At 41.9% G+C, this 57,671-nt stretch carries 56 protein-coding genes and 3 pseudogenes (1 of these 59 running past the window's edge); 27 read left to right on the forward strand and 32 right to left on the reverse strand.

The window, feature by feature from the left end:
• Together NSTC745_RS10080 and NSTC745_RS10085 are read right to left on the reverse strand one after the other, a co-directional pair.
• Positions 1–1,303 carry the 5' portion of a tellurite resistance TerB C-terminal domain-containing protein gene (locus tag NSTC745_RS10080; RefSeq protein WP_445637033.1) on the reverse strand. 32 nt of this gene lie to the left of the window's left edge, so the window shows 1,303 of its 1,335 coding nt (coding positions 1–1,303); its start codon is at positions 1,301–1,303; the stop codon falls past the left edge of the window.
• Between the two features lie 163 nt (positions 1,304–1,466).
• A complete protein-coding gene (locus tag NSTC745_RS10085) occupies positions 1,467–2,831 on the reverse strand; it encodes an ATP-binding protein (protein WP_445637034.1) in 1,365 nt (454 codons plus the stop codon).
• An 87-nt stretch (positions 2,832–2,918) separates the two neighbouring features.
• Here NSTC745_RS10085 and NSTC745_RS10090 point away from each other — a divergent pair, with 87 nt between their 5' ends.
• Positions 2,919–3,239 carry a TMEM14 family protein gene (locus NSTC745_RS10090; protein ID WP_445637035.1) on the forward strand — a complete coding sequence of 107 codons (321 nt, stop codon included), beginning with the start codon at positions 2,919–2,921 and terminating at the stop codon, positions 3,237–3,239.
• A gap of 332 nt (positions 3,240–3,571) precedes the next feature.
• Here the strand turns inward: NSTC745_RS10090 and NSTC745_RS10095 are convergent, their stop codons facing one another.
• Positions 3,572–4,822: a bifunctional sterol desaturase/short chain dehydrogenase gene (locus tag NSTC745_RS10095; protein ID WP_445637036.1), complete on the reverse strand. Its 1,251-nt coding sequence runs from the start codon at positions 4,820–4,822 to the stop codon at positions 3,572–3,574.
• A 328-nt stretch (positions 4,823–5,150) separates the two neighbouring features.
• On the opposite strand from NSTC745_RS10095, the gene NSTC745_RS10100 reads away from it, so the two are divergent.
• The 7 genes and pseudogenes from NSTC745_RS10100 (at position 5,151) to NSTC745_RS10130 (ending at position 12,892) form a co-directional block, all read left to right on the forward strand.
• Positions 5,151–5,861, forward strand: a complete 711-nt coding sequence (locus tag NSTC745_RS10100; RefSeq protein ID WP_445637037.1) for a helix-turn-helix domain-containing protein — start codon at positions 5,151–5,153, stop codon at positions 5,859–5,861.
• A complete protein-coding gene (locus tag NSTC745_RS10105) occupies positions 5,861–6,766 on the forward strand; it encodes a DUF1822 family protein (protein ID WP_445637038.1) in 906 nt (301 codons plus the stop codon). The genes NSTC745_RS10100 and NSTC745_RS10105 overlap by 1 nt, the downstream gene beginning before the upstream one ends.
• A 21-nt stretch (positions 6,767–6,787) precedes the next feature.
• Positions 6,788–7,807 (forward strand): annotated as a pseudogene (locus tag NSTC745_RS10110) (CHAT domain-containing protein); the annotation flags it as partial.
• A 171-nt stretch (positions 7,808–7,978) separates the two neighbouring features.
• Positions 7,979–8,923: a PstS family phosphate ABC transporter substrate-binding protein gene (locus tag NSTC745_RS10115; RefSeq protein WP_445638569.1), complete on the forward strand. Its 945-nt coding sequence runs from the start codon at positions 7,979–7,981 to the stop codon at positions 8,921–8,923.
• Positions 8,924–9,462: 539 nt separating this feature from the next.
• The gene (locus NSTC745_RS10120; protein ID WP_445637039.1) at positions 9,463–10,068 is read left to right on the forward strand and encodes a DUF3038 domain-containing protein; all 606 of its coding nucleotides are present in this window, start codon (positions 9,463–9,465) and stop codon (positions 10,066–10,068) included.
• Positions 10,069–10,340: 272 nt separating this feature from the next.
• Positions 10,341–11,978, forward strand: coding sequence for a DUF4335 domain-containing protein (locus tag NSTC745_RS10125; RefSeq protein WP_445637040.1), 1,638 nt, complete (start codon positions 10,341–10,343; stop codon positions 11,976–11,978).
• Positions 11,979–12,607: 629 nt separating this feature from the next.
• Positions 12,608–12,892: a YiaA/YiaB family inner membrane protein gene (locus tag NSTC745_RS10130; RefSeq protein ID WP_096535431.1), complete on the forward strand. Its 285-nt coding sequence runs from the start codon at positions 12,608–12,610 to the stop codon at positions 12,890–12,892.
• A gap of 193 nt (positions 12,893–13,085) precedes the next feature.
• Here NSTC745_RS10130 and NSTC745_RS10135 read toward each other — a convergent pair whose 3' ends face one another.
• The 10 genes from NSTC745_RS10135 to NSTC745_RS10180 form a co-directional block, all read right to left on the reverse strand.
• The gene (locus tag NSTC745_RS10135) at positions 13,086–13,547 is read right to left on the reverse strand and encodes a ferredoxin (RefSeq protein ID WP_445637041.1); all 462 of its coding nucleotides are present in this window, start codon (positions 13,545–13,547) and stop codon (positions 13,086–13,088) included.
• On the reverse strand, positions 13,547–13,933 hold the full coding sequence (locus NSTC745_RS10140; protein WP_445637042.1) for a DUF1257 domain-containing protein: 387 nt from the start codon (positions 13,931–13,933) through the stop codon (positions 13,547–13,549). Before NSTC745_RS10140 ends, NSTC745_RS10135 begins: the two co-directional genes overlap by 1 nt.
• A 39-nt stretch (positions 13,934–13,972) precedes the next feature.
• Positions 13,973–14,182: a DUF2997 domain-containing protein gene (locus NSTC745_RS10145; protein ID WP_096535434.1), complete on the reverse strand. Its 210-nt coding sequence runs from the start codon at positions 14,180–14,182 to the stop codon at positions 13,973–13,975.
• A gap of 511 nt (positions 14,183–14,693) precedes the next feature.
• Positions 14,694–15,023 (reverse strand): type II toxin-antitoxin system PemK/MazF family toxin, encoded by a 330-nt coding sequence (locus NSTC745_RS10150; protein ID WP_445637043.1) that lies wholly within the window; start codon positions 15,021–15,023, stop codon positions 14,694–14,696.
• The gene (locus NSTC745_RS10155) at positions 15,011–15,271 is read right to left on the reverse strand and encodes an AbrB/MazE/SpoVT family DNA-binding domain-containing protein (protein WP_445637044.1); all 261 of its coding nucleotides are present in this window, start codon (positions 15,269–15,271) and stop codon (positions 15,011–15,013) included. The genes NSTC745_RS10150 and NSTC745_RS10155 overlap by 13 nt, the downstream gene beginning before the upstream one ends.
• A 258-nt stretch (positions 15,272–15,529) precedes the next feature.
• Positions 15,530–15,772: a DUF6887 family protein gene (locus NSTC745_RS10160; protein ID WP_445637045.1), complete on the reverse strand. Its 243-nt coding sequence runs from the start codon at positions 15,770–15,772 to the stop codon at positions 15,530–15,532.
• 10 nt (positions 15,773–15,782) lie between these two features.
• A complete protein-coding gene (locus tag NSTC745_RS10165) occupies positions 15,783–16,040 on the reverse strand; it encodes a hypothetical protein (protein WP_445637046.1) in 258 nt (85 codons plus the stop codon).
• Complete coding sequence (locus NSTC745_RS10170) at positions 16,003–16,362, reverse strand: DUF6972 family protein (RefSeq protein ID WP_445637047.1); 360 nt, start codon at positions 16,360–16,362, stop codon at positions 16,003–16,005. The genes NSTC745_RS10165 and NSTC745_RS10170 overlap by 38 nt, the downstream gene beginning before the upstream one ends.
• 156 nt (positions 16,363–16,518) lie before the next feature.
• A complete protein-coding gene (locus tag NSTC745_RS10175; protein WP_445637048.1) occupies positions 16,519–16,767 on the reverse strand; it encodes a DUF4926 domain-containing protein in 249 nt (82 codons plus the stop codon).
• Positions 16,768–16,804: 37 nt separating this feature from the next.
• Complete coding sequence (locus NSTC745_RS10180) at positions 16,805–17,536, reverse strand: phospholipase A2 (RefSeq protein ID WP_445637049.1); 732 nt, start codon at positions 17,534–17,536, stop codon at positions 16,805–16,807.
• Positions 17,537–17,894: 358 nt separating this feature from the next.
• Between NSTC745_RS10180 and bioU the strand changes: the two genes are divergently transcribed.
• From bioU to NSTC745_RS10200, 4 genes are all read left to right on the forward strand, one after another.
• Positions 17,895–18,917, forward strand: a complete 1,023-nt coding sequence (bioU, locus tag NSTC745_RS10185; protein WP_445637050.1) for a (S)-8-amino-7-oxononanoate synthase BioU — start codon at positions 17,895–17,897, stop codon at positions 18,915–18,917.
• Positions 18,918–19,525: 608 nt separating this feature from the next.
• Positions 19,526–19,810, forward strand: coding sequence for an HU family DNA-binding protein (locus tag NSTC745_RS10190; RefSeq protein ID WP_015111786.1), 285 nt, complete (start codon positions 19,526–19,528; stop codon positions 19,808–19,810).
• Between the two features lie 26 nt (positions 19,811–19,836).
• Positions 19,837–20,934 carry a threonine-phosphate decarboxylase CobD gene (cobD, locus tag NSTC745_RS10195; RefSeq protein WP_445637051.1) on the forward strand — a complete coding sequence of 366 codons (1,098 nt, stop codon included), beginning with the start codon at positions 19,837–19,839 and terminating at the stop codon, positions 20,932–20,934.
• 137 nt (positions 20,935–21,071) lie between these two features.
• Positions 21,072–22,526, forward strand: a complete 1,455-nt coding sequence (locus NSTC745_RS10200; protein ID WP_445637052.1) for a dihydrolipoyl dehydrogenase family protein — start codon at positions 21,072–21,074, stop codon at positions 22,524–22,526.
• 32 nt (positions 22,527–22,558) lie between these two features.
• Here the strand turns inward: NSTC745_RS10200 and NSTC745_RS10205 are convergent, their stop codons facing one another.
• Positions 22,559–23,281, reverse strand: a complete 723-nt coding sequence (locus tag NSTC745_RS10205; RefSeq protein ID WP_445637053.1) for a diacylglycerol/polyprenol kinase family protein — start codon at positions 23,279–23,281, stop codon at positions 22,559–22,561.
• Positions 23,282–23,322: 41 nt separating this feature from the next.
• Entirely contained in the window at positions 23,323–25,050 is a 1,728-nt protein-coding gene (locus NSTC745_RS10210; protein ID WP_445637054.1) for a DUF3685 domain-containing protein, read from the reverse strand.
• Positions 25,051–25,193: 143 nt separating this feature from the next.
• Between NSTC745_RS10210 and NSTC745_RS10215 the strand changes: the two genes are divergently transcribed.
• Positions 25,194–28,166: a pentapeptide repeat-containing protein gene (locus tag NSTC745_RS10215; RefSeq protein WP_445637055.1), complete on the forward strand. Its 2,973-nt coding sequence runs from the start codon at positions 25,194–25,196 to the stop codon at positions 28,164–28,166.
• 158 nt (positions 28,167–28,324) lie between these two features.
• Here NSTC745_RS10215 and NSTC745_RS10220 read toward each other — a convergent pair whose 3' ends face one another.
• Positions 28,325–28,771, reverse strand: a complete 447-nt coding sequence (locus tag NSTC745_RS10220) for a Fur family transcriptional regulator (RefSeq protein WP_445637056.1) — start codon at positions 28,769–28,771, stop codon at positions 28,325–28,327.
• 485 nt (positions 28,772–29,256) lie between these two features.
• On the opposite strand from NSTC745_RS10220, the gene NSTC745_RS10225 reads away from it, so the two are divergent.
• Positions 29,257–29,742: a CRR6 family NdhI maturation factor gene (locus tag NSTC745_RS10225; RefSeq protein ID WP_445637057.1), complete on the forward strand. Its 486-nt coding sequence runs from the start codon at positions 29,257–29,259 to the stop codon at positions 29,740–29,742.
• A gap of 260 nt (positions 29,743–30,002) precedes the next feature.
• Here the strand turns inward: NSTC745_RS10225 and NSTC745_RS10230 are convergent, their stop codons facing one another.
• Positions 30,003–30,962, reverse strand: coding sequence for a glycosyltransferase family 9 protein (locus NSTC745_RS10230; protein WP_445637058.1), 960 nt, complete (start codon positions 30,960–30,962; stop codon positions 30,003–30,005).
• 69 nt (positions 30,963–31,031) lie between these two features.
• On the opposite strand from NSTC745_RS10230, the gene ispD reads away from it, so the two are divergent.
• From ispD to NSTC745_RS10250, 4 genes are all read left to right on the forward strand, one after another.
• On the forward strand, positions 31,032–31,715 hold the full coding sequence (ispD, locus tag NSTC745_RS10235; protein WP_445637059.1) for a 2-C-methyl-D-erythritol 4-phosphate cytidylyltransferase: 684 nt from the start codon (positions 31,032–31,034) through the stop codon (positions 31,713–31,715).
• A 269-nt stretch (positions 31,716–31,984) separates the two neighbouring features.
• On the forward strand, positions 31,985–32,521 hold the full coding sequence (scpB, locus tag NSTC745_RS10240) for an SMC-Scp complex subunit ScpB (protein ID WP_445637060.1): 537 nt from the start codon (positions 31,985–31,987) through the stop codon (positions 32,519–32,521).
• A gap of 3 nt (positions 32,522–32,524) precedes the next feature.
• Positions 32,525–32,737, forward strand: a complete 213-nt coding sequence (locus NSTC745_RS10245; protein ID WP_445637061.1) for a hypothetical protein — start codon at positions 32,525–32,527, stop codon at positions 32,735–32,737.
• An 81-nt stretch (positions 32,738–32,818) separates the two neighbouring features.
• Complete coding sequence (locus NSTC745_RS10250) at positions 32,819–33,157, forward strand: DUF760 domain-containing protein (RefSeq protein ID WP_096535455.1); 339 nt, start codon at positions 32,819–32,821, stop codon at positions 33,155–33,157.
• Positions 33,158–33,252: 95 nt separating this feature from the next.
• Here NSTC745_RS10250 and NSTC745_RS10255 read toward each other — a convergent pair whose 3' ends face one another.
• Positions 33,253–34,458: an HhoA/HhoB/HtrA family serine endopeptidase gene (locus NSTC745_RS10255; protein ID WP_445637062.1), complete on the reverse strand. Its 1,206-nt coding sequence runs from the start codon at positions 34,456–34,458 to the stop codon at positions 33,253–33,255.
• Between the two features lie 242 nt (positions 34,459–34,700).
• Between NSTC745_RS10255 and NSTC745_RS10260 the strand changes: the two genes are divergently transcribed.
• On the forward strand, positions 34,701–35,594 hold the full coding sequence (locus NSTC745_RS10260) for a LysM peptidoglycan-binding domain-containing M23 family metallopeptidase (RefSeq protein WP_445637063.1): 894 nt from the start codon (positions 34,701–34,703) through the stop codon (positions 35,592–35,594).
• Between the two features lie 86 nt (positions 35,595–35,680).
• Here NSTC745_RS10260 and NSTC745_RS10265 read toward each other — a convergent pair whose 3' ends face one another.
• Both NSTC745_RS10265 and NSTC745_RS10270 read right to left on the reverse strand, forming a co-directional pair.
• Positions 35,681–36,730, reverse strand: a complete 1,050-nt coding sequence (locus NSTC745_RS10265) for an isochorismatase (RefSeq protein WP_445637064.1) — start codon at positions 36,728–36,730, stop codon at positions 35,681–35,683.
• A 354-nt stretch (positions 36,731–37,084) separates the two neighbouring features.
• The gene (locus NSTC745_RS10270; protein ID WP_445637065.1) at positions 37,085–37,303 is read right to left on the reverse strand and encodes a hypothetical protein; all 219 of its coding nucleotides are present in this window, start codon (positions 37,301–37,303) and stop codon (positions 37,085–37,087) included.
• A 137-nt stretch (positions 37,304–37,440) separates the two neighbouring features.
• Here NSTC745_RS10270 and NSTC745_RS10275 point away from each other — a divergent pair, with 137 nt between their 5' ends.
• From NSTC745_RS10275 to NSTC745_RS10290, 4 genes are all read left to right on the forward strand, one after another.
• Positions 37,441–38,775 (forward strand): pentapeptide repeat-containing protein, encoded by a 1,335-nt coding sequence (locus NSTC745_RS10275; protein ID WP_445637066.1) that lies wholly within the window; start codon positions 37,441–37,443, stop codon positions 38,773–38,775.
• Between the two features lie 262 nt (positions 38,776–39,037).
• Complete coding sequence (gene ispG, locus NSTC745_RS10280) at positions 39,038–40,264, forward strand: (E)-4-hydroxy-3-methylbut-2-enyl-diphosphate synthase (RefSeq protein WP_445637067.1); 1,227 nt, start codon at positions 39,038–39,040, stop codon at positions 40,262–40,264.
• 267 nt (positions 40,265–40,531) lie between these two features.
• Positions 40,532–41,818, forward strand: a complete 1,287-nt coding sequence (gene ctpC / locus NSTC745_RS10285) for a carboxyl-terminal processing protease CtpC (protein WP_445637068.1) — start codon at positions 40,532–40,534, stop codon at positions 41,816–41,818.
• 39 nt (positions 41,819–41,857) lie between these two features.
• On the forward strand, positions 41,858–42,142 hold the full coding sequence (locus tag NSTC745_RS10290; protein WP_445637069.1) for a hypothetical protein: 285 nt from the start codon (positions 41,858–41,860) through the stop codon (positions 42,140–42,142).
• Here the strand turns inward: NSTC745_RS10290 and NSTC745_RS10295 are convergent.
• Entirely contained in the window at positions 42,114–42,299 is a 186-nt protein-coding gene (locus NSTC745_RS10295; RefSeq protein WP_445637070.1) for a DDE transposase family protein, read from the reverse strand. The two genes, NSTC745_RS10290 and NSTC745_RS10295, sit on opposite strands and share 29 nt — an antisense overlap.
• A gap of 88 nt (positions 42,300–42,387) precedes the next feature.
• Between NSTC745_RS10295 and NSTC745_RS10300 the strand changes: the two genes are divergently transcribed.
• Positions 42,388–43,173 (forward strand): DUF4058 family protein, encoded by a 786-nt coding sequence (locus NSTC745_RS10300; protein WP_445637071.1) that lies wholly within the window; start codon positions 42,388–42,390, stop codon positions 43,171–43,173.
• 39 nt (positions 43,174–43,212) lie between these two features.
• Here NSTC745_RS10300 and NSTC745_RS10305 read toward each other — a convergent pair whose 3' ends face one another.
• The 6 genes and pseudogenes from NSTC745_RS10305 to NSTC745_RS10330 form a co-directional block, all read right to left on the reverse strand.
• Entirely contained in the window at positions 43,213–44,109 is an 897-nt protein-coding gene (locus tag NSTC745_RS10305; RefSeq protein WP_445638570.1) for a prohibitin family protein, read from the reverse strand.
• 599 nt (positions 44,110–44,708) lie between these two features.
• Positions 44,709–45,053: a cytochrome c6 PetJ gene (gene petJ / locus NSTC745_RS10310; RefSeq protein WP_445637072.1), complete on the reverse strand. Its 345-nt coding sequence runs from the start codon at positions 45,051–45,053 to the stop codon at positions 44,709–44,711.
• Positions 45,054–45,308: 255 nt separating this feature from the next.
• Positions 45,309–45,728, reverse strand: coding sequence for a plastocyanin (petE, locus tag NSTC745_RS10315; RefSeq protein ID WP_445637073.1), 420 nt, complete (start codon positions 45,726–45,728; stop codon positions 45,309–45,311).
• Positions 45,729–46,065: 337 nt separating this feature from the next.
• Positions 46,066–46,557 carry a photosystem II cytochrome c-550 gene (gene psbV, locus NSTC745_RS10320; RefSeq protein WP_445637074.1) on the reverse strand — a complete coding sequence of 164 codons (492 nt, stop codon included), beginning with the start codon at positions 46,555–46,557 and terminating at the stop codon, positions 46,066–46,068.
• Positions 46,550–46,903, reverse strand: coding sequence for a hypothetical protein (locus NSTC745_RS10325; protein ID WP_445637075.1), 354 nt, complete (start codon positions 46,901–46,903; stop codon positions 46,550–46,552). Before NSTC745_RS10325 ends, psbV begins: the two co-directional genes overlap by 8 nt.
• 151 nt (positions 46,904–47,054) lie before the next feature.
• Positions 47,055–47,470: pseudogene (locus NSTC745_RS10330) on the reverse strand (carbohydrate ABC transporter permease); the annotation flags it as partial.
• 133 nt (positions 47,471–47,603) lie between these two features.
• Here NSTC745_RS10330 and NSTC745_RS10335 point away from each other — a divergent pair.
• Both NSTC745_RS10335 and NSTC745_RS10340 read left to right on the forward strand, forming a co-directional pair.
• Positions 47,604–50,051: an AAA family ATPase gene (locus NSTC745_RS10335; RefSeq protein WP_445637076.1), complete on the forward strand. Its 2,448-nt coding sequence runs from the start codon at positions 47,604–47,606 to the stop codon at positions 50,049–50,051.
• Between the two features lie 61 nt (positions 50,052–50,112).
• Entirely contained in the window at positions 50,113–50,895 is a 783-nt protein-coding gene (locus tag NSTC745_RS10340; protein WP_445637077.1) for an alpha/beta hydrolase, read from the forward strand.
• Between the two features lie 248 nt (positions 50,896–51,143).
• Here NSTC745_RS10340 and NSTC745_RS10345 read toward each other — a convergent pair.
• A pseudogene (locus NSTC745_RS10345) lies at positions 51,144–51,302 on the reverse strand (ABC transporter substrate-binding protein); the annotation flags it as partial.
• A gap of 358 nt (positions 51,303–51,660) precedes the next feature.
• Between NSTC745_RS10345 and NSTC745_RS10350 the strand changes: the two are divergent.
• On the forward strand, positions 51,661–53,217 hold the full coding sequence (locus NSTC745_RS10350) for an MFS transporter (protein ID WP_445637078.1): 1,557 nt from the start codon (positions 51,661–51,663) through the stop codon (positions 53,215–53,217).
• A gap of 167 nt (positions 53,218–53,384) precedes the next feature.
• Here NSTC745_RS10350 and accD read toward each other — a convergent pair whose 3' ends face one another.
• The 4 genes from accD to leuB form a co-directional block, all read right to left on the reverse strand.
• Positions 53,385–54,335 (reverse strand): acetyl-CoA carboxylase, carboxyltransferase subunit beta, encoded by a 951-nt coding sequence (gene accD / locus NSTC745_RS10355; RefSeq protein WP_445637079.1) that lies wholly within the window; start codon positions 54,333–54,335, stop codon positions 53,385–53,387.
• A 558-nt stretch (positions 54,336–54,893) separates the two neighbouring features.
• On the reverse strand, positions 54,894–55,715 hold the full coding sequence (locus tag NSTC745_RS10360) for a prepilin peptidase (RefSeq protein WP_445637080.1): 822 nt from the start codon (positions 55,713–55,715) through the stop codon (positions 54,894–54,896).
• Positions 55,716–55,928: 213 nt separating this feature from the next.
• The gene (locus tag NSTC745_RS10365) at positions 55,929–56,189 is read right to left on the reverse strand and encodes a hypothetical protein (RefSeq protein ID WP_073640880.1); all 261 of its coding nucleotides are present in this window, start codon (positions 56,187–56,189) and stop codon (positions 55,929–55,931) included.
• Positions 56,190–56,279: 90 nt separating this feature from the next.
• Positions 56,280–57,368 (reverse strand): 3-isopropylmalate dehydrogenase, encoded by a 1,089-nt coding sequence (gene leuB, locus NSTC745_RS10370; protein ID WP_445637081.1) that lies wholly within the window; start codon positions 57,366–57,368, stop codon positions 56,280–56,282.
• Between the last annotated feature and the right edge of the window lie 303 nt (positions 57,369–57,671).

Here is a 57,671-nt window from a genome sequence, read left to right on the forward strand (position 1 = left end):
CGTACATTGCAATCATTTTTCTGACATAGACCTTATGTTCCTGATAAACTTCTGGAATTTCTAACTCTGAATTGATTATTAATTCACCAATGGTATCATTTGCTCGTTCGTTGATTGAATCTATTAGTAGATTCGGCATGGTGATATTTGCTTCAGCAATTTTTTTAATAGTAGCTTTTGTATTATCTTCTTCGACTATAGCTTTTAATACTTGTAATTCATATCCTGGCAAATTTTCCAAAAAATTAGTCCATTCTTCTGGTATATTTTCTAGTGTATTAATTTCTGAATAATCTATTGTTGTTGCAGGTTGAATTATTTCAGTAAAAGGAAATAATTCAATATCATCTTCTTTGGAATTATCAGCCAAAGGTTCTGAGTTAAAGTTTTCTGCTTGTTGGAGTAATTCCCAAACTTGATTTTGCAACAAGTCTCGTTCTTCTTGCAATAATGAAACTTGCCCTTGCAATTGCTGTAGTTCTTCTTTTTGCGTTGCTATTTGAGTTTGTGAAGAATTCAAAATAGCTTGGATATTTTCTCTTTCGGTTGTTTTCGCTATCAGTACTTCATTTTCTTTATTTACTTTAATTTCTAGTTCTTGAATTTCAATTCGCAATTCGTATAATTTTTCTTCTAATTGGGGTTTGAGTCTGCCTAAAAGTGTTAAGTTACTTTCAATTTCTTCTTTTTGTTGCTGGAATTCAGAAATTTGGCTTTGCAATTGAGTGATTTCCGCACGAGATATATGGCAATTAGACTCTAAACGACGCTTTTCTCCTGTGAGATTAGCAAAAGCATTGCTCAATTCTGCATGATTTTTTTCTAAGTTACTGAATTCAATTTGCAGATTGCTGATTTGAGTTTCTAATTGCTTTTTTTGACCGGCTAATGTTCTGACTTCTCGATTCAGACTATCCCTTTGGTTACGGTTTTCAATTACTTGATTTTGGAGTTGGTTTGATTCTGCGTATAATAAATTATGATGTTCTTCAATTTGATTAATTTCTTTAACAATACGAGCTTTTAATCCCTCCATTTCTTTAATTCGCTTCCGGAGAGAACCTAAAATAAACATTTCATAGTTTCTGCGCCTTTTATCTACGAATAATGCTGCTCCATAGATAATAAATGCAGTAATTATACCTGTGAGAAAGGCTTTATTAAAATCCCAGTTGGGAACAAGGCTAAGTCCAAAACTCACACTAAAGGCAACTATGCCTAAAATAAATCGATTACTGATCGTTACTGATTGCATATTGCTGGTTGTTAGCGTAGTTGAGCGATCGGAATAACCAGTTTTCATACTAATTTGTAATTCGTAATTTAAATATATTTATCGACATAATGAGTAAAATTGCTTTTTAATCTATGATTTTTGGTATTAGAGTAATTTTAAGTTTTATAATCATAATTATCCGTGTATAAGTTTGTTACGTAAGAAGCAAAAAAGCGTCATCATTGAGGAATTAATTTGAATTTTCAGTGCTAGAGGTATTGTTATTTGCTCCATGAAATAGTTTTAAATCTGCTTTTAAGAAGTCAATAAACTGCCGTGCTGTGCGTCCAGAACGACCATTGTGGCGGGTTGCCCACTGTAATGCTTGATATTCCAAATCTTCTTGGGTAATATTAATTTCAGCTTGTGCTGCTAGATGGTGGACAATGTTTAAATAAGTTTTCTGGTTGGCTGGTTCAAAGGTTAAGGTTAAACCAAAGCGATCGCTAAACGAAAGCTTCTCCTGCATCGTATCCCAGGCATGAATTTCATCGTTATCTTTGGGCGCCGGTCTATCCACAAAAAACTCCCGAATCAAGTGACGGCGATTAGAAGTCGCATATACAACTACGTTTTGCGGTCTGGCGGTTAAATTACCCTCTAAAACTACCTTTAGTGCTTTAAAAGCATCATCATCTTCTTCAAATGAAAGGTCATCGACAAAAATAATAAATTTTTGTGGCACTCCTCGTAAATTTTCCACAATTTCTGGTAAAGCTTTTAAATCGGATTTTGCGACTTCCAGCAAACAAAGAGATCGTTCGCTATATTCATGCAACAAAGATTTCACCAAAGAAGATTTTCCCGAACCGCGACTACCATAAAGTAATACATGCAGTGCTACCTCTCCTGATAATAAAAACTCAGTATTTTTGAGCAAAGCATCTCTTTGAGATTCATAACCTACAAGCGTACTAAGCTTAACCGGATCTGGATATGGGATACCGATAAACTCTCCAGCTTGCCAGCGAAAAGCGCTGTATTGAGCAAATAAACCAGAACCATATTGCCGATAATAAGCTGCTAACTCTTCTACAGCATCACCCCAATTATCTAACTCTTGTAGATATGCAGCAAATTTTGTCTCTTTTCCCAGCTTTTTTGGTTCCTCATACCAAACTATCGGCGAAATCGGCAAATGAGCAACATTTTGCACCCACTCGCTCAAATAAGCGCTGCTACATTCATAAAGGCTTTGCAATACTTGTAAATCATGCCCAACTGCTGCTACTAAAGCTGGAGATAAATCTTCAAATTTATGTTGTTGAGCAAGTTTTGTAAAAGGGTTATCACAAAAGAGAATTTGAGTGATTATATAATCTTCCCAATTTTGATTTCTCGCAGCCAAAGCATGAAAATAACTGCCGTAGGCTTGTAAACAACCGCGTGCATCGGCATCAGTGTAACGTATAGCTTGCAACAGGTCAATAAATGCCATCCCCACTTCGCCTTGGAGAACAGATTGGTAAAGTAAAAGTGATGCCGCTTGACGCTGGAGATATTGAATTTTTGTATTGGAGGAAGTACTGGCCATTGGCATTGCTTGATTATTCATCAATCAACTCGGTGATGTAGCTAAACAGCTATGGTAAATTGTCTGCTGACCCTGGCAGCAAAAACAAAATCTACATAGGTTTTAACAATGAATTTAAGTATAATCGCTGCTTTTGCTTACGGCATATTAGCGATCGCTGGTGGCATTATTGGCTATATTCAAGCTAGAAGCAAGGTTTCACTTGTGAGTGGTAGTATTAGCGGTTTATTACTAATTATTGCCGCTTACCTCCAACTCCAAGGACAAGCTCAGGGTTTAATTTTAGCCGTCATTGTGACTGCTGTTTTAGTAGTGTTCTTTGCATTTAGACTCGCTAAAACGCGCAAGTTTATGCCTGCGGGATTGATGACTATTTTAGGTATGCTAGCACTGGCACTGATGCTCAATGAAATAGTCACCATTAGGTAACGTTACGGGGATGGGGAGATGGGGAGATGGGGAGATGGGGGGATAGGGAGACGTGGGGACACGGGGAGTTTGGAATAATCAAGTGATTATTATCCGAACTTGACGTAACAACTGTTCTACAGTCCCTAAGCATCCTTCTGTTTTTCAACACAGTATTACTCTCCCTGTTGTGAGTACTTTAATTAGTACATTTATATTACAGTAGAGTTGTTATCTTTCCTTACGGAACTCCAAAAAATAAATTATCTAAATTTGTCTACTCAAGTAGACTTCTATTCTTCCTTGTCCCCCTTGTCTTCCTTGTCCCCATCCACCCATCCCCAACTCAGATACTACTCACCCTTGGCTGTGCCGCTAAAAACTCTGTAATATAGCCAAGTACTAGTTTCCTTCAAAGGAAACAGCAAATAAGTTAGAGGATTGATTGTCACAATAATATTTCGGAAGTCTCGCTTTGCCAAAAACAAGATTGCACGAGCAACTTGCTGTGCAGACATTACTCCATAAGGGTTAAGCTGACTTTTAAAAGGGCCGAGAATTAACTTGCGAATGACACAATTGCCATCTAAGCGCTTGAGGGTGACAATATCTCCTAGCGCTCGTTTGCTGAGTTCATACAAGGGACTCAGTGCTGGTGACACCTCAGCCTCAGAAGTGTTAACCCAAATTTCCTTAGTTGCTTTGGCTTGTGGGCCCGTGACAGTGGTCAAAAATATATCCATCAAGCGCAATGCAGAAAAAGTATTCACTTCGTATGAAGAGTTGATAGCATTGGGTGTACGGCTCGTGTAGACATTGACTCCGTGGTTGATAATTAAAATATCGATTTTCTGTAAACTTTCCTTTAGCTCTGCTTCATTACCCAATTGCCAAGGAATCACCTTTACCCCAGTTTGCTCTGCTAATTTTTCTGGATTTGTAGTTAATGCCACGACTTTAGCATTACACTTGACAAGTTCGGCCGTTAATGCTTGTCCCAAAGCTCCTGATGCTCCAGTTAAAGCCACGGTTTTACCCTTGAGAGATAGGGCTGTTCCCAGTATTTTATCGACTAAGGGAAAGACACCGCTGTAATAAGCGTTGACATCATCAAAATGATGACGCCAATGATAAGACCGATTTACCCACCAAATCGAGGGAATGGTTTCTAAAGGGCCGGGTAAGTGATTGTAGTCTGTATCAATTTTTCCTTGAAAATATCGTAAAGACGCCCCATACAAGAACGTGCAAGCATAAGCTACTCCCAGCCATAAGCCTGTTTGTCCGACAATTAAGGCAATTAAGGTTGATGCTAGTACTAGTAAGCTTGATTCTAAAATGTCGTGATAAAGCTGAGATTCTTGGTAAATTTTTAAAGAAACAACCGATAAATCCCGGCGATAAGCCATGTGGTGCTTATTGTGCCATTTCGCAAGCCAATTCACTTGGTGACACAAAGCATGATAAATATCTCTTAAAATCTCAGCGAGTAAGAGCGAAAACAGCCCCCAAGTAGCAAACTCTAAGCAGGCGTTGACTAAAACCCAATTTATCTGTAAATTTGCCGCAATTTCAATCCAGCTTTGTGCAAATGTTTTTATCATGTTTGTTTACACTCGTTTTTCTTAATCATTCTTCATGATGGATTAAGGTCGAGTCTAGAGCAAGAGTACCAGGGGAGCAGGGGGAGCAGGGGGAGCAGGGGGAGCAGCTTATTGGACGGCGATCTCACTTTTTCGCGTTGCTTCCAGAGGAATATCTTCATCCTCACTGCACATATTTTTCTCTAACAACGTAATAAAAACTTATTGATATTTATAAGAGCCACAAGTAATAAGTGAATTAAAAATCAGGTAAACTCAAGCTGCAAAAGCTTTTTTGTCTTTCGGATAAGTAATTGATAGCCCCACCGCAGCTTGGGAGAAAACCTTTGTGGACGAACAACTTAAAAAACTAATTGATGAGGTATGCTGCTACCCAGACCCCAGTCCAGAGAGGCAGAAAGCATTAAATAGACTGCTTATAGTTATTCAACAACTCCCTGGTATTTATAAGTCAGGGCATCAAGACTATTTAGAAGCTTTAAATTTAACTTGGGAGTGGGTGAGCCGGAAGATTTGTGGATTTGAAGCGCGTTCACGAAGTGACTCCAAAGGAGTATCGCCTTCACTGCAACAAAGCCTAGTAATCTGGATTAATGGCTATCTCAAGTGGCGGATTAAAGATTTATACATCCCAGACAGTAATTATACTATCAGTTTAGACAGACCCACCCGTAACGATGAGGGCGACGAAACAAGCCTGCTAAATATCCTGCCAGACTCTCAATCGCCAATCACTTTAGATTTGCTGGATATCAAAATTGCCCAAATCCAAGAAAATCGGCGCCAGGGTGTGGGAGAACGCATCAGACAATACATTGAGCAAGATGAAGAAGGTAAATTAACAGCTAGTTGTCTGCGAAAAAACCCAGAATGCCATTGTCAGCTATTGGCAATGCGCTTACTTATCGAAAATCCACCTCATAAAATCTCTGATATTGCTAGAGAGTTAAATATAAGCAATCAAACTCTTTACTCTCACTGGAAAAAAAACTGCCTTCCTTTGTTGAGAGAAATTGGTATAAATTTCGGATATGAGTAATGACTAACACACAACCACATGTTCTAAGCGTCCCCCTCCCCCAAAATGCCCACCGTTGGGCTGAGGAATTTGCCGCCGAACAAGATAACCCCCAAAAGGGAAAACAAGTTTATCTTAATACTCTGGCTGTTTATGCCGTTCGCAGTTATCTCAAATGGCTAAACATTGAAACGGCGCTAAATCAAGGTGATAGCTGGCATCGCGGTTTAAGGGCGATTTTTGATGTTGCTGATTTAGTTTTGCCTGGTGTTGGGAAGCTTGAATGTCGTCCGGTGTTACCAGGTGAGGTTGCCATAGTCTTGCCTGCAAGCATCACACAAGACCGCATTGGTTATGTAGCAGTTCAGTTTAGTCAACAATTAGATTATGTAGAATTACTGGGATTTTTTCCCGCAGCAGCGATGGCTGAATCGCCACAAATATTGGAATTAGACCAGTTGCAATCTTTTGATACTCTTTTTGAGATTATACATAGACGTTCCCTATTGGTAAATTTGCGTCAATGGATGACGGGAATCTTCCAGCCGGATTGGCAATCTCCAGATTTATTGTTTGCAAGTAATTTCAGAAGCAGTAGTACGATAGCTCGCCCTGCAACTAACTCCATCAGTCGGGCGAAAGTGATTGATTTAGGCAGACAAGTGCTGTTGTTAGTGCAGTTAACTCCCACAAAGAGTGAAGTTTTCGACATTCGCCTGCGGGTTTATCCAGGTGATGATGCTATTCATCTACCGGCTTCTTTACAACTGATAGTTCTTGATGCAGCGGGAAACACTAGCATGGAAGCGCAAGCAAGAAGCGCAGATGATTGGATGCAACTAGAGTTTAGCTGCGAACACGAGGAAAAATTCAGTGTCAAGATAGTGCTAGGGGAAACAAGTCTGATAGAAAAGTTTGTTGTTTAAAACAAACAAAAGGAGACAGCAATGGCGATCGTCAAGTTGAAACTCAGGCGCAGTTCGCAAGATGGATTTCTGGTAATTCTGACGGTAAAAAATTTGGATGAAGAAACAGAAGGGTTTCTCCCTCCCTTGCCACTAAATTTAGAATCATCTTTTAATCAATGGCAGTCAGCCTATCGTCAAATCGAGGCTGTGCGTTCTTGTGTTGCTCCTGCGCCGGGATTGCGTCTCACACCCAAAACTGTAACAATTCATTCCCACGCCGAACATACTCTGGCAGTAAAAGACGAGCTAAATCAATGGTTGAATACTTACGATAGCAAATGGCTACCAATTAGGGATAGATTAATAGCGATCGCCCAGCAATTACATCAATCAAATGAAGAGATTCGCGTCATTATTGATGCCAAAGATATCGATTTACGTCGCCTTCCCTGGCAAGAATGGAATTTATTTGAAGAACACTATCCCAACGCCGAAATTGCCCTCAGTGCGCCGAAAAACAAAAATAAACACAGCGATAAACTTGTTCCTCAAAGCCAACATATCAGAATTTTAGTTGCTGTTGGTAGGAGCGATGGTATTAACACAAAAGATGACTTAAAGCTAATTCAGGATTTAGAAAAAAATGGCGTAGAAGTACTGTGTTTAATGCAGCCTAGCCGCAAAGAATTATGTGAAGCACTTTGGGATGAACAAGGTTACCATATTTTTGTGTTTACAGGGCACAGTGGCAGTCAAGAAGACGGACAGATAGGTTGGATTGAACTCAACGACAAAGATAGCTTAAGTATTGAAGATTTTAAAGAAGCTTTAAAGCAAGCTATTGAAAAAGGATTACAGTTAGCAATTTTTAATTCCTGCGATGGATTGGGATTAGCTAACCAACTAGCACAACTACATTTACCTCAAGTTATTGTGATGCGGGAACCCGTGCCCGATGCCGTAGCAATAGATTTTTTAAGGTACTTTTTCAAAGAATTTACCCATAATAATAAATCACTATTTACTTCTGTTAAAAAAGCACGCAAACGCCTAGAACATTTTAAGTCTGATTACCCCGGTGCAATTTGGTTGCCAACAATTTGTATTCAGTCCAATGTTGAACCTTTGACTTGGCAAGGATTATGCGAAAGTTCTCCACCAAAGCTGACTCCAATCAAACCAGACATTTCAACTCATCAACCAAAGAAAAATATCAAGCCGTGGTTATTAATTGGTTTGCTTGGTGTGGTTGCCAGTGGCGGTATATTATATTTTCTTCCTGGCAAAAAATCTGACTCCGATTTGAGTTCCGTTGCTGCTCCCGAAGGAACATGGTTTTATGGTGGAAGTACATCTTGGGCACCAATTCGGCAACATATAGATCCTGAAATCACAACAGCTCATCCGAAATTTGAGTTACGCTATACCGATGCGATTAATGCTACGCCAGGTTCGGGCACCGGAATTCGGATGTTGTTGGAAGGGCAACTTACCTTTTCTCAATCCTCCCGCCCCATAGCAGACAGAGAATATCAACAAGCTCAACAACGGGGATTCAGCCTCAAACAAATTCCAGTGGCTTTAGAAGGATTAGCGATCGCTGTTCACCCCAGTCTGCAAATTCCAGGGCTAACTTTAACACAAATCAAAGATATTTACACTGGTAAAATAACTAACTGGAAACAGATTGGCGGCCCTAACCTCAAAATTACTGCTTACTCCCGCCACTTTGAAGATGGAGGCACTGTAGAGTTTTTTGTTAACAATATTCTCAGTGGAGAAAAATTTGGGAGTAACATAGTCTACCTTTACGATACAACAGATGCTCTCAGAAAATTAGCAAGCGATCGCGGCGGTATTTACTACGCTTCGGCGCCAGAAGTTGTTCCTCAATGCAAGGTTAAGTCCCTACCAATTGCCAGACAAGGAAAGAGTTTTGTCGCTCCTTATACAGAACCTTTAATTAAAGCCGAGCAATGTCCTAATCGGCGCAACAAGTTAAACATTGATGCTTTCAAAACAGGTCAGTATCCAATTACACGCCAAATGTTTGTCATAGTTAAGCAGAATAATGGCAGTTTAGAACAACAAGCGGGCGAGGCATACGCCAAAATGCTACTTACAAATCAGGGACAAAAACTGATGAATGAAGCCGGCTTTGTGCGTATCCGTTAAATTTTTCAGGAGGCAAGGGACGGGAGGTGTGGGAGGTGTGGGAGGTGTGGGAGGTGTGGGAGGTGTGGGAGGATGGGGAAGAAATCTTTCCCCCCTCTCCCCCCACACTCCCCACACTTCCTTATCTCCCCTGCCCCCTGCCTTTCTTGGCAAATTTATGAAATATTTGTGTAGTAATTATAAGCACAGCAATATCAAATAAAAAATAATAAGAATCGAGAAATTTCAAATCATATGGAAATATTAGGAGTTATTCTACATAATTGCCCAGTAGTGAATAGTGATGAGCATTCTTACATTATTTATACTTTTGTACTGAGCTAGTAGCAAAAATCGCGTAAAGCTTAACTGCAATTAATAATTTTCTACTTTGTAGAAAATTAGTTTTCATCTAGAGTAGGACAAAGATACCTGCTGTGACTACACAAACAAAAGCTAGATCGAGCCTCTGGCTTGTAGCTTTAGGAAACCAACTTTAATTCTTGAGAGTCTGGTTTCAAAATGAGTAACAGCACCATTCCCCATCAGCTCGATCACCTATGCTAAAAGTTATGCACTCGGCCACCAACTCAGCCACTCCAAATGCCCAGTGGGAGGATTTAATCAAGCTTCCAGCCCCAAACACAGTTCAATGGGACAATATCAAAACCCAATTAGACTTAGTACTGTTGGCGCTAGAAACCTTAACTGGGATTGGTTCTGAGGCTATGCTTTCGGCGGCAACTGATTTGAATTTAGAGTCAAGAGTGCCAGATCGCGTAGCTTTATGGCGACTGCGCCAATCAAATCCGCTACGCAAAGGTCAAGGAGGGCGAAAAAAGCTAGATGTAGAAGAAGCGCGATCGCTTGTTCTCATCACCTGCTACCTAGCCAAACAGCACCAGGAATTGATTCGCCGCGCTGTTGGTTTGTTAGAACAAATGGCAGAAAGTAACCGGGAACCTCACCAGGCTGCTTTACTTGGAGATTATATTGATGCTTTTTGCAACACCTACCAAGAGCGGATGGAAGAGGACGAGCAAATCTCAACAGATTTACTTACCAACCTGGCACTAAAACTGCTTGTAGATTTACTTTTTTACAGCGCCCCTGGCGGGCATCGCCGTCTTTGGCTAGCACTTATAGACCGTTCTACAAAATTTTAAATTTGACTTAAATTTGACTTTTGAGATTCCTCAACCGAAATTCGCCGCTAGGTCAAGAAACCTCTTTAACAATCGCTAGCCCTTGGGCCATGCGCTACCAACATTGATTCTTCCTCGGACATCAGTTTGTACAAAAAAAGAATCGAACACAATTATAAGTCGCAACTTTTTGCAAGCAACTGGCTCAACTTTTGTCTTTGACACGCTACGCGTAGCTTGCTTCGACTTAGGAGTACGCAAAATCCCAAATAGTCTTCCTTGTTGTTCCTGCCATGCCTCTATCAAATACTGTGATTCGTAGCTACACACCTCCTACTTGCACGCTAGAAGTATTCGCACAAAGTTCGCCTTTGTCTCGTTGGACGGGGAGAACTGTTCTCAAGCAGCTCAGCTTTGAACTACGTTTTGACGATCCCCGACTACCAGAAGAACACAGAGTTCCTATTCGAGGCGATCGCAACCAACTAGAAGCTTTGTGTGATGCAGTCACCAGCTATGTACAGCAATTCCTCCAACAGTCTCCAGAAAGCTTTTGGCTTCGTTTCTCAGGTAACCAAGAATCAAGCGCGGTACTGGATGAACCAGAATTAGAATTATCAACAAAAACATTAAATTCTTTTAATACCCAGTTTTCAGGCGCAAATATATATTTAGAACCCAGCAGCTATTTAACTCACAATCTATTTCTTGGTTCTCTCGCTAACCAAACATCCGGCCCAGTAATTCAACTGAGTTTGTTGCAATTATTCGATTTGGCAACTGCTTTAGATGAATACTCAACCGATGTTATGGCACTACCAACTCTTAACACTAGGAGTTCAGATATGAGCTTCCCCGCTTGGGCGCCTATTGCCGCAGTATTAGTATTAGCCGTCGGTTTTTTACCAGTTACTTGGCAATATGCTAACAACATCAGGCAAAAACAACAGACAGCCAAAACATCAGACCCAACAGAGGTCAAGACTGCGCTACAACCTTCACCCTCTGTAACCTTCCCCGCACCCCAGCCTGGACTCACCACCCCACCAGGTAATTTGCTCGGTTCTACCCCTCCACCCCCGGCATCTAGTTTGCCCCAAACACCGCTAACAACCACTGGTTCTGGTTTGACTACGACACCACCTGTATTACCCAACAATGCACTGGTCATACCTCCTACAACTCAGGGTAAGACTCCAACCCTACCAAAGAATTCAGCAATGCCTCCGGCGAGCTTCGCTAACGCACCGTCCACCAAAATCCCCGGACAGGAAATCGCCATACTACCAAATCTGGGGCAGAATCTCACAGCCCCAAATCCCCAAGCAAATGCTCTCCCCAAGAGACGGAATTTACCCCCCAGCCTATCTTCTAACACACCCAACTTCTCACCCAACATCTCGCCAGTAGTTCCCCCCTCTGTTGCCACCATACCCAGTAACAACCGTGGCAATATCCCCACCCAAGGTTCTCCATTAACCTCACAACAACTGGACGAAACAATCAGTGCCTTACAGGGAGCTTCTCCTGTAAATAAACCCCCCACAGAACAGCCTGCGTCTGTGACTCCTACTAGTAATCCATTTATCGATCGATTAGGAGACAGCAGCAAAGCCCCCACATCCAGACAAGTAGCAACTGGCACATTATTTGATACACCTCAGGTAGCAGAAGCCAGAGAATATCTGACAAAGCGCTGGCAACCACCTGCGGGATTGGGACAAACACTAGAATACAGTTTGATAGTCAGTGTTGACGGCTCAGTTGAACGAATTTTTCCGCTGAATAAAGCAGCTAGGGAATACGTTGATAGTGCTGGGATGCCGGAAGTTGGTCAACCTTTCGTTTCCGCCAATAACCGCGGACAAAATGTCAGAATTCGAGTTGTTCTTAGCCCTGATGGCAAGGTGCAAACTTTTCCAGATGATTAAGTAAATTCATTTCATTTTGGGTTTTAGACTTCGGCTACACTCAGTCGAACGATTTTAGATTGGGAATGGCTTTCTAAATCTAGTTTGTATCAATTTATTTGCTGCAATTTTAAATTGGTATCATTCGTTTGTTGACACTTCTGTAACTGGTACAAACTTTGTGCCAGTTTTTGTTTGCTCCAATTGCCCTGAAGCTAGGTTTTTTGAGTCCAGTTAGCAAACTGGTCTGAATATTGATATTAGTAAACATACCAATCAATACAATTATTTTTAACAAGAATTATCCCTTAAAAACTCAAAATACAAGTTTTAAAACTCTAATGTGAGTTTAACAAAACCTAATTAAAACGGGAGCATCCCAATTTTGTCAAAAGCTACAGGACTGACACAAAAATCCTGTACAAACCTCTTTCCTTGGCGCTCTTGGCGTCCTTGGCGGTTCGTTATTTCATTATTGTTTGAAGCCAAAATACCGTATAAAAATAAATTTGCACATTTGGGATGCTCCCATTAAAACTCCTTCCATTGTAGGTAAGGGGGGAAAATCTAGTCTAATAATTCATTCTAGATTTTGAATGAATTCTTTTTCAAAATTTGCTAACAATCACTCAAGTAATAAGGTAAGGAATATGCAAACAACTGGTACTCAAAAAGACAGTCTAGCTTGGGTTATTCAAACATGGGCAGCTTTTCTGCTTTCTATTTCTATGACTACTTTTGGTATTGTGCATTTGCCAGTAGATAGCTGGGTAAAAGGCTTTATGGGTATGGGTTTGGCTTTTTCTATTGGCTCAACTTTCACCTTGGCAAAGACTACCAGAGACTTGCACGAAACTAGAAAATTAACCGCTAGAATCGACGAAGCAAAGGTAGAAAAACTGCTTTCACAACACGACCCTCTAAATTTCAAATAAATAGAATTAGAGGAATTTTAGATTTGAGATTAAAAAGTTCCAATCGCAAATGTGTTCCAAAAATATCATTTTCATTCTAAATTTTGACCGGAACAACAAAAACGTCTCCGGCTTTGCTCTCAATTCTGCTGTATAAAAAAATAAAAGGACTGGTACAGCCAGTCCTTTACTATATTCGTTTAAATTTTTTATCTTAATAACGGGATTTCTTACTCCTTGACTTTTGCTTTTTGCGTCGCCGTTCGCTAGCAGCCACGGCCTGTTCGACCGGATAACCGACTACAGGAATTACCTGATATTTGCGCTCTTCTTCTAACTTTTTGAGTTCAGTATAATCAACCCAGTGAATGCAATCAACCGGACAAGTGTCAATTGCTTCTTGGATAATTTCTTCGGCGTCCCCATCTTGGCGAATTACTCGCGATCGCCCATAATCTGGTTCAATGTAAAAGGTGTTACGCGCAACATGAGCGCAGTGCTTACAACCAATACAGGTGAGTTCATCAACGTAAACACCATTTTGGCGCAAAACTCCGCCCAATTCCGGCTCTAAACCAGAACGTTCTGGGGCATCCCGCAAAAAACCCCCTAATTCTGGTTCCAAACCGGAACGGTTTTCTTCTTGTTCTTCAAGCGACGGCAGAAAATCAGCCATTACGCACTCCAGCGTTGTACTACCAGGCGAATTGAACCATCTTCATTTTTTTGTTCTTCAGCGACTTGAAAGCCAACACGAGCAGTTTCTTTCATCACTGTTTGGTAAGCATAGCGCTGTGTTACCTGGCGTAAAAATCCATCCACAGAAAGATTTTGCTGCCAATATTGTAAGTCAGCTACCAGTTCGTATTCCTTACCATTCCATTTAAAGCCGATGTCATAGCCATTTTCCTGCTCAATGCTAACTTCCGCAGGATGAGTTAGACCCCGATAACCGCGTACTTCACGGGGGCCTGGCTTCCAGTCTATGCCTAATTCAGTCAGAGCATCTTTCAAAGAATCAAGGTTACGGATTTGAGTCTTAATTTGGCTAAAGTGTGACATGGTGGTTTGAATTAAATGAGACTAAACTACTGTGAAAACTTACCAATCGCTGTAAGTGTTTTGGGTATTCGCCACGTTCGATTGCTGTACTTTGGCGGCGAAGTATTCTGAGGTTGGCTCATGCTTAAGTACTTGCCCCAGCTGCGCCTCTATTGCTGCTGTAACCTCAGCGCAAGAAGCACCCACAATGCCAGTGACTTTTTCTTGTACCCGACCATCTGGATAAATTATGAACTCTAATGTCTCCATGCTCTTGGCCAACCACGATAAGTACATTTGAATTCTACTGCTTTAGCAGAAGGCTACAAATATAGCCATCGGAACATTTTTACTTAGATACAAACTTGCCATTTGTTAACCAATGTTCCATCTTCCAATATATATATCTCAGAATCTTTACAAAAATTATTAATTTTGCTATCACGTACATCAGTCTTTAGTTAGTCTCTCTTAACCTCTTTGATTAGTCAAGGTAATAATTCAGTTTGCTACGTAAGCAGCAAAAGTCTTCAAAATCAGCATCAGAGGTACTATAACTAGCCAAGTGAGTTACAAAAATATAAATTTTATTGAAAAAGTTTATCATTATCGTTAAGCTTGGCGATCGCTGAGGTGAAATTCACTGTTGTGTAGCCCGACAGCAAAACGGTAGAGTGCGATCGCCTTTCTAAACCTTTCAAGTTAGTCCTAAATGGATAACAGCAGTTAAAATTAGCACTAAAAATTGTTTACAAATATCTGCATAATAAGGCTTCAAGTATTATTCAGCAAACATTTCAGACAATGTATCTAAAACTAATCTTTGCTCATTGTCACTAATTTGACCAAGCAGTTTGACCAATCTAGCTTTATCTACTGTACGAATTTGGTCGAGAACAATCTGCCCATCTTTCCCTTGAAACTCACAAGCTATGCGTGTAGGATATGCCTGACCCTTTGTAGTCATGGGAGCAACAATGACGGTAGAAATATGCCGATTCATTTCATCTGGTGAAATCACTACACAGGGGCGCGTTTTTTGAATTTCACTCCCAATGGTGGGATCGAGATTAACCAAAAAAACATCAAAACGCCTGACTACCACTGCCATTCCGACTCATCCCAGTTGGTTGTATTAGCCTCATCTAGCAAAACATCATCCTGTTGTTCTGCCATTGCTGCAAAAGCTTCGTCCCACCCAACTCGTAATTTTGGTGCAGCACGAACAATTAAACGATCGTTATGAACTTCAATTTCAACCTCTGTGTGAATACCACTTTGCTCTAACAATGTTTTAGGAATACGAATACCTTGGGAATTGCCAATTTTCACAATTCGGGTTCTAATAGCTGAGCCCATATTTAAGTTGCTTTGAGGACAAATAGTAATTACATTGTATCTACGTTCATGACAATTCTTAAATGTAACCAAAAGCTAATTAATGTCTAGTGTTTGTATGTGCGATCGCTGTGAATACTATCATTAGTTACTTTACTTTGGAGCGAGTGTAAGCGTAGTAAACTAATTTTCTGAAGACTGATTTTAGAGGTGCGATCGCTCTGCATATTATCGCTTAAGCTGTCACCATTTCTGGTACTGATTCGGGGGATGCTGGCTCTATTGCGTCGGCTCTGTTGTGTTGTTAACGGACTGACTACTACGAAATGCTTCGAGTTTCTGTCGAATTGCTGCTTGAATCTTTTCGTCAAAATCGGGGTCATCTGGGCTTGCAATAATTGATTTTGGACGCTGATTTAACCTATCCAAGTATGCCTGAAAAGCAGCCTTATCTTGGCGGTTTGCCAAAAAGTATCGTTTCAATTCAGCATCACTCATGCTATCAAAATTCACTTGACTCATCAGCTCATAATTACATAATTTCTTCAGCCAAAAGTTGACCTTTGACCCGTTCATATTCATCTTCAAGAAGCCACTCTTGAGCTGCTTGGTAGTCGGGGTGAGTTACTACGAGTTTATAGTTAGATGCAGGATTAAAAATACGACAAGTGCCGTCTTGAGCGCCAATTAGCATGAGAATCTTAGGCGGGAAAACAACCGGATCGACCCAGAGTTCTAGAAATTTCCAGGTTTTAGCTTGTTCTGCGAGGGCTGGTGCGTGGGATTGCATGATACTCACCTGTAGTTTTCACAATTTTAATCTCGCCGTAGTAAAGTGGAATTTGGCTCCCGTCTGCTTTCATTATGTAACCGATCGCCTCTGGAAAGTAGAGTCCATATCGTTCGTAATCATCCTCTTCATCGTCTATTCCGGTTCGCTCTCCCTCTGCAATGATAGCCTGCGTGACTCGTTCCAAGGTTTCACGATCTTTGAAAACATGCGCTCTGCCTTCTCTTCGGAGCAGTCGTTGGACTTGGGGAGTGTTCGGCAAATGGCGATCGATAAGGCTTGGTCGGGGATCGGGAGTGAGATCTCGGTCAATTCCGCTCATGAGTTGGGCGATCGCACGTTATCTCAGAACCGCCATTGTCAGCGATTGTACTGCTTATAATTGTTAAACTCAAGCTGATGTATAACGAATTGGGCAACAAATGATTTACATCTTTTAGTCTGATTTTAGTGCTGCGAGCGCTCTGGCTACTATTGCTTAAGCTGTCACCATTTCCGGGATTGAATCAGGGGATGCTGGCTCAAAATGTAACACCATAATTTGCTCTGGGCGTAAACCGATAGATTCGTATGTGCGGCCGTGGCGATCGCTAAATTCAATCTCAAATGCAGCACCGCCAGCTAATAACTCGACTACAGTACCAACTTGACCGCGCCAGAGATTGTATTTAGGTAGGTCAACTATTAGTGCTACTACATCCAGCAACTTGATTGTACTTTTAGTCATCTTCTATCCGGCAAGGCGATCGCTTTTGGGCATTAATTTAGTAACACAAATAATTATCACTCCATGCGTTCGGGTCAGCATCTTCATAAATTTTTGTACAGGTTATATTTGGTATAGAGTTAGCTTGTGACCATCTAAAGTTAATTGGTGATGCCTCTGGTAAGCACAAATAATTATCACTCCAAGCGTGTGGGTCAGCATCCTCGTAAATCCTTGTGCATTTCATACCGGAAATTACTCCAGCTTGCGACCAGCGAAGACCAAAATCTCTGTCTGCACATAAGTAATTATCACTCCAGGCGTGTGGGTCAGCATCTTCGTAAATTCGTGTACATATTCGTCCTGGTATAGAACCCGCTTGTGACCATCTAAATGCTTCTTGTCTAGCATGTGTTTGTGACTCTCTGTAAGCCCGACCACCTTTAGTTGATACTGCTGAATAGTAAGTGTCTGCCACACCGTTACAACTAGCTCGTAATGGTCGCGTTACGATCGTCTTGAATGTTCTTCCACATTCATCTAGTAACTCATTATGAAAACGTCTATCACAAAGATCTTTAGACTGATTCAACTCTCCATAGCATCTATCATGATTGTCACAAGCAGGTTTAAAATTAGCCCCTGTTGGCGCATTAGGAACTAGTCTTCCAAGACCTGTATCATCTCCACAACCATTTACAACATTATGATTAGCTCGACTCGGCCGAAAATCTAGTGATAGTAAACCACAACTCATAATAAAAGTTATAGAAACTCTAAAAATCCTCACAATAGTATCCTCACATTTTCTTAGATGAAGGCTTATGATATCCAGAAAATATAAGGGTTACTGGTTCACAAGTATGTAAAAAAAATAATAATTTACACTCATATTCTTCATCCTGGTGGTTGTGGTGTTCGTAGTCCTCTAGATTTTTCATGCGATGCTGGGTAAAAATTTGTTCAGGCCTAAATAACTCGGCAATAATTTGTGGAGAAAAAACGGATCTATTTAGTAGAAGAAACCAGGATAATAACGGATAATTAACCTCTATAGCTTTGAGCTATCAGCTATCAGCCGCCATTTACAAGCCGGAAGCTGAAATGCATAATGCTAAAGGCTTTTGAATTAACTTAACTAATTGACTATGAATTCCGAACAAGTCAAGAATTCTCTAAATATTTCGTCAGCTATCCGCGTAGGAGTACTGGGGTTTGGGGGACTAGGACAAGCTGCCGCCAAGCTGCTTGCTGGCAAACGCGAAATGATTTTAGTCGCAGCAGCAGATCAAAAAGGCTACGCTTATGCCGCTGAAGGTTTAAATACTCAAGAATGCATCGCTACGTATCAGTCTCAAGGTTCGGTGGGTTATCTAGAGCCAGTTGGGACATTAAGCAATAACAGTATTCAAGATTTAATCGCTACCAGTCAGCCTGTAGATGGGTATTTTCTGGCTTTACCCAACTTACCAAATGATTTTATTCCCTCTGTTGCCAAGCAGTTTATCGAATCGGGTTGGCGGGGTGTGTTAGTGGATGCGATTAAGCGCACCAGTGCTGTGGAACAATTACTGGCAATGAAAGAAGAACTGGAAGCAGCCGGAATTACCTACATGACAGGATGCGGTGCTACCCCTGGACTGTTAACCGCCGCTGCCGCTTTAGCCGCCCAAAGCTTTGCCGAAATTCACAAGGTAGAAATTACTTTTGGTGTAGGAATTGCCAACTGGGAGGCTTACCGCGCCACTGTCCGCGAAGATATCGGCCACATACCTGGTTACACAGTGGAAACTGCTAGGGCGATGACTGATGCTGAGGTAGAAGCACTATTAGATAAAACTAATGGCGTGCTGACTTTAGAGAACATGGAACACGCTGATGATGTCATGTTAGAAGTAGCGGGAATAGTGGGACGCGATCGCGTTACTGTTGGTGGTGTAGTCGATACTCGCAACCCTAAAAAACCCCTCAGCACCAACGTTAAGGTCACAGGACGCACCTTTGAAGGGAAAATTTCCACCCATACCTTTACTTTGGGAGATGAAACCAGCATGGCAGCTAATGTCTGCGGCCCCGCTTTCGGCTATCTCAAAGCTGGCAGACAATTGCACCAACGCGGCATTCATGGAATATTTACCGCTGCCGAAATTATGCCCCAATTTGTCAAATAACAAATCTTAAGTGTTGACGGTTAACAGTCAACCTAAAATCCCATCTCTTTTTAGGGATGGGATGAAATTAGCTCTGTTTTTTGCCTTTTTACTTTTACCTCGATGAAGTTTATAAATCGTAATCTCCGGTAGATTCTGACAGTTAAATTTCCAGATGCTTGAGAACACCTACAACAAGGTGAAGCGATACCGAAAGCGGTCTACTAATTCATAAATTCGTCCAGAACCCTGTCTGGTTATACCTCATATCCTTGCCCCCTTGTCCCTTTGTCCCCTTGTCCTCTTGTCTCTCCACCTCTCCTGTTCCTCCCATAACTAGGGTTTTCACTAGGTATTTTTTCCTACTTTTGGGGGGGTTTTCAGGGTAACAAGTACCCTAAAACTACAAAAAATCCTGAAATCTATATAAATTAATGGTTTCATCTATCCACATCAGGCTACAACACCTTAGAATGATTCATTGAAAAGTCGAGCCGATGGGATGTACAGCCGTTTTGAGTAAAAATACTCCCAAAGGATGATTTTTGTATTTCTAACAACAGAGATTTCGGTACAGATGTATCAACATACATCCGTAAAAAAATCTCAAGTAAACTTAGGAGTTTGACATGAACAAAGGTGAATTAGTTGATGCCGTTGCTGAAAAGGCTAGCGTTACCAAGAAACAAGCCGATGCAGTTTTAACTGCCGCACTGGAAACGATTATTGAGGCGGTCTCCTCTGGCGATAAAGTAACGCTGGTGGGATTCGGTTCTTTTGAATCACGGGAACGTAAAGCTCGTGAAGGTCGCAACCCGAAAACAAATGAAAAAATGGAAATTCCGGCGACGAAGGTGCCTGCCTTCTCGGCAGGGAAGCTATTTAGAGAACGGGTAGCACCCCCAAAATCATAGGCTCTGTTTCAGGAAACCTTTTTTTGATGCGGCAACCAGCACACGGGGGAAATTTAGCCTGGGCAGCAGCACTGGCTGGCTGTCCCCCTGATGCTATTCTGGATTTTTCTGCTAGCATTAGCCCTTTGGGGCCACCAAACAGCGCGATCGCTGCCATCATGTCCCAAATTGGTAATATTAAGCACTATCCAGACCCTAACTATAGTGAACTGAGACTAGCTCTCAGTCACTTCCATCAATTGCCGCCTGAATGGATTCTGCCGGGTAATGGCTCAGCAGAATTACTTACTTTAATAGGTAAAGAATTAGCTCAACTGGCGGCAACAATTTTAATAACTCCAGCCTTTGGCGACTACTACCGAACCTTAGCAGGGTACAAAGCTAAAGTGCTGGAGTTTCCTTTGTCATTAGTCGCTGGTCAAGAGTCATTGGTTATTAGTCCTTTGTCATTAATTCTTGACAATGGACAAAAAACTAAGGACAAAGGACTGTTGCTGAACAACCCGCATAACCCAACAGGCAAGCTATTTTCGCGGGACTCGATTTTGCCCTACTTGGAGCAATTCGCCTTGGTAGTGGTGGATGAAGCGTTTATGGATTTTGTACCGCCCAATGAGGAGCAAAGCTTAATTGGGGTGGTGCAGGAATATGCGAATTTAGTAATATTGCGATCGCTGACTAAATTTTACAGTCTCCCAGGACTGCGACTGGGATATGCGATCGCTCACCCCAACAGCCTGTCTAAGTGGCAGCTATGGCGCGACCCCTGGCCAGTAAACACGCTAGCGGTAGCAGCGGCAATTGCGGCACTCCAGGATGAAGAGTTTCAACAGCAAACCTGGACATGGCTACCACCTGCACGAAAACAACTTTTTCAGGGTTTAGCTAAAATTCCTGGATTGCAACCCCAAGCAAGTGCTGTTAACTTTTTACTGGTTGAGTCTCAAAAATCTACTTCGCAGTTACAGCAAGAATTACTCAAACACCATCACATTTTAATCCGCGATTGCCTTAGCTTTAAAGAACTAGGCGATCGCTTTTTCCGGGTTGCTGTACGTGAAGAGTCTGATAATCAACGCCTACTCACAGCGCTCAATGAATGGGGAGTAGGGACTGGGGACTAGGGAGGCAGGGGAAAAGGTTAAAGGTTAAAGGGAAAAGGAATAAATTTAATCTTTCCCCTTTTCCCCTTTTCCCCTTACCCCTTTCCCTTTCCCCATGCCCCATGCCCCATACCCAATGCCCAATGCCCAAATAACAAATGACTATTGATTACGATGTCGTAATTATTGGTGGCAGTCTTGCTGGATACAATGCTGCCCTTGCTGCTAGCCAACTACGTGCTACAGTTGCCTTGGTGCGACCCAAAGTAGACTATGGGTTTATTCATCATTACGCTTTGAGCGAAATTGCTAAACTGGCACAAAAATTGCGTAATGCTGCTGGCTTTGGTATTCATGCCAAACACGCTGATACCTCACAAGAGTGCCACATATCTCTGGCATGGCAGGAAGCGATGCTGTATGCTCAAGCCGTTGCCTCAAATCTCCAAGACCAATATTCTCCTGCCATTCTCGCGGCGCAGGGAGTCGATGTCATCGTTGGCGCTGGGCAATTTCAATCCTCAGCCCAACTGGGTTTTGTTGTTAACAATAGGTTATTACGCGCACGCACCTATTTGCTAGCTAGTGGTTCGCGTCCAGAAGTTCCTGAAATTGAAGGATTAGAAGCTACAGGCTACGTTACGCTAGCTAACATTTGGCAATGTCTAAATAAAGCGTCCTTACCCAAAAATTGGGTAATTATTGGCGGGGTTCCCCAAAGTATTGAAATTGCCCAAACTTTAGCGCGATTTGGTTGTAATGTGACGCTGGTAGTCAACTATTCCTACGTTTTACCTCACATTGACCCAGAAATAGCTATACTCCTGCAAGCACAGTTGGAAGTTGAAGGTGTGCGCGTCCTCACGAAAAAACCAGTGACTCAAGTCAGGCGAATTGATGATAAAAAATGGCTTCAAGCAGGAGATAAAGCCATTGAAACTGATGAAATTTTAGTAGCGACTGGACAACAGCCAAATCTTGAATCTCTAAATTTGGCAGCTGTAGGTGTGAAATGGTATGGGCGTCGTTTAGTGGTGAATGAGAAACTACAAACCACTAATGACCGCATCTACGCTTGTGGTGATGTCATTGGTGGTTACGATTTTGTAAATATCGCTAATTATGAAGCGAAAATTGCTCTGAAAAATGCACTATTTTTCCCCAGATTAAAAGTAAATTATCGCTGCATTCCTTGGGGAATATTTTCAGTGCCGGCGATGGCGCAAGTAGGTTTGACTGAGGCACAGGCAAAACGCCAATTTCGGAGAGATGAATTTTTAGTTTTACGACAATATTTTAAAACAGTAACAGCAGCGCACCTCCGGGATGAAACCACGGGGATGTGTAAATTAATTGTCCTACGCAATGGCGAAATTTTAGGAGCTTCAATATTAGGTGCAGAAGCTGGAGAATTAGTTAATTTGATTGCTTTGGCTATGTCTGAAAAAATTAAAATCAAAGATTTAGTAAATTTCTCTCCGGTCTATTTAAGTTTCTCAGAGATTGTGGAACAAATTGTCAGAGAGTGGAGGAAACAAAAGTTAAATAGTAATCTTGCTTTGCAAGAATTTCTAGAAGGTTTGTTTCATTTTCACCGCAATTGGAATTTGTGAATTAGTCATTAGTGATTAGCCAAAATTTGTAATTAATTACGAATTATTAAAACTTGCATTACTACCCAAACTACTGCTGCCGCTACCAATGGTACGCTGAGGTTATCTGTGCCGTGGGGTGAGACTGCTTCAGCTAAAGTCGCAAAAGTAGCAGTTGCGATCGCTGTCAATAAAGCCCATCCTAAAGTAAAAGGGATTGCTAGGGGACTAAGAAACGAACCAGGAAGCAGCAACAGCACTAAGAAAATCGCTACTGTACTCGCTACAAACATCGCTGCTGAACCTTCCCAAGAACGCACAGAATTACCTACTTGATATTTATGCTCCCCGAAGCGCCTACCAATTAATGCTGCTAGCGCATCACCCCAAGTCATAGCCATGACACCAGCTACAGCAATTGGAACGTTATCTACAGGACCACTTGGTCGCCACAGTAAGCCAAACAGTAATGTCACGGAAATAGCGAAATAAACTGTACCAGGCGAACTATCTTCGGTATCCATTGCGCCAATAACCCGGTAGCGGTAAAACAGGTAATTGAGGGCGATAAACGTAGCAAAAGGTATGATTCCGATTTCCCAGCGCTTAAACAGCAGCAATACGCCGAAAACCCACATTCCCGCGCCAACATGAATTACTTTGCGAGTCAAATCCGGTTTGACGCCAAACACCTTACGTAGTCCCTCGCCAATAACGAGTAAACTAGTTGCGTATGCGTAAGAAATTACTAACCCGATAATATCGTTGTTTGTCATTGGTCATTGGTCAACTGTCATACTTTTTACTTAAGCGATCGCTATTTTCGTTTCAAGTTCTTTTCTATTAACGAAACGCTACCAATACCTTGGAGAATACCACGTCCGATTAAACCTAAACCACGGCCTATAATTTGGGTCAAAATGAAAACAATACCGCTACCTAAAAATGCTACGAGTGATTTTAAACGGGGTGCGATCGCATCACTAAATTCTAAAATCAGTGTGACGAATAAAGGAATATTAGAAAGTTTTGCTAATTCCTGATTTCGAGGCGCATAAATTGAAGTTTTAGCAATACCGCGAGGGGCAATTACAAAGATTTCGTAGCGACTTTCAAAAATTGCTTTAGCTTCATTAATATAATTATTATAACGATATTTCCATGACAATTCGTTTCTAAATCTTTCAATCTCCCTTGTGGAAATCAATCGGGTACTATAAAAATTTTGCTTAATAATTTCTACATCTGCTAAAGAATTCAGTAGTGGTTGCACGACTCCATTTGCTACCTGAATCAAAAAGTTCTCCAAAATCATTGCTGCTTGGTTTTTTGCTTCGATGCTGACCGCTGCATAGGAAGCATTATCAATATACATTTCTGTTTGAAATAGCAGATAACTATACAATTCAAAAATTAAAGGAATTTTATTGAGAATTTCTGTCTGCACAATTTGAGTATTTTGCAGCAAAACATTTACAATTTCTATATTTTGTTTACCTAATTTAATCAAAGAAAATTTACCGAAAAAATCTGTTACTGCTGCTTGCCATAAATCAGTAATTAAGGTGTTTTTTACTCCAGATAATTGACCGATCTCAATTTCAGAAGCCCGCAATTCGTCTAATTGTTTAGCCAGTTTTTGCAAAATCAAATAAAGTAATTCTCGCTTTTTTTGTTCGCGCAAAATGTCAATTTCTAAAGAGATATCTGTAACATTTTCTAAAGAAAATTGAAGTTTAGTAACGCAAGATGCAAACAAAGCAGATTGTAACGCTGCTGTGGTTAACAGAGGTGGCGGCATTTGAGTTTGTTGAATAGCACTACTCAATGAAGCACTTACAGGCGGCTCGTCAGCAACCAAAATATTGTCTTCTTGCCTTTCTTGTGGCGCAACCAGCAATTGACTGAGCAACCAACGAGCTGCTAGCAGTTCTCTTCGCTGTCCAGCCAGAATTGCGCGATCTAATACTGGTATTCCAGGTACTTGTAATTGTGCTGTTACTGCCGCTAAGGTAGCGTTAATGTAAGCAATTCCTGACAAACGTAAATTATTTCGCAGTTTGAACAGAGGGAGTGGCGAATGCGTAGAGACGCGATTTATCGCGTCTGTTGTCTGGGTTTGGTCAAACCAGTAAGAACCACCGCCTGCAACTTGTTGCATGGCGATGACTAGCTCAGAAACAGGCGTGCCTTTGGAAGAGTAGCCATTTACACCAATTGATTTGGCAGCTAATAGTAATCCTTGTTCTTGAATAGAACTGAGTAGGAAAATTGGTAAGTTGGGGTACAAGGCTCTCAGTTGCCGACAGAATTGCAATCCTAGCTGCTGACTGCTGCTACGGCCATTACCTAATTCCAAAACTACCAAATTCACTTGGTTAGGGTCTTGTTCGGCAATTTCTACTAAAATCTGCAAAGCAGCCGTATAACTTTCTACAACTGCCGTAATTTCCAAGTCAGAAATTGCTTCTAGAGCTACCCGTAATCCCAGACGAAAAATCGGGTCTTGGTCGATTAGCAGTAACTTTAAAGGGCGATCGCTCATAGTCTGCTCAAATATACAAGTACTGTTTTTTACTAATTAAAAAACAGTTTTGATACAAAACTTTGCCTTACCCATTGTGACTTGTTTTCGCAAACTGAATAAATCGATCATAATTGCCATAGCAGCCTTCAGCTTGTAATTAAATGAACCTGAGTATTAGGCACTGGTTGGCAGAACATAATATCGCAATCGATGGAATCAGCGGATTTTCTGCGGGGCAATTGGCGGGTATTGCCTACCGTATTGTTGGGGATATGGAAGTCAAAAGTCTGATACCTTTTGATATCTGTACTTTGGTAGAGATTTTAGAACTACCCTTAACTATTGTTTACCAAGAAATCAGGGTTATTTCTGAGTTGACAGCAAGCTTGTTGCGTAGCCTCAGCCAAAAAAAACCTTTAAAACGTAACGAAGGCACATGGCTAGCCTTTCAAATTGCCTATCTCGAAGCTTTGCAAGCAATTTTAAAGCAGGAATCAAGCTTGCACAAACCCTGGTTAGACCGAGGAAGAATACTTACTCAACCAAACATCCTCCAAGATCCCCAACTGCAAGGACTACTGAAAACTCTCAGTCCTGGTAAATTGACTGATACTCAAGCCGAACAAGCACTGTCTTTACTTGCTGACTCATTACTAATACAACAAATAAATAATGCTGCTATAGCTTGGTTGGTTACCAATGGTGCAGAGGAAGCTGAAGCTAAACTCATAACACAGCGTTTGCTAAACTCACTTCCTGGTCATTTGTTGGTAGTAGTTACCGAAAATGCTGCCCCTTTAGCCCAACTGCAAAAATTTGTCCGGCTGGGAATTTCATCAGGTAATTCTACGGTAAGCGATAAAATTGACTTGCACCGAGAAAGTTACCGAGCAAGTTTAATTAAAAATCTGAGTGTACCATTGCTAGCAGAATCTTTTGGTTTTAAGGATATTTATGCAGCACAAAAAGGCTTAATAGTAGAAGAAAATATTTCCGAACAGGATAAAAAAACTCTGGGGCCAGTTGATTTGAAAGCATGGGCACAACAACAGCTAACCGATTTAGAAACCATCGCTGTTATTGAGTCAGAAGCGGGTTATGGAAAAACTAGTTTTTGCCAACTTTGGGCGGCAGAAGTAGCAGAAAAACTTTACCCTGATTGGATGCCGATACTAATTAGATTGCGAGATATAAAATACGGCAAAACTTTTACTGAAACTCTCAATTCGACTTTTAATATTAATCTTTCAACTTGGTTAGAACAAGAAAATCCTCGCTGTTTGTTGTTGCTAGATGGTCTCGACGAACTACCGCCTTCTGTTTCAGGTATAAGAGCAAAAGCAATTTTTATCCAGCAATTGCTAAATTTTCAGTCGCAGCATAGCCACAAAATTGTGTTAACTAGTCGGTCAAAGGCATTGCAGGAAATCGATCCAGAAGTATTGCTTTTATGCAAGCGAATTACTATCCAGCCGTTTGATGTGGAAGAACTCAAACAATGGTTTCAGCAGTGGACAAAAGTACAATCGTTGCCGATCGCTCAAAATTTCTTTACTTTTTTAAAACAGGCGGGGTTGTTTGGAAAATCAAAGTTTCCAGAATTGTCTGTTTTTGTGCGTCAACCTTTAATGCTGCATTTATTGGGCATTTTGCACCGTGAAGGGCTGCTAGATGATGAGTTATTGCAATTAACTAGCAAGGCTCCTTTATTATGGGAAATTCATTATCGCTTGAGTCGCTGGTTGTTAGGTTATCCGTTAACAGGTGGGATGAAAACTATGCTTTTGCGATCGGGATTTGCTCATATTCACCGGACTCCAGAAGCGATCGCTAATTTACTCGGCCATCGCCATGCGGAAGATTTACTCGAACAGATGCAAGCGAGCGCTTTGAAGATTTTACAATCACAGCGTTATCAAATCAATGCGGAATCGAAGGATTTAGCAGGATTTTATTTTGAAATAAGGGATTGGGAAAGCTCACGCAGAGGCGCAGAGGCGCAGAGAGGAGTTGAGTTTTCGCATATTAAGTTAGGAGAATATCTTTGCGCGGAAGCTGTTGCTGGTAAGTTGAAATTGTTGACTCAGTACCGAGATGGAGATTATGGGACGCTTAGTTTTGTGGTTGATTCTCCCGGTAGCGTAGCCCAACATATTTATAATTTACTGGGTTATGGGATACTAAATGAGGAAATTGAAGAACTGGCGATCGAAGGATTACGTAAAGAGCAAAAAGATCGGTTTTCTTTTGAAGTTTTGTTTCAACGCCTTTTGTCTTTCTGGCGTGGTTACTGTCAAGGACGTTGGTTAGATGAGGGAATAGCACACAAAGCTTTGACTAATTTTCACGCATTACAAAACCCTGTCAATGTCGAACAGGTAAATGCTGCGGTAGGATTGAATGTTTTTTTATTGCTTTGTGCTTGCTACCAGCAAACAAAAATTTCTTTTTGGCCTTGTGGCAATCCAGTAAATTTAACAGAATTTAATCCAGAGGCGTTAAGTTTGCTGATTGCTAGGACAACTGTTTTACACAAAAGTGCTTTCACAAGCCGAATTAAGTCTTTGGCTGGACTAAACCTATCAAAAGCCTCTTTATTGCAAGTAACGTTAACTCAAATAAATCTTGAGCAAACAAACTTATCTAATGCGGAATTAATCGGAGCGAATCTCGCAGGCGCAAATTTTCAACAGGCGAATCTCACAGGCGCAAATCTTCAACAGGCGAATCTCGCAGGCGCAAATCTCCAACAGGCAAACCTCACAGGTGCAAATCTTCAACAGGCAAACTTAATGGGGGTAAATCTGAATTTTGCTAATCTCATTAATGCTTGCTTATTTGACGCTATTCTTAGTGAGAGCGACAAAAAATTAGCCGCCGATAATGGTGCTTTGTTTGCTAAAGAATCATTTCCAAAACTAAAAAAATCGCGATCGCCTACGGCGGGGCGTAGCCCATCGCACCAACCCTTATCGAACGCTAAAAAAATTACCTCCAACACAGATGTTAATTGGAACCATCCCGCAACAATCGGACTAATTGAAAGCTGCGAAGGCACAATTGTACCAGTAGATTTATATGATGATAACGCAGTTGATGAAACTGTTTTTGGTAATAATTCTATTGGCGAATAGGGCATTGGGCATTGGGCAAGCAGGAGGTGTGGGAGGTGTGGGAGGATGGGGAAGAAATCTTTCCCCCCTCTCTCCCCACACTCCCCACACTTCCTTGTCTCCCCTGCCCCCTGCTCCCTGCCCCTCTGCTCCCTGCCTCCCCATGCCCCATGCCCAAATTAACTTTCTTCTGAATTACGGTAACCATAAAAGTTAATACTATAGTCAGTAATTCGCACTCCTGTTTGTTCTTCGATTTGGCGGAGAAAATCTTCTGGGAGTTGTACGTGAACGTCGAGAATTTGATTTGTATCTATACAATTGACATGGCTGTGAGAATCACTAATATTGCCGTACAAACGCCCGTCGCAGCGTTCGATACACTCGATGATTCCTTGACTTGATAATGCTTCTAAATTTTGATACACCGAAGTATGACCGATTTCTTTGCCTTGTTGGTTTAAGCGATCGTAAATCTCTCTAGCAGAAAGATGTTCGTTTGCTTGCCAAAGTAGTTCCAGAATAAAGCGACGCTGGCGACTGACACGCATACCCAGTATTTGACAACGCTCTAGCGCATCTTCTAGGGAACGAATTGGTCTTGTGGAAATTGTTTGTTTTTGCATACAGCTTATTAACTGTTAGGGAGTTTTCCCATCTCAATGTTTATGGTTATTCAATATATGCAAGGTTATTGCACACAATTTTTATACCTGTACTTGTGTTTTGGCTTTTGATGCTGCGGAAGTTACAGGTTGCAATAATGATTTTTTTGCTTTTGATGCCTACTTTGCCAGACCTTAATCTAAAACAAACTCATTACAACTTTAGCTTAAAAATGCGATCGATGTCCACCTGAGAATAGGCATTGCCTTGACAAAATACACTTATTCTGGTGGGATGCCATATTAATGATGTAATAATTTTTGAGTTAAAGGTGTGTAATTATAGCAGGTGTGAAAGTAATATTTCAATTGAGCAACATTATGGAGTGAGTGGCGATCGCTAGACATTACAAGTTTTATGACTGAGGACTTTTTTGCGGAATGTAGCATCAATGGCTCAAAACTGCTACTGTGTATTCTCGATCCTAGAGTTGAGCATAAAAAAAGTGGCTGCTGAGTCAAAACCAATTGCGATCGCACTCAATAATGAATTGATTAACAATTTAGATCTGTCGCCTGCATCAGTGGCGATCAAACAACTGCTGCAAGATGGGATTGCGTCCCACGAACAGCAGCTACGATTTGATATCAATTACGACCTCGAACCTGGCGATCCGCGGGAACTCTCAGAAATTCCAGAAATCCGGCTGTGGTTTGTGCGTCTAGATGCCAAATACCCGTGGTTACCATTTTTACTAGATTGGAAATCTGGAGAATTTGCTCGTTATGCCGCCATGCTAGTACCACATCAGTTCAGTTCGCAAGAAGGCATACAGTACAATCCCGAAGCCTTAGAGATATTTTTGATGCACAAAATCTTTATCTTAGATGATTGGCTCAAACAGCAAGGCATTCCCAGCTTATCCCGGCTGAAATCTATGGCACAAATGCTTGGCTATGAATTAGATGATGGTTTTTTTGAGATATTTTGAAGAATTCAGAATTCAGGAGTCAGAATTATGAATTCAGGACTGCTTGAAGTAGGGGATTAGGCAAAAAGTTTTACCCTACTAAGATTACATATTCCTAGCGATCGCTAGAAATATGTAATCTCTTAAGGCTGCACCTGAAGTTAACACAGAAACAACTTATGTGTTTATACGTAATTAATGAGTTATAATTCTCGACTCAATCCATTCTGAATTCTGAGTTCTGTTAGCGCAGCGGGGCGTAGCCCATTCTGTATTCTTCTTCAACCACCCCAAACTTTCTCTAAAACAGTCTTTGGTGAAATATCCGCCGTTTTGCCCGTTGGGGATTTAATGGCAAGGAATTTATCATTTTTGGGCAATAACTTAGCTGGATCGGTGGGGCCAAAGAGAGCAATGGTATAAGTTTGTACCGCAACGCTGAGTTGTAGTGCTGCACTATCAGTAGACAAGAGCAAATTTGCGCCGGCAATCATGGCAGTTAACTTGCCAATATCGCTTGGGGCAGTCACCTTAACATCTGGAGAAGACCGCAGAAGCGATCGCACAAACTGGTCATCTTCAGCCCCCTTGATCGCCACCACAGGCAGATCGGGCTGCTTGTGTTGAAAATCTTGGATAATTTGCTCCCAGTTCTCCACAGGATAGATTTTATCCTGTTCTTTAGCTTGAGATAATTGCTCAGAACTGCCATGAATCAACACATAACCTGTTTCATGTACCCCTAAGCGTTTTTGTTCTTTTTGTGCCCACTCAATATCTGGTTTTGGCACATTTACTGCTAACTCTGGTACAGGAGTATTGATACCCAAAGGTTGCAGCAGCTCGTGATATGCCGCAGCACCATATTGGGATGGTTTGAGCGGCACAGCCTGGGTTAGAAAAATCGAACCCTTGCCTTTGTAGCCAATGCGTATGGGAATTCCCGTCAACCAAAGTAAAAGACCAATCGACCAACTTTGCCCAACAGCAATGGCAACATCGTACTCGCGATCGCGAATTGAGCCTACCAGGTTGCCCCAATCTGCCAAACTATTACGGTCTTTGAAATCAAAAGCCAGTACCTCATGAACTGACTTGCTGACCTGGTAGGCGGCCTTTGCTTGGGGTTCAACAACGACATCTATCTGAGCGTTTGGGTAATAGCGCTTCAGGTCATCTAGAGTCGGAAAGAAGAGAATTTGGTCGCCAATCCCGCCAGGTACAAGGGCTACTACTCGCATAATATTTATTGACGCTTACTCGCTCCTTATTTTAGGGGAAAATATATAGCTTAAAGATTGAGGAATTCTGTGTATTTACTAATTCCCGCTGCCGGAATCGGAAAAAGAATGGGGAGTAACCGCAATAAACTCCTACTCCTCGTGCGATCGCAACCAATTATTGCTTGGACTTTGTTAGCCGCCCAAGCCGCCAGTAAAATAACTTGGATTGGAATTATTTCCCAACCGACTGACTGGCCTGATTTGAAAGCAATTCTCGCGGATCTCAAGCTCACCAAACCAGTGGAATTTATTCTCGGTGGCTCCACCCGCCAAGAGTCCGTTTACAACGGCTTACAGGCGCTCCCAGCGGATGCAGAACAAGTTTTGATTCACGACGGAGCCAGATGTCTGATTACACCAGATTTATTTAATTCTTGTGCCCAAGCCATTGGCGAATGTCGCGGTTTAATTGCTGCGGTGCCCGTCAAAGACACCATCAAAGTTGTCGATGGACAAGGGATAATTCAAAGTACCCCCGACAGACAAAAGCTGTGGGCAGCACAAACTCCCCAAGGATTTGATGTCAAATTGTTGAAACAGTGTCATGCCGAAGGCGTGCGCCAAGGTTGGGAAGTAACAGACGATGCCGCTTTGTTTGAAAAATGTGGCATTCAAGTCAGAATTGTCGAAGGCGAAGAGACAAATTTAAAAGTTACCACCCCCCAAGATTTAGCGATCGCAGAATTTATCCTCACAAGCAGGGGTTTTTAAAGGACTGGGCATTGGCAGAGGTAGGGGGCAGAGGGGCAGAGGGGCAGAGGAGAAAGAACTTGTACAACAACTCTCCCCTGCTCCCCATCTCCCCATCTCCCCTGCTCCCCTGCTCCCTAATTTTGAGATTGCCAAAATATTTTTGACATTTTAGGATATGATCCCAGAGACTTGTTGATTGTTAGTTGTGATTTGTCATTCGTCCTTTGCGAACAACTAATGGCCAATGACCGATAACTAATGACCAATGACTAATGACTATTGACTAAATGATTACAGCCACAGCGACTAAGATAGAAGCGATTCTCTATTTAAAGGGTAAACCCTTGTCGCTCGGCGAAATCGCCGAGTATGCCGCTTGCGATCGCGCCACTGTTAAGGAAGGCATCATTGAACTGATGGACAATTATGCCCACCGAGATAGTGCCCTAGAGGTAGTAGAAACCCCAGATGGATACAGTTTGCAACTCAGGTCTGATTTTCACGATTTAGTGCAAACGATGATACCAGTAGAATTGGGTGTAGGTGCATTGCGAACTTTGGCGGCGATCGCTCTTAATAATCCCATACTCCAGAGCGACTTAATTAATTTACGAGGTTCAGGCGTATATCAACACGTTCCAGAACTAGTAGAACTTGGTTTCGTCCGCAAGCGGCGAGACAGCGATTCCCGCTCCTACTCGCTGCAAGTAACCCCCAAATTTCATCAATATTTCCAAATCGAAGAACTTCCGCAAATACTTTCTACCAGCCAAAAGGAAGAACAACTAGAACTAGAACTCAACGGAGTGGGAAGTGGGGAATAGGGAATGGGGCATGGGGCATGGGGCATGGGGCAGGGGAGACAAGGAAGTGTGGGGAGAGAGGGGGATGGGGGAGTGTGGGGAGTGTGGGGAGTGTGGGGAGAGAGGGGGGAAAGATTTCTTCACCATCCTCCCACACCTCCCACACCTCCCACACCTCCCACACCTCCTGCCTCTTCCAATGCCCAACGCCCAATGCCCAATACCCCCTCCTCTTAATGACTTATACCCGTGGTGAATGCGCTACCCTTGTTCTATGGTTTAGAGTAGAGTTAGCAATTAAGCTAAATAAAACTGCCAATGGTGTTTAATCCTGACTTTTTGAATGACAACTCTGAGGAACACCCTAATCAACTTCTTTCAGATAGTTCTGAAGAATACCCCAATCAATTACTCAAATACTTACAACATCAGTCTCCTGATGTTTTAGCCAGGGTCGCCCAGTCTGTCAGCCCTGAAATTAAACAAATCATCTCGCAAAATGTCCAAGGGCTAGTGGGAATGCTCCCGGCAGAAAATTTCAACGTACAAATTACAACAGACCGGGAAAACTTAGCTGGGCTTCTAGCATCTGCTATGATGACGGGTTATTTTCTGCGTCAGATGGAACAAAGGATGCATTTAGAACAAAAGTTATGAGTAATGAGTAGAGAGTTGAGAATTATGAGTTAGGAGTTTTGGAAAATTTTTAACTCCTAACTTCTCACTCCTCACTCATAACTTCTAACTCCTAACTATTTTTTGGGGTAAGTTCCCGATTGCACTTTGAAGGTTTGAATTTTACCGCTACGGTTGACTTCGATCGCTAAAATATCCCCAACTTTACTGGACTCTACCAGCTTCTGTACCTGCGCTGAGGTTTTGACTGGCTGACCGTTGACTTTTTGAATCACGTCTCCGGCAACAAGTCCTCCCTGCTTGGCTGGAGAGTCATCTGTTACTCCTTTAATGACAACCCCTACATCCTGCTGAATATTCAGCTGATTTTCTTGATTAATCTGCTGTTTTCTGGTTGGAGAAAGGTCTGCCATTTCAATACCCAAGAAAGGATGTTCTACACGCCCTTTGGTAAAAAGCTCATTCGCAATGCGGGCGGCGGTTTCAATCGGGATGGCAAAGCCGAGTCCTTGGGCATCAGCACGGATGGCAGTGTTAACACCAATCACTTCGCCTTGGGCGTTTAACAAAGGGCCGCCAGAATTACCAGGATTAATTGCTGCATCAGTTTGAATAAAGCTAACGCGCTTATCTGGGACACCAACTTGAGTGCTGGTGCGGTCTGTAGCACTGATGATGCCAATGGTGACAGTGTTATCTAAACCCAGAGGGTTGCCAATAGCGATCGCCCACTGTCCTGGTATCAAATTTTTGGAATTTCCCAACTTCACCGTCGGTAGATGATTTGCTTTGATTTTCACTACCGCCACATCAGTCATCGAATCAACGCCTACTACCTTACCCTCTAAAGTCCGACCATCCTTGAGAGTAACTAGTACTGTATCTGTATCGGCTACAACATGAGCGTTGGTGAGTAATTGTCCATCTTCGCTCAAAATAAATCCCGAACCCGTACCGCGTTCAATGCGTTCTTGGGGAATTGGTTGCTCATCCTCTCCAAAGAATCGCCGCAAGAGGGGATTTTTCAAAGCATCAGAAATGGGATTGGCTACTCTACGGGTGGCATTAATTCGTACCACAGCCGGGCCAACTTTTTGCACTGCCGTTGCAATAAAATTTACATTATCGCCTCCATTACCCACGATCGCTCCGTTCGGAGAATTAGGAACTACCGATTCTGGAGGCAAAGCTATTGTTACATTTTTTAACTGTTGGAACGAGGAATTTTGGGGCAGTAGATAATGACTGCCAAACAAACCTGCACCACCGCCGATCGCGAGTAAAAACAGATAAACGGCCAGTTGCTTTAAGGATAACTTCATAATCATTCTGCTTAAGGACAGCAATGCAGTTGCTAATTTCTAAGTGTAGTCAAGCCAATGGCAAGTGGACAGATCTATTTAGAAGGAATTAGGGATTGGGGACTGGGGAGATAGGGAGATGGGGAGATTGGGAGAGAATTTCACCCTATCACCCCACCACCGCAGCATCTCACACTCTCAATGCCCCAATCCCTAAAATCTCCATTTAAGATCTAAAGTTAATGCGCTTATGACTTGTATACATGACTTTACCTTTTCGTCAACTATTTCTTTGTAGCTTAGTTAGCGCCTTGGGTCTAGTATCCATACTGCCAAACTCGAACAGCGTCAATGCTGCTGTAGGTGGTTGCCCAACTCCAGCCTTATCTCGCTTCCAACGCCATAAAGTAGTTCGTGGCGAAACTTTGGAGAGTATAGCGCAGCGATACAATCTCATTCCCACAACTATTATCGGAATGAATCCAGCTTTGCAAAATAACGGGGCCGCTAGTGTTGGTACTGTACTGCAAATTCCTCCGTACAATGGGATTGTAGTCGAAGTGCCCCGCGGTCAAACTTGGCGGCAAGTGGCAGCAAAATACAAGGTTCGCGCTGATAGCCTTTTTGAGGTGAATGGTTGCCAACAAGACCCCAGAATCGTCTTTGTTCCGGGGGTAAATTGGTCGCCTGATGGGGTTGTTACTAAGTCCCCTATACCTACTGATACAGGTACGCAAAACCGCGTATCTCTGTCTGGATATCCCTTGGCAGAAGTGGCAAATGTAGCATTAGCTTACGGCTGGCAAATTAATCCTGGTACAGGTCAAGTTTTCTTCCATAGCGGCGTTGATTTGTTAGCACCAGTTGGTACAGATGTGCTAGCGATCGCACCTGGAACCGTAGCCTTTGCCGACGACCAAGGTACTTATGGCAAGTTGGTCATCATTAACCACAGCGGCGGACTCCAAAGCCGTTACGCCCAACTTGATAGTATCAATGTCAGCGTTGGTCAAAAAGTCAACAAAGGTGACTTACTCGGAACTGTAGGCACCAGTGGAACGCCAAGCGCCAGTCAGCCCCATCTCCATTTTGAAGTCCGTTCTAGCTCATCTCTGGGTTGGGTAGCGCAAGATCCCAAGGGTTTTTTGAAGAAATGAGGGAGTGAGGAGTGAGAAGTGAGAAGTGAGGAGTGAGCAGCTAAGAATTATTCTTATTTGTCTCCCTTGTCCCCCTTGTCTCCCCATCACCCCACCTCCCCATCACCCCAGTCCCCAATTTCAGTAGATTTTACGACGTGCATTCCTGCTTCTGCAAATCTTGTAAATATCGCATCTGCTTGTTCTGTGTAGTCCACAACACCAGGAACAACCACAGGAGAAGTGCAATCTTCTAGCAAATAGATTTTTTGAGCAAGGGTGGCATCTACCTGTTTAATTTCTGTTAATAAATCGTCAATTGTCCAGGCGACACAATGGCTTTTAGCTTGACCACCAATAATTACAACATCAAATTCTAAAAGTTGCTTAATTAACCGCGTATTTTTTTGAGCAAGTGGACGTTTTTCAAAATCTTCCAAAACTTCTGGGCGTAAAATCGAATAGTTTTCTGTTAAAGGATTTTCGCCTTTGATTTCAAATTGTGTTTGATTTTGACGAGCAATGCCATAAAAAAATATTGCTTCTTCAACCGATGAAACTAAAGCATGACCGATGCCACCCAACATTGAATGATAAGGCCACACAGTAAGAGGATATTTTCCGTCTTGACTGAGCTGCTTAACGTAATGGTAAGCATGTTTTTCTAATAATTCGTAATTGCCATTAGTAACACTATTAGCAACTGCTGGGTTGACTTTCCAAATACCTTGTTCGATATCTCTAGGAGTGATGCTAGTAGCTGCTGGGATGGGATGTTCTCCGGCGGGGTTCACCCAAAAGATAGGATGGAAAATTTGGGTTGCAGTGTGAGTATCTAAGGTGGGGATAATTTTTGTAATTATTCCTAAGTTGCGATAGATAAATTCAGACAATCGCCGATTATCATCCACTGCCGCAGTACCGCTTCTTCCACCTACAAATAATTCAAATCCAGGAATACAAAAGGTGTTTTGGACATCAATTAATAGTAGGCAAATGCGAGTTTTGTCTAAAGATGCAGGTTGAATTTTGTGTTGTTTTGACCATGTTTCGGCTGCGGCTGCAATCTCTTGGTAAGGTACGCGCCAGACTTCGCCAACTTTATCGGGGTTGAAGTGCGGCGGAATTGGTAGTTCGGTTATTGTTTGGGTATTCATAATTACAGTTTGATTTATTCTGTAATAACATCAATAATTTCAATACCCAAGTTTTCTCAAGTCTATTGTTACCTTAGTACACATCATCATGGGAACCTAAGGTCAACAAATAAATTACTAGTTCCCCAGAATCGGGATGAGGAAGAAACTCAAATAAAATCCGATTGTTGTAGTCTATGGAACAAGCCCATGTACCCAATAAATCCCCTTTAAGTTTATGAGTATGCAAGCTAGGGTAAAACGGATCTTCAGCAAGTTGCTGTCATCTTTGCTCAACTATAGAGCGTAATTCTGGATTTCGACAGGCTAAACGCTTAAAATCTCGAATAAATCTTGCACTCCATAGCAGTTACATCAATCATCTAACTCCGCCATTAAATCGGCAACAGTTCCACTACGTACTTCCCCTTTATCATAGGCTTCACGAGCTTCTGCAACCGCCTTTAATAAGTCATCCCGCTGCTGTTGTCTGAGGCGCTTTTGGATAATATCCATAAGAATAGCTTGAGCTTCTGGATCTAATGCTTCTACCGCCTCTATGGCTTTCTGGAATGTAGATGTTTTTTCTAGCATAGGCGTCAAAGAATTTGATGATAAGTCTAATTTAGCTAGTCATAGGAGCGATCGCTCCTCATCTTCCTGACTTTATAGTATATTTGTATTATTGAATAAATTTAGCGTTAGCAAAGCTTAACGAAGTTATCGCTCTTATGAATCGAGATGAATTACTCAGACGCTATGCCGCAGGTGAGAGAGATTTTTCAGAAGTTGACCTTAGTCGTGCTAATCTGTGTGGAATTGACTTGAGCAGTGCGAATCTATGTAGAGCTAACATAAGTTATGCTAACCTGAGTGATGCTAACCTTCAAAGCACTAATTTGCATCAAGTCGATCTAAGTTATACCAATCTAATTTATGCCAATCTGAGTGATGCTAATCTAAGTGACGCTAATTTGTATGGTGCTGAATTAGATGGTGCCGATCTGAACAATACTAATCTAAGTCGTGCCAACTTACAAGGAGCATCAGAGATAAATGGTGGGAACAATGTCAACCTGAGTGATGCCGATCTAAGACAAGCTAGGCTAGCGGATGGTGAACTGATAAACTCCAACTTGAGTGGAGCTAATTTAAGCCGTATTGACCTCAGTCCCTTTTATTATTTTGAATTAAAAAATGTCACTTTGAGTAGTGCCAATTTACAGTATGCCAACCTGAGGCGTATGGATTTAAGTAGTGTTGACCTCACAAATGCTGACTTAAGTTATGCAAACTTAATTGATACTCTTTTAGTTGGAGCAAATCTTAGTGGTACTATCCTAAAAAATGCTCTATATACAGATCCAGATTTACCTGCTGATATTGAACAACTTTCTCAAGCATACTTTATTGCTCCTGGTGCCAATTTGAGGAGTGCAAACTTAAGTAAAGCATGGCTGGAATACCAAGACTTGAGTGGTGCTGATTTGAGTCATGCAAACCTGAGTTATGCCAAATTAGAAGATGCCAATCTCATTGGCGCTAACTTGACTGGTGCTAACTTGAATAGTGCGAGATTGTATCGTGCCAGACTCAGGAGTGCGAACCTTATTGGTAGCGATCTGAGAAATACTGATCTAGGTTGTGCTGACCTGATTAATGCAAATCTTAATGGGGCTGAACTTACAGATAGTAGTCTGTTTAATACTCTTTACAGTTCAAAGACAATTTTTCCACCTGAAATTGATTTAACTAACGCAACCTACATTGGTGCTGGTGCCGATTTATCAAACTATAAATATAGTTTAATGGGTTTTGACCTACAGAACTTTGACCTAAGCAGTATCAACTTGAGAGGTCGCAATCTTAATAATGCTAATCTAATTGGTGCTAATCTAAGCAATGCTAACTTGAAGAATACTTATTTAAAAAACGCTAATTTACAGCAAGCTAATCTCAGTTACGCCAATCTTGAACAAGCAGACTTGGAAGATACAAACCTTGAGGGTGCTATTTTTTACAATACAATTATGCCTGATGGTAGTATAAAGAATCACAATTTATAGTTAAATAATTGCAGGTTGGGTCATAAAATTACTATAAAACTTGTAGTATAAATAACTCAGCAAGAGAGCGATCGCTACTCACGTTAAAGTAATTTTTAGCAACATATCTTTACAAACAAGCAAAACCGCTTTATTTTTTTGGCTGTATTGCTTTCTTTTTTTCTATATTAATTACCCAAAAATACCCCTACTGTGGCAATCTGGGAAACAGAGATTTATCAAATCTGATATTTTAACTACAGCAAATTTGCCATTACAGGTTATGCAAACTCTGTCCACACAGGATACTGCAAAGACTACATCAACCCAACCTACCTTTGATACAACTATCAAGCGGCGTCAAACCCGTCCCGTAAAGGTAGGTGATGTCACCATTGGGGGTGGCTACCCCGTTGTGGTGCAGTCAATGATTAACGAAGACACACTTGATATTGATGGTTCCGTGGCTGCTATCCGTCGGTTGCACGAAATTGGCTGCGAAATTGTCCGCGTCACAGTGCCAAGTATGGCTCATGCTAAAGCTTTAGCAGAAATTAAACAAAAATTAATTAAAACTTACCAAGACGTGCCAATTGTGGCTGATGTCCATCACAACGGCATGAAAATCGCTCTGGAAGTTTCCAAGCACATAGAGAAGGTGCGGATTAATCCAGGGTTGTATGTCTTTGAAAAGCCAAACTTTAATAGAACCGAATATACTAAAGCTGAATTTGACGAAATCGGCGAAAAAATCCGCGAAACTCTAGAACCTCTGGTAGTTTCTTTGCGCGATCAAGGTAAATCGATGCGAATTGGGGTAAATCACGGTTCTCTTGCTGAGAGAATGCTATTTACCTACGGCGACACACCCGAAGGAATGGTGGAATCAGCCATAGAATTTATTCGCATCTGTGAATCTTTAGATTTTCGTAACTTGGTAATTTCCATGAAAGCGTCACGAGTGCCGGTGATGGTAGCGGCCTATCGCCTCATAGCCAAGCGCATGGATGAGCTAGGTATGGATTATCCGTTACATTTGGGTGTTACCGAAGCCGGTGATGGCGAATATGGACGAATCAAATCCACCGCTGGAATTGCGACATTACTTGCTGATGGCATCGGCGACACAATTCGCGTGTCGCTGACAGAACCACCAGAAAAAGAAATTCCCGTTTGCTACAGCATTCTCCAAGCCTTGGGATTGCGGAAAACAATGGTGGAATATGTCGCCTGTCCTTCTTGTGGACGAACTTTGTTCAACTTAGAGGAAGTGCTACACAAAGTCCGGGAAGCTACTAAACACTTAACTGGTCTGGACGTGGCAGTTATGGGCTGCATTGTCAACGGCCCAGGAGAAATGGCAGATGCCGACTATGGTTATGTCGGTAAAACACCTGGTTATATTTCTTTGTATCGTGGCAGAGAAGAAATTAAAAAAGTCCCAGAAGACAAGGGCGTAGAAGAATTAATCAATCTGATTAAGGCAGATGGACGTTGGGTAGAACCGTAGGAGGTGGCAACGCCTTGGGGAAAGGGGAAAGGGAAAAGGTAAAAGCAGGGATCTTTCTTTTCCCCTTTGCCCCTTGCCCTTTGCCCCTTTCCCTTTGCCCCTTGCCCTTTGCCCAATTTATAAAACTTTTGTATAGATAACGACCAAGTTCGTCTGATTGTCAAGTAATTTGTTGAAATTAGAAATACATGCTTGACCTGTACACTAATACCCTGTGTTAGATTGAGCATACTGACTATAAATTTTCCCTCTGACGCAGCTGTCATTATGGTGATTACAAAAAATAGGCTTGTTTTGGGTGCTACGGTAGTAACACTCTCCACGATCGCAGTTACTAGCCTTGGCATTCATTCACGAGGTCAGGCTTTATTTAAAGCAAGTCCCAAAGAACTAGTAGATGAAGTTTGGCAAATTGTCCAGCGCCAATACGTAGACGGTACCTTTAACCAGGTAGATTGGCAGGCTGTTCGTAACGAGTATGTGAAGAACAAGTCCTACAGTAATCAACAGGAAGCTTATAAGTCCATTCGGGAAATGCTCAAGAAGCTAGATGACCCATACACCCGATTTATGGACCCAGAGGAATTCAAGAATATGCAAGTGGATACCTCTGGAGAGTTAACAGGAATTGGTATCACAATCAGTCAAGATGAAAAAACCAAGCAGCTGGTTGTGATTGCCCCAATCGAAGATACCCCTGCCTTTAAAGCTGGCGTTCTAGCCAAGGATCTCATCCTCAAAATCGATAACAAAAGCACTAAGGGGATGGATACAAATCAGGCAGTATCTTTGATTCGAGGTGAGCCAGGAACCCAAGTCACCCTAACCATTCAGCGAAACGGTCAGACAAAGGAATTTAACATCAAACGGGCGCGGATCGAAATTCATCCAGTTAAATATTCTCAAAAACAAACTCCAGCAGGTAACCTTGGCTATATTCGTCTGAACCAATTCAGCGCCAATGCTGGTAAAGAAATGCAAGCCGCTATCAGAGATTTAGAAAGTAAAAAGGTATCTGGATATATCCTCGATTTACGTGGAAATCCAGGCGGTTTATTATTCTCTAGTATAGAAATTGCCCGGATGTGGTTAGATAAAGGCACAATCGTTTCCACCATTGACCGTGGAGGCGAGCGAGAACGAGAGGTGGCAAACGGACGGGCGCTGACAAATAAACCCTTGGTGGTATTAGTAGATAAAGGTTCCGCTAGTGCCAGTGAAATCCTCTCAGGAGCTTTGCAGGACAATAAGCGTGCAGTTTTGGTGGGTACTCAAACCTTTGGTAAGGGATTAGTACAATCGGTACGTCCCCTAGAAGATGGTTCGGGATTGGCGGTGACCATTGCAAAATACCACACACCGAGCGATCGCGATATTAATAAGCATGGCATCGATCCAGATGTGAAGGTAGATTTAACTGACGCTCAGCGACAGGACTTGTGGCTCAACGAACGTGACAAACTCGCTACCCTAAAAGACCCCCAATTCGCTAAAGCAGTGGAAATTATGCGTAAACAACTTGCTGCTAAAGGCACAGCGACAGCGGAAAAATAACTCCTTTGGGCATGGGGCATGGGGCATGGGGCATGGGGCATGGGTCATAGGGCAGGGGAGCAGGGAGCAGAGGGGCAGGGGAGACAAGGAAGTGTGGGGAGTGTGGGGAGATGGGGAAGTGTGGGGAGTGTGGGGAGAGAGGGGGGCAGGAGAGACAAGGAAGTGTGGGGAGTGTGGGGAGAGAGGGGGGAAAGATTTTTTGACCATCCTCCCACACCTCCCACACCTCCCACACCTCCCACACCTCCTGCTTACCCAATGCCCAATGCCCAATGCCCAATGCCCAATGCCCCAATCAAACTGGTTGACACTTCCCACTTCTAATGAGTCCGACACGGCGGGCGATCGCTTCTTCTTGGGAACTATAAGGCCCCCACTGTTCTATAATCTCTGGATTGTCCTTCTCTATTTGGTCGTTGGAGACTACTTCACAATTACCAGCAGAACGCTTGACAATATACCATTCTTGTGTATTTTCCATAGTGTAAGTGAAAATTTGGTTTTTATAGTCAGAATTGTATAAAGCAGATTGCTAGGATTTAGATTAAGAATCTTGTTTTGTCAAGCTTATGTCTTCACCGTTTCCAGGGATGAACCCCTACCTAGAGAATCCAGAACTCTGGCCTGAATTCCACCATTGGATAATTACTGCGATCGCTGAGTTATTAGTTCCTCAACTACGACCGAAATATCGAGTGGCAGTCGAAAAACGAGTATATCAAATGATAGATGAAAATTCTATTCTCGTTGGTATTCCTGATGTGACGGTGGGACGTTCTCTAACAAACCAAGATAAAGAAAAATATAATATTGCAGTAGCTTCACCACTTGCAAAACCAATAAATGTTAACGTTCCCATGCCAGAGGAAGTGCGAGAAGGATACCTAGAGGTACGGGAAGTTGGAACAGGGGAAGTTGTGGTTGCAATTGAGGTTTTGTCTCCAAAAAATAAGCGTCCTGGAGAGGGAAGAAAGGCATACGAAAGCAAGCGCCAGCAAGTATTAGGTAGCTTAACTCATCTCATTGAAATAGATTTGTTACGTGGTGGCGAACCAATGCTAATTTTGGGCAACCAAATTCAGTCAGATTATCGTATTTTGGTAAGTCGTAGCGAATCTCGCCCCAAAGCAGAATTGTATCCCTTCGGACTACAAGAGCAGATTCCAACTTTTTTATTACCTCTACGTCGAGATGATACAGAACCATTAGTAGATTTACAAGCATTGATTCATGGTGTGTACGAACGCGCTGGATTTGATTTAGCTATAAACTATACTCTTGAACCAATTCCATCCCTTGGAGAAGCTGATGCAGTTTGGGCAAATGAATTATTGCAACAGCAAGGTTTACGTTAAGTGAAAATAAAAAAATAACAGTTCAATACAAAAGAAATTCTACGGGTTTGAGGTTCCAGTTTCTGGTTGGATTAGAATCGGTGCTCCGCCTTTTTGAGAACCGATAATTACAATTTTAGAATTATTAGATTGAGCTAGCTTTTCTGTAGCTTCAATCGCTCGTAATTGCAGCACTTGGTTGGTAAGCCCACCAGAAATAATTTTTTGGGAATCAGCTATGCCTTGCGCTTCAATACGCTTCCGTTCTGCTTCTTGGCGCTCTTTTTCTAAAACAAATTTCATCTGTTGGTTTTCTTGCTCTGCACTGAGTTTGTTTTGAATTGCTGCTTGTAAAGTATCGGGCATTTTGACGTTCCTTAAAAGAGCTTCCTCAACTACGAAACCTAAAGCGGGTATCTCCTGGGTGAGTTGTTGGTCAATTTTTTGGGTGATTTCTTGACGTTTGGTAGAGTAAATAGCACTAGCTGGGTAGTTTGCCGTGATGGCGCGGACGGTAGAGCGAAATCTGGAAATCACCAGTTGTTTTTCGTCAGTTCCAATTGTTTTATATACTGTAGCTGCCTTTTGAGGATCGAGCTTGTATTGAAGGCTGACATCAAGATTCAGACTCAAGCCTTCTTGGGATGTTGCATCTACGTTTTCCTTTACATCCTTAAGGCGAGTGGAAAAATTCAGCACTTTGCTAAAGGGGTTAAGCAAGTGAACGCCAGGATTAAGAGTAGTTTCGGAAACCTCACCAAACAAGTTGACGACACCAACATTGCCTGGTGGAACAATTACCAAAAACCTAGAAATAGAATTTAGTACTGCAATAGTGCCAATCAATATCGTAATTGTGCGTATTGCTAAACGTGACTTTTCGCCAGATATTTTACCTGTATTGAGATAAACGAGAATTGCAATCAGGTTAATTAGAAGAGATACTATAAAGCCCATGAGTTTTTTTGTGCGATTAAGAACCATATACTTAATCACATAATTCCCAAACGCTTTTATGAAACTAATAAGCTGTTCAGATTTACAGCAGTTTTCATGTATTTGAACCACATCTTTCGTAGGGAACATTGCTCATACGTGTCAACTTAACGTGAAACCCTGGTGAAAACGTGATGAGCGAGTTCTACTCACTTACCATCAAGATCCGCGTTACCCCACCCCGGCTTTGCTGGCGCAAAACCTCCCCTCCCCTTAGCAAGGGGAGGGGTTGGGGGTGGGGTAAAACGATTGTGGGGCAATTTGAGCTTAAGTTGACACCGATGAGCAATGTTCCCTACCGTGTGGTCTATTTACTTGAAAATAGCTGTAACTTGCATAATTAGGGCGGGCTTTTCGCGCCACCCCACAAAAGTTGTATTAGATTTAGATATGCAAACTAGATAAAGCCTTCTCTTCAAAGACGCTAACGCGTAGCTTGCTTAAGAGTAGGGGTACGGCGTAGCTTCTCTACCAGACGCTACGCGTAGCTTGCTCCTATTCCAGGGGTACGCTTAGAGCGAGTCCGCGAAGATTTGACTTGTTTGTTACGAGAGGAATATTTACCAGCCTTGTTGTGCATTCTCAAAAACGTAAGCTGCTACCTGTAAAATTTCCTCAGGAGTTAACTTGTCTTTAAAGGCAGGCATGGCATTTTTGCCATTCTGTACTTGGTGGATAATCGCCTGGATTGAGTCGTTATCATAATTTTTTAGGTACTTTGACAATGCTTCCTTTTTCAAGGTTTTCTCTGCGATCAGGATGTTACCGCCACCGATATGGCAAGAAGCGCAGTTAGCCTCGAAAATTTTAGCACCGTCGGATGTTTCGGCTGCTAGTGCAGGATTGATGAATGTTAGGTTGAATAAGGCGATCGCTAACAGCAAAATTAAGAAAAATATTCTCAAGAGAATTTCCTCGCAACAAGCCTCCACGAAGAGTATAAACGCGATCGATCCCTAGATTAAGTCCAATTCGATCGAAATTGGCGGTAATGAGTCCACCCCTCCGTCGCCACGCGGTGCTTAGCGTCTTCGGTGGGGAAATGACTCGTTACCGCCATTATCCATTCTGTGGGTCACTCTGGGAGTGTGGCGTGTTGATTATAAGTTGATTTCACTGAAAGAAGCTGAAAAAATCATCTAGTTTCAACGACAAAATTTCTAGCCTTCGACAGTGATTGTACCAATCATGCCAGCACCACGGTGAGGTTCGCAGTAGAAGGTGTAGTCACCAGCGGGTGCGTCTGCGGGGAAGGTGGTTGTTACTACTTTACCAGGATTCATCAACTGTTGCTTATGAGACAGAGATTTTGCTAAATCGGCGCTCTTAGCTGGGTTTTTTGCAGCATCGAACACAACATTATGGGGAGGAACTTTGTTGTTCACCCATTCAATTGTGTCACCTGGTTTAATTGTCAACTTTTTCGGTTCAAATGCCAGCGCTCCTTTATCGGTACCAAGTTTCACCTTGTATGTTTCAGCCGCAGCACTGGGGGTAAAAACAGCGAAGCTGCTAACAACTAAAAGGATTGTTAACACAGTCAGGCTCAGGCGTCGCCAGCTTGCCGAAATAAATTTCATGACTCTCTCCTAAACAAACATTTCTTTTCCTTTCTCATTTTAAATAAAAATCAACCCCAAATATGACAATATGTCGTAGATACAATTTTTTTTTAAGAATGGGCAGAAAACTATAACGAAAAGCTGTGCAATCAGTAATAGATCTAGACTGTCACACCCTAAAAAGTCTCTGTATGAAAGCAGGGGATTGGGGATTGAGAATTGGGGGCTAGGGGGCAGGGAAGCAGAAGAGAAGTTGTTGCAAGCCTTTCCCCTGTGCCCCTGTGCCCTTGGAGCCTGTTGCCGATACTCAATACCCAATCCCGAAAGCTCAGTACTAATGGACTAATTCAGGGATTTAGTAATAGATTTTTCCGCCGCCCCACTTAGTGCCAACAACTTTGGGTTGCAGGAGAATATGACCAGCGATCGCTACTAAATCATCATCCGTCAGATTTCGCATTTCTGTGAAAATATCTGCGCTCTTAGTGCTGGGATGTAATTCGGAAATTTCCTCTTCCCCGTCGTAAGTAGTGGGATTTTTCATGTAATCCACCAAGCCTTCAATATTATTACGGTTTGGTGTTGCCAATGCTAGAGCTTCTGGTTCTAGTCCCACGTTTTGGTTAGTCTTGGTAACGCCGCCAACATGACATTGGGCGCAAGCGTAAGCAAATAAGGCTTTGCCTTCTTTGACTTGTTTGAGGCTAAGTACAATGGTGTCACCTTGCTCGTTTAATGCCACTGTCCGGGTAGCTTTGTCCAGTTCCACTGCTGTCGCGCTACCGACAGTCAACCCAAACGCGAGTAAAAAAGTAGCCACAACAACGCCAATTAGTCTTCTAAACATGTTTCCCCTTAAAGATTTTGACGCTCAACACAGCTAATAAAACGATGCTCAATCTCCATATCCAAAGCCTGAGATAGCCCTTGGGATGACTTTGGTATCGCCCACCGAGTCGGCAACCCTGCGGGCGCGTATCAGATGATATTCGGAAAATAATTGCCTTTGCATCCTCTAACGCCAAACGGCTCTTTTGATGTTTGTCGGCAATTAAGAGTTGGTTGTCGAGAGAAAACAATTTTTCTACAGTCATGCTGTAGTCGGCTGCTATCTCTGCGATCGATAGGTTTGCAAAACCCATAATGCTTGTTAACTGATGATAGAGATTGAGTCGCTGTAATACCAATATCACGTTAGGAGTGCAATTTGTTGCCGAAAATACGGTTTGGGGAATGGGGCGTGGGGATAGGGTAGGGGAGGCAGAGGGGGCAGGGGAGGCAGAGGGGCAGGGGGGCAGGGGAGCAGAGGAGAAATTATTTGTATCATTTATTTAGTGAAATGGTATAAGAATTCAACCAGGCGATCGCTTTTAAAATCAAAAAGGTAGGAATTAAGGTAATTTGCGCTGGTACTGCTAGCACTCTCAAGATTAAGAAGAATCAAAAACGCTTGCTACAAAGCGCAGTCTGGCTAGGGTATAACCCGCCATTGAATTTAACAACAAGTTTAAAACGGTGACGCTAATGGCAATTACCACACTGTTAAACAGCCAGCGCAAAAATAGCGGTTCTTGCAAAAAGATTTGTCTGTAGTTGTCGAGGGTAAAATGTTTGGGGAAAAAGTTGGGTTCGCCACCGATAATTTCTGTTAGCAGCTTAAATGATGCTGAAAGTGCCCAGAGAAAGGGAATAAGGGTAATTAAGGCATAAAGTATCAGCCAGATATATAAAATATTCAGCCTGATTGAATGAGTCTCGATCTTTGGAAAGCCTAAACGTAGGCTTGTCGGCAGACATCCCTTGCAGGAGTTAGCTCCATATGTGACTTAGGGAACTATATATTTAGTTTCCTTGTGGATGCTAATTAAACCTACTTAAGCAATCGGATACAAAATGACCTATACAGCCTACTTACGTTCAATTAAAAACGAACTTCAAAGAACTGGTAAAACCAAAAAAAACCTACGAGTTAAAACTATCATAGAACAGTTTGGCTACCAGCGTAGAAGCCAATCATTCGTAAATGATTTTAATACTACTCTTGATGAACTGGGGCTTTGTGCAGATCCTATATTAGATTTGCACATTCCGTTAGATACAAAGATAGCTATTTCTATTAAAGGTATAGAACCGATTAATCAAGTAAATAATTCTCAAGCAATTTCAGCGAAACTCAGAAAGAATATTTCAGTCAGGCATGATTTTTTCTACTATTTATTTGATTTTGGTTCTGAACAAGAATACGAACGATTTCAAGCATGTTTAGATTCTCACCAACCTGTGGGGATTTTTTTGATTCCACAAATAGAAGATTTTTTCTGCGATATTGTTGTCAAAATCTTTAATTACGAACTGATTAGAAAGTATCAATATGGAGGGTCTAATAGTATCCCAAAAGCTGCTAATAGGAAAATTCCTATCGGTCTCGCCTCAGATGATGAGTGTGAAAACGAACAAGAAAGCTCTATCGCTGATGCTAATATTTTTCAGTTTTATCGCTCCACCATGACTAGCATCATCTTGGGTAACACTGGGTTAGAATTACTTGATTCGGAAAAATTTGACCAGCAGTTTGAACAGATATCGCTCTATGCAAATAAATATAATTCCGAACAATTTTTTATTGTATTTCATTGTCCGTCACTTTTAGAAATTCAAGCTCATCAGCAAGAAGACGCTTTGGGATATTTGGTAGATAGAGTTGCCCGGAAAATTCCTTTTACTTTTACTCTCAGGTGTAAATACCCAAATGAAGCATCGATTGAATATAAAGAAGAAGTATATGCCCATTTCCGTCTACTCATGGAACTCCCATATTATCAAATAGAGGAAGATGATGTTTCTTTAGGAGATTACTTTCTAGAATTACAAAAAGCTCAAATCCAAGCTGAATCACAGTTATTGCTGAAGATGAAAACCGAACATTTTTATAATTTGAAGTGGCAACAGGAAAGTAAAGAATATATCGATCTAAAGTACTTTGCTATTAAAACCTTGGAAAATCTAGGATATGAATTATCTCATATTGGCTGTGAAGTAGAGTTGACTTCTAGGGATGAAGAAACTAGCGATGAAGATACATCAGATGATGAGGAAGAATACCAAAGTGAAATCATAGAAGTATATGTCAAAAATCAGGTAGTGATTGAAATAGAAACTCTCAAATACCATGAATTTCAGGATAATAATCTTTTCTTAGATACAATTAAAAGAGTTTTGAGAAAATCAAAAGTTTGGCCGAATCAACTGGAAAGTGTTTGGTTGGTAATTCCAGGTTTTGAAATCTCACGCAACTATTACCAGTTGAAAAAAGCTAAGGAAATATTAGAGTATAAATTTTCAGGATATTATGGCGATCGCTTCCAGGTTATAATCATGGCTCCTGATTATGAAAATCACCAATTAGTGCCAGTTTCATTTGACTCTATCGAGTATCCGTCTTTTGAATATGCAGCTAAAAAACTTAGCTTAGTACCAGCATATCCAATGACAAATCGCATCAAAGAATTTAAGCTTGATTTTAGTCAAGTCAAAGGACTCAATGAAGAAAAAGAAAAATTAACTAAACTCCTAAAGCTGCAATCTAAAGGATACAAAGGTTCAATTGGTGGAATTCTTTTTTATGGGTTACCAGGATGCGGTAAAACTCTACTAGCAAACGCCTTTGCTAATGAATCTGGTAGATATTTCTTTAAGTTTTCTCCTGCTGATATTGTCAGTGTTTGGATTGGCCAAAGTCAAAAAAATATTCGCGACATCTTTACTCAAGCTAAGAAAAAATCTCCTTCACTTTTATTTATTGATGAGTTAGACAGTATTGGTTTTAACCGTAACGAAGATAACGCACACACAGACCAAAAGGCAACTATCAATCAACTACTAATAGAACTAAATAACCTGCAAAATAGCGATGTAATTGTCATTGCTGCAACTAATTATTTAAGCGGTATTGATAGTGCTTTGAAACGTTCTGGGCGTTTGGATTGGAAAATTCCTATTTTTCCACCGGATCGAGTAGAAAGAATAGATTTGTTTAAACACTACTTGTCACAAATCGATATAAATCAGCTAGTTAATTTTGAAATTCTGGCTGAGAAAAGTCTGAGATTTACTTCATCTGATATTCAATTAGTTTGTCGGGAAGTGAAAAATGCTATTCTTTTGGAAGAAATAAGTTCAGCTTTGACAACTTCAGACGTGATTACTTATATCAATAATCTGCAAGATGGCGGGTTAAGTCTCAATGAAGAACAAGTGAAGGAATTTTTGGAAGAATGTAAAAGAATGAGTGTGAAGAATCCTAAGTTGGAAACTTTAAAATTAGAATGGGGATTGTATTAATAGTAGGCTAATTAAAACGGCGGTCGCTCCTTTAGCAGTGTTAGAAAACAACTAAAAAAACATGCTAAATTTTAATTTTCGCAAACTGCTAATAAGAAGTATAGGATTAATGGCGATCGCCTACATTTTAATTTGTCTATTTTTGTTTTTTCGCCAGCGCCATTTCATCTTTCGCCCCACTACACAAATTTTAACGCTACCTAGTTCGCCGGACTTTCTTCTTCGCTACGAAGATGTGCGTTTAACTATTACTAACTCTAGTGAATACATACATGCATGGTGGATTCCAGCACCATCACCGAAAGAGAAACTAACTGTAATTCCAGATGAACCTGTCAGAATTCTCAAATCACCTAAAGTCTTTTTATACTTTTGCGGTGCTGCTGGTAACAAAGGTTATTACAATCATGTAGCCAGACTTCAAGCAATGCGACAGTTGGGATTTTCTGTGTTAGCGATCGACTATCGAGGTTTTGGTAGTAGTAAGGGGAGTTTTCCCAGCGAGTCTCAGATTTATCAAGATAGCCAAATCGCCTGGGATTATTTAGTAAAAACACGACAAATTCCTCCTAAGCAAATTGTTATTTATGGAGAGTCACTTGGAGGAGCAGTTGCGATAGATTTGGCAGTAAAACATCCAGAAGCCAGGGGATTAATTGTGCAAAGTTCATTTACATCAATGGCAGAGGAAATTAAACATAAAAATTGGTTATGGATGTTTCCTGTGGATTTGCTAGTAACACAAAAGTTTGATTCTATTTTTAAAGTTCGTTTTTTACGTCTTCCTGTCTTGTTCATTCATGGAACTGCTGATAGCGTTGTGCCATCCTACATGAGTCAATAGCTATACGATAATGCTCCTGAACCTAAACAAATTTTATTAATTCCAGAAGCAGAACATTTCCGAATTTATCAGCCTGGGAGCAACTCGTATTTACAAGCAATTCAGAAGTTCATGGAAATTGATAAAAGGTAAATTTAATTAGGTTTTTCATAAGTTTATTAAGAGGATGTTTGAAAACTTTTTCATATTGTATTCGAGACTTGTAGATCCCCCTAAATCCCCCTTAAAAAGGGAGACTTTGAGAAATTTTACCCCCCTTTTTTTACCCGCACCATTGCCTGTTTTAATGATTGTTGTCCTAACAACGCACTGACAAACTGATTCTCAAAACTATTGACAATTCCCCCCGGATATTTATATACCTGCCACGGTGTAGCATAATCAACACCTACGACTAATGGCGATCGCCACTCCGCAAAAAGTTAATAACTTGCTTTTAATCATTGATAGAAAAGCGAGATTGGCGACTGGGTAGTGGAGATTATATACAGAGATATTTGTCATTCTCACACTTATTTGTTATTTGCCCATCTCTTCTTCTACTGTCTATTAGCCCTATTTCTTAAGAATTACTAATTCGATCTCAAACTCCCTCTCTTTACTTATCTCATTTGTAGCTAAAGACTGATATTTTTATTTTTTGAATTTTTATTGAAATATGCAAGTTAAAATAACGAAGAATTATTAACCAAATTGATGAAAGCAGGCTAAATTACTCGAAAAATGGATTGATGCCAAAAAGCTTCATCCATAAACATCAGAATTATGGATTTTGTTCCAGTTGAAATATCTACTCCTGTAAATCTGGAAATTGCCCAGGTTACTACACCACAAACAACACTTTCTTCAACTTCTCGCATTCCCAAGGATGCCATTCGCAGAAGTTTAAGAGCCTCTACAGTAGATTCTGTCTTAGCAACGGTTTATGCTATCGGTACTAGCGGGATTTTGCTTGCCAATTTATTGGTGGAATTAGATGCTAGTCCAGTGATATTTGGGATGTTGTCCTCTATCCCCATGTTGGTGAATCTGATTCAGCCGTTGGGTGCTTACATGTCTGAACGTAGCACCAGCCGCTTTCAGTATGCACTGCGGACACACGGAATTGCTCGCCTATTGTGGATGATTTTAGTAATTGCGATCGCATCTGCAAGCTGGGGAATGCTGAATAATAGCCAGTTGGTAACAATAACACTCTTAATTCTTCTATTGAGCAATCTTTTAGCAGGATTAGGAATCCCATCGTGGCTAAGTTGGATGGCAATGATAATTCCCCGGCAATTACGGGGCAGGTATTTTGGAATACGTAATAGTGCTGCTAGTCTCACCAATTTAATTTGCGTACCAATAGCCGGTTTTGCTGTATCCCATTGGTATGGGGGAGTTGTACAAGGCTATGGGGTGATTCTGTTTTTGAGTATGATTTTTGGAATTATAGGACTAGGGTGTCAGTATTTCCAAATAGATATGAATCCCCGATCGCAAAACACTTATGTTGGCAAGTCACCTCAAACAAGTGAAATTCAATTAGACGCTACAAAAAATGAAAAACTTCACCCACAAGGGAATGGAGTTTTTGGGCATGGGGAAGATGTACCGCCACTATACCCCATGCCCCAACCAACAGCAGGAGCAACCTCGACTGCTCGCAAGGAGATGGAGTTTCCCGCCGCTTTCAAGGAATCTTCCCAAGGAAATCAATTAATTCATACACCACCACAACAGGCAACTATCAGTATTTGGAAAAACTCTAATTTTTTGAGATTTCTGTTGTATTTCGGCTTATGGACGCTGGCATTTAACCTCAGCGCTCCTTTTTTTAACCTCTACATGCTGGACACCTTGGATCTCAATGTTAGCTACGTGACTATCTACACCAGCCTTCAGGCGGGGGCAAATTTGCTGATGTTGATTGTGTGGGGAAAATTAGCAGACAAAATCGGCAATCGTCCGATCCTGCTGTTTGGTGGAATTCTGGTTGCAACCACACCATTACTGTGGCTGGGGATTGGTGTTAATCAACTTGATATCTGGCTGTGGTTGCCGCTGTTACACATCTTGACTGGCGGAACAGGCGCGGCGATGGAGTTATGTAATAACAACATTCAATTAGGGATTGCACCGATTAAAAATCAGTCTATCTATTTTGCGATCGCCGCTGCCGTTGCTGGAGCGAGTGGTGCTTTAGGCACAACCATAGGCAGCTTCATCTTACAATTTACTCAATCTGGAGGGTCATTGGCGCTATTCGCCCTCTCTACCGTATTTCGACTAACAGCCCTAATTCCCTTGATTTTTACCCAAGAACCGAGAAGGGGATAGGGAGATGGGGAGGTGGGAAGATGGGGAGATGGGGAAGTGTGGGGAGTGTGGGGAGTGTGGGGGGAAAGAGAATTTATGCCCCCCTCTCTTCCCACACCTCCCACACCTCCCTCTCCTCCCACACCTCCCACACCTCCCACACCTCCTGCTTGCCCCATACCCAATGCCTATTCTGCGGCGCTGGAAGTCAAAGACATTGTTTCCCATAACACCATATGAGGTGGTGTTAGCACAGGCTGGTGTAAAGCAATCAGCTGGGCTAAGGTGTTCTTTAATTGGGTGCGCGGTACAATATCATCGACAAAGCCGTGCTGGAGTAAATCTTCAGCGGTTTGAAAATCATCAGGCAGCTTTTCTCGTATGGTTTGCTCAATCACTCGCCGACCAGCAAAACCAATAGTTGCCTTGGGTTCTGCCAAAATAATATCGCCCAACATTGCAAAACTAGCGGTAACGCCGCCTGTTGTAGGATTTGTCAAAACAGGAATATACAACAATCGGGCGTCTTGATGGCGTTGTAGGGCTGCGGAAATTTTCGCCATCTGCATCAGAGAAAGCATTCCTTCTTGCATTCTCGCACCACCGGAGGTGCAGACAATAATTACAGGATACCGCCGTTGAGTGGCTTGTTCGATCAAGCGGGTGAGTTTTTCTCCCACAACCGAACCCATACTACCGCCCATAAAACGGAAGTCCATAACCCCAAGGGCAACAGGCAAACCGTTGATTTGACCTAAACCTGTTTTAACTGCGTCTATTAAGCCAAGTTTTTCCTGGCTTTCCCGTAAACGATCGCTATAGGGTTTGCGATCGCGAAATTGTAGGGGATCGGTTGGACGCAAATGCTCGTCTAAAGGTTTCCAGGTATTGTGATCTATCAGCTGACGGATACGCTCATCGCTATCTACACGATTGTGATGACCGCATTCCACACAAACCATCTGGTTAGACCTCAAGTCTTTTGTGTATGTCAACACACCACAATTAGAACATTTATGCCATAGCCCATCAGCAATTTCACGTTCTTGGCGTTCGAGACTGGTAGATCCTGATTTACGTCGATTTGCAAACCAATCAAATAGAGACTTTAAACCGCGTGATTCTTCGTTGTTAGCCATTTTTATCTTATTTTAAGTGGGTATGAGGTCGAAACCATCTGAAGCCCTATCGGGTCATCCCTAGCCATTAACCACTTGTTTTTACCAATGAGTAATGACTAGATCGTCAAATTAAGCTTTTAAGCAATTCAGACCTTAATTTTCATCTTTGGTTGCCAGCTTAACGAAAATACTTATGCCAATACAAGCCTCTTGCTCTTTTTTTTAGAGGACTTTTTATATGAATGTAGTGATACCATGCAAATACTAACCTCCAAATAAGATGGTTACCCTCTCCCACCCAAATTAATTATTGTTTGTGTTGGGTCATAAGCAATCAGTATCTTTTTTATTAATTGTGCTTACCAACAGTTAATCGTCGTTAAAGAGGGTAATACCAGTCACGAGCTGAATATTATCAAAATGTGAAGGGCAGATGGCGTAATCGAAGTTACAGTCACGAATTATTATGAGGGGCTGGGGACTGGCGACTCGGTATTGGGTACTAGGTATTTGATATTAACTTTTAATTCCTATTCCCCAGTCCCCAGTCACCAGTCCCCAGTCCCCAGTTCTAATTCAAGACGCTGGAAAAAATAATCGTAGATAGCTAGACAAAATAATTTCGCCAACAAATACAGTAATTACAGACCCTAAGGCGAGAAAAGGCCCGAAAGGCATCTTTTGTCCGAATTTGTGCCGCGATCGCACTATTACACCGCTACCTACTAACGCTCCTAGGGCACAGGCAACAAAACTAGCCAATAGCAAATATTTCCAGCCTAACCAGGCTCCCATCATTGCTGCTAACTTGGCGTCACCCGCACCCATCGCAGTTTTACCGAAGGCAATTGAACCTAATATGGCGATCGCATCAAATAGCCATAAGCCCAATACTGCACCAACTATCCCCATCATCAAATGATTTACCAGTGCCACAGAACTAGCCTCTGGTAAAAAACCAACTACCATTTGAAATAAAATAGCCACCACTAAACCTGACTGAGTAAGTGCATTGGGTAGCGTCATTGTATCCAAGTCAATCAGCGATAGCGCTAACAACCAACTGCAAAAAGCCCAATAGCCTATTGTTAAAGTCGAAGCTTTAAATACTAAAAAAACGATTAAAAAAATTATTCCCGTTAGCCCTTCTACCACAGGATAACGGGGAGAAATTTTGCTTTTGCAATATCGACACCGCCCTCTTAAGGAGATCCAGCCGAAGACTGGTACGTTGTCATAAGCTTTTAGCTGGTTTAAGCAATGCGGACAACGAGAAGGCGGCCAAAGAATTGACAACCCAGCAGGTAGCCGATAAACAACAACATTGATAAAACTGCCAACAGATGCACCCAAAGCAAAGACAATTACACTCGCCACGACGGCGAACAAAATGTCCATATAGTCATTTGTCCTTTGTCATTTGTCCTTTGTCATTTGTCTTTTGTCGTTTGTCCTTTGTCAAGAGTTAACAACTAATGTCATTTGTCCTTCTTCTTTAACTAATGACTAATGACCAATGACTAATGACTAATGACTAATGACCAATGACCAATGACCAATGACTAATGACCAATGACCAATGACCAATGACCAATGACCAATGACCAATGCCTAATACATATGCGATTCAATTTGGCTCAAGGGCACAAAACACTCTTGAGGTAAGAGAACTGGTTGGTTAGTAAAAATAACCTTACCTCGATGAGTTACACGATTAATTGCTACACCGGAAGGTTGCCCAGCTATTTCTGGGTGTACTTCGCAGTGAGTGTAGTAGATCTGCCCAGCGGCTCTGATTACGGCGGTATCAATCAAAGGGGGCTGGTTTTTTGGGACGGTAAAATTAGTTTGGCCTTGTCGTAATGCGTACACTATCGACTGTTATTTGATTGCTAGATTTCTCTCTAGTCTACCCGAAACTTATGGTAAAGGTTGCCAAATTGCCCAGGTTGAATTATGAAATTATTGAGCTTCCAGAGCTAAAATCAGCGCATTGCCCATAGCACGGCAACCTAAGAGATTTTTTCCAGCTGAAATTATATCACCTGTGCGATCGCCTTGTTCTAAAACTTGTAGTACGGCTTTTTCTATGCTGTCTGCGGCTTCTGGCTGATTCAAACCGTAGCGTAACATCATCGCCACACTTAAAACCTGTGCTAAAGGATTTGCCTTATCTTGTCCTGCAATATCTGGGGCGGAACCATGAACTGGTTCAAATACACCAGGCCCAGACGCGCCCAAACTAGCGGAAGGCAACATACCAATACTACCTGTGAGCATGGCAGCAGCATCAGAGAGAATATCGCCAAACAAATTGCCAGTGACAATGGTATCGAATTGCTTGGGAGCGCGTAGCAACTGCATGGCGGCATTATCTACATAAAGATGAGACAGTTCGATGTCTGGATATTCTTGAGAAAGTTGGGTAATGCGATCGCGCCACAACTGAGATACTTCTAATACATTAGCTTTATCCACCGAACAAAGTTTGCCGCTGCGTTTGCGGGCTGCTTCAAACGCGACTCGTCCAATGCGATCGATTTCTGATTCAGTGTAAACCATCGTATTTACACCGCGTTTTTCACCAGTTTCCGTAGCAAAAATTCCCTTAGGCTTACCGAAATAAATCCCACCAGTGAGTTCGCGCACCACCATAATATCGACGCCTTCCACAACTTCGCGCTTCAAAGTCGAAGCATCAATTAGCTGGGGCAAAATTTTTGCTGGGCGTAAATTGGCAAATAATCCCAAACCTGCACGTAGCCCTAACAAACCCGCTTCTGGGCGTAAATTCGATGGTAGAGAATCCCACTTGTAGCCACCAATGGCAGCGAGTAATACAGCATCACTATTACGGCAAGTATCTAAAGTCGCAGCAGGCAGAGGTTCCCCCGTGGCGTCAATTGCTGCACCACCGATGAGGGCTTCTTGGAATTCAAACTGAATATCAAATTTCTGCCCTACAACTTTCAGCACATCTACCGCCACTGCCATAATTTCAGGGCCAATGCCATCGCCGGGGAGTAGGGTAATGCGGTAGTTCTGGGTCATAGCTCGTTTCTATTGGGTAAATGCTTGCAGATTAAATATCATACCGAGCAAAACGTACCGATGGAGTTGTTAATTTCTCAAAAGGGGGAAAGGGGAAAGGGGAAAAGGGCAAAGGAGAAAGGGGAAAGGTAAAAATCTCCCTCCTTATAGACGATCTGTTCATCCCTTTAAGTTTTTCCCTTTCCTCTCTTTTGTAGTGTGACTTGTAATAAGTGCCTTACTAAGTTCAAATCTAAGCACAGAAGCTCTTATAGGCAATTTCAAAAAATTTTTCTGAAACCCCTTGACACTCTCTTGTAGTAT

This window comes from Nostoc sp. DSM 114161, from assembly GCF_052692665.1.

Excerpts from the sequence above, each read along its gene's own strand:
- NSTC745_RS10085 (WP_445637034.1), bottom strand. The coding sequence starts at position 2,831 with ATGAATAATCAAGCAATGCCAATGGCCAGTACTTCCTCCAATACAAAA.
- NSTC745_RS10090 (WP_445637035.1), top strand. The coding sequence starts at position 2,919 with ATGAATTTAAGTATAATCGCTGCTTTTGCTTACGGCATATTAGCGATC.
- NSTC745_RS10095 (WP_445637036.1), bottom strand. The coding sequence starts at position 4,822 with ATGATAAAAACATTTGCACAAAGCTGGATTGAAATTGCGGCAAATTTA.
- NSTC745_RS10105 (WP_445637038.1), top strand. The coding sequence starts at position 5,861 with ATGACTAACACACAACCACATGTTCTAAGCGTCCCCCTCCCCCAAAAT.
- NSTC745_RS10120 (WP_445637039.1), top strand. The coding sequence starts at position 9,463 with ATGCTAAAAGTTATGCACTCGGCCACCAACTCAGCCACTCCAAATGCC.
- NSTC745_RS10125 (WP_445637040.1), top strand. The coding sequence starts at position 10,341 with ATGCCTCTATCAAATACTGTGATTCGTAGCTACACACCTCCTACTTGC.
- NSTC745_RS10130 (WP_096535431.1), top strand. The coding sequence starts at position 12,608 with ATGCAAACAACTGGTACTCAAAAAGACAGTCTAGCTTGGGTTATTCAA.
- NSTC745_RS10135 (WP_445637041.1), bottom strand. The coding sequence starts at position 13,547 with ATGGCTGATTTTCTGCCGTCGCTTGAAGAACAAGAAGAAAACCGTTCC.
- NSTC745_RS10140 (WP_445637042.1), bottom strand. The coding sequence starts at position 13,933 with ATGTCACACTTTAGCCAAATTAAGACTCAAATCCGTAACCTTGATTCT.
- NSTC745_RS10145 (WP_096535434.1), bottom strand. The coding sequence starts at position 14,182 with ATGGAGACATTAGAGTTCATAATTTATCCAGATGGTCGGGTACAAGAA.
- NSTC745_RS10150 (WP_445637043.1), bottom strand. The coding sequence starts at position 15,023 with ATGGCAGTGGTAGTCAGGCGTTTTGATGTTTTTTTGGTTAATCTCGAT.
- NSTC745_RS10155 (WP_445637044.1), bottom strand. The coding sequence starts at position 15,271 with ATGGGCTCAGCTATTAGAACCCGAATTGTGAAAATTGGCAATTCCCAA.
- NSTC745_RS10160 (WP_445637045.1), bottom strand. The coding sequence starts at position 15,772 with ATGAGTCAAGTGAATTTTGATAGCATGAGTGATGCTGAATTGAAACGA.
- NSTC745_RS10165 (WP_445637046.1), bottom strand. The coding sequence starts at position 16,040 with ATGCAATCCCACGCACCAGCCCTCGCAGAACAAGCTAAAACCTGGAAA.
- NSTC745_RS10170 (WP_445637047.1), bottom strand. The coding sequence starts at position 16,362 with ATGAGCGGAATTGACCGAGATCTCACTCCCGATCCCCGACCAAGCCTT.
- NSTC745_RS10175 (WP_445637048.1), bottom strand. The coding sequence starts at position 16,767 with ATGACTAAAAGTACAATCAAGTTGCTGGATGTAGTAGCACTAATAGTT.
- bioU (WP_445637050.1), top strand. The coding sequence starts at position 17,895 with ATGAATTCCGAACAAGTCAAGAATTCTCTAAATATTTCGTCAGCTATC.
- NSTC745_RS10190 (WP_015111786.1), top strand. The coding sequence starts at position 19,526 with ATGAACAAAGGTGAATTAGTTGATGCCGTTGCTGAAAAGGCTAGCGTT.
- cobD (WP_445637051.1), top strand. The coding sequence starts at position 19,837 with ATGCGGCAACCAGCACACGGGGGAAATTTAGCCTGGGCAGCAGCACTG.
- NSTC745_RS10200 (WP_445637052.1), top strand. The coding sequence starts at position 21,072 with ATGACTATTGATTACGATGTCGTAATTATTGGTGGCAGTCTTGCTGGA.
- NSTC745_RS10205 (WP_445637053.1), bottom strand. The coding sequence starts at position 23,281 with ATGACAAACAACGATATTATCGGGTTAGTAATTTCTTACGCATACGCA.
- NSTC745_RS10210 (WP_445637054.1), bottom strand. The coding sequence starts at position 25,050 with ATGAGCGATCGCCCTTTAAAGTTACTGCTAATCGACCAAGACCCGATT.
- NSTC745_RS10215 (WP_445637055.1), top strand. The coding sequence starts at position 25,194 with ATGAACCTGAGTATTAGGCACTGGTTGGCAGAACATAATATCGCAATC.
- NSTC745_RS10220 (WP_445637056.1), bottom strand. The coding sequence starts at position 28,771 with ATGCAAAAACAAACAATTTCCACAAGACCAATTCGTTCCCTAGAAGAT.
- NSTC745_RS10230 (WP_445637058.1), bottom strand. The coding sequence starts at position 30,962 with ATGCGAGTAGTAGCCCTTGTACCTGGCGGGATTGGCGACCAAATTCTC.
- scpB (WP_445637060.1), top strand. The coding sequence starts at position 31,985 with ATGATTACAGCCACAGCGACTAAGATAGAAGCGATTCTCTATTTAAAG.
- NSTC745_RS10245 (WP_445637061.1), top strand. The coding sequence starts at position 32,525 with ATGGGGCATGGGGCATGGGGCATGGGGCAGGGGAGACAAGGAAGTGTG.
- NSTC745_RS10250 (WP_096535455.1), top strand. The coding sequence starts at position 32,819 with ATGGTGTTTAATCCTGACTTTTTGAATGACAACTCTGAGGAACACCCT.
- NSTC745_RS10255 (WP_445637062.1), bottom strand. The coding sequence starts at position 34,458 with ATGAAGTTATCCTTAAAGCAACTGGCCGTTTATCTGTTTTTACTCGCG.
- NSTC745_RS10260 (WP_445637063.1), top strand. The coding sequence starts at position 34,701 with ATGACTTTACCTTTTCGTCAACTATTTCTTTGTAGCTTAGTTAGCGCC.
- NSTC745_RS10265 (WP_445637064.1), bottom strand. The coding sequence starts at position 36,730 with ATGAATACCCAAACAATAACCGAACTACCAATTCCGCCGCACTTCAAC.
- NSTC745_RS10270 (WP_445637065.1), bottom strand. The coding sequence starts at position 37,303 with ATGCTAGAAAAAACATCTACATTCCAGAAAGCCATAGAGGCGGTAGAA.
- NSTC745_RS10275 (WP_445637066.1), top strand. The coding sequence starts at position 37,441 with ATGAATCGAGATGAATTACTCAGACGCTATGCCGCAGGTGAGAGAGAT.
- ispG (WP_445637067.1), top strand. The coding sequence starts at position 39,038 with ATGCAAACTCTGTCCACACAGGATACTGCAAAGACTACATCAACCCAA.
- ctpC (WP_445637068.1), top strand. The coding sequence starts at position 40,532 with ATGGTGATTACAAAAAATAGGCTTGTTTTGGGTGCTACGGTAGTAACA.
- NSTC745_RS10290 (WP_445637069.1), top strand. The coding sequence starts at position 41,858 with ATGGGTCATAGGGCAGGGGAGCAGGGAGCAGAGGGGCAGGGGAGACAA.
- NSTC745_RS10295 (WP_445637070.1), bottom strand. The coding sequence starts at position 42,299 with ATGGAAAATACACAAGAATGGTATATTGTCAAGCGTTCTGCTGGTAAT.
- NSTC745_RS10300 (WP_445637071.1), top strand. The coding sequence starts at position 42,388 with ATGTCTTCACCGTTTCCAGGGATGAACCCCTACCTAGAGAATCCAGAA.
- NSTC745_RS10305 (WP_445638570.1), bottom strand. The coding sequence starts at position 44,109 with ATGGGCTTTATAGTATCTCTTCTAATTAACCTGATTGCAATTCTCGTT.
- petE (WP_445637073.1), bottom strand. The coding sequence starts at position 45,728 with ATGAAATTTATTTCGGCAAGCTGGCGACGCCTGAGCCTGACTGTGTTA.
- psbV (WP_445637074.1), bottom strand. The coding sequence starts at position 46,557 with ATGTTTAGAAGACTAATTGGCGTTGTTGTGGCTACTTTTTTACTCGCG.
- NSTC745_RS10335 (WP_445637076.1), top strand. The coding sequence starts at position 47,604 with ATGACCTATACAGCCTACTTACGTTCAATTAAAAACGAACTTCAAAGA.
- NSTC745_RS10340 (WP_445637077.1), top strand. The coding sequence starts at position 50,113 with ATGCTAAATTTTAATTTTCGCAAACTGCTAATAAGAAGTATAGGATTA.
- NSTC745_RS10350 (WP_445637078.1), top strand. The coding sequence starts at position 51,661 with ATGGATTTTGTTCCAGTTGAAATATCTACTCCTGTAAATCTGGAAATT.
- accD (WP_445637079.1), bottom strand. The coding sequence starts at position 54,335 with ATGGCTAACAACGAAGAATCACGCGGTTTAAAGTCTCTATTTGATTGG.
- NSTC745_RS10360 (WP_445637080.1), bottom strand. The coding sequence starts at position 55,715 with ATGGACATTTTGTTCGCCGTCGTGGCGAGTGTAATTGTCTTTGCTTTG.
- leuB (WP_445637081.1), bottom strand. The coding sequence starts at position 57,368 with ATGACCCAGAACTACCGCATTACCCTACTCCCCGGCGATGGCATTGGC.